We start from the raw sequence: 49,303 nt of genomic DNA, 5'->3' as shown, positions 1-49,303 counted from the left end.
CGCGGGGTTTGGGCTCTGCCCATTATCCTTCTAGAACTCAAAGCAACCACTTTTTTTAAATAACCACTTAGATTTATGGATTCTTTTTAATGTTACAAGTCACTGTTACTTCGCATTATTTATATATTGCAAATTTATCATTATAGGAGTAATATATATTTAGAAACCGGTTACTAAAGGAAGGTCAAAATGGACAAAAATAAGAAAGTTGTAATAGATGATGTAGCAAAGATGGCAGGGGTATCTAAGGCGACGATATCAAGGTATCTAAATGGAAAGTTTGAATATATGTCTCAAAGCACCAAAGAGAGAATAGGCGATGCTATTGAAAAGTTGAATTATAGACCCAACAATATAGCTAGAAGTTTGAAGTCAAATAAAAGTAAGCTAATTGGCGTAGTTATAGCTGACTTAACCAATCCTTTTTCTTCAATTATAATTAAGGGAATTGGTGATGAGTGCAAAACAAGAGGCTATAATATGGTTATTGTTAATTCAGATAACGATGAAACAGAGGAACAAGAGTATATCAAATCTTTATTAGATCAGAGAGTAGAAGGACTTATAGTTAATAGTACAGGCTATAATGAGAAACTATTACTTGAGATTAAAAGCAAAGGCATTCCTATAGTAATGGTTGACCGAACTTTATGTGAAGAAAAAATTGATTCTGTTACTAGCAACAATTACGACAGTACAACTGAAACAATAAACTATTTAATTGATGTTGGTTTTAATAGCTTATGTTTTTTTACCGAAAAAGAAAAGAATGTTAGGCCGAGAAAAGAAAGAGAGAGAGCTTTTTTAGATGTTTGCGGCAAAAGGCTTGATAAATCTAGCTTCAGCGTATGCAGTGTGGATTATAGCAAGGGTGGAAATTTGGACGTCAATTTATGCAAGTTTTTAAATAACTACACTGGAAAGAAAGCAATATTTGCAGTGAATGGTGTTATATTGTTAGATACTCTTGCGGCAGCAAATAAGTTAAATGTAAGTATACCAAAGGATTTGGGTATTTGCGGGTACGATAATTGGGGGTGGGCATCACTTATACCACCGGGAATTACAACTATTTCGCAGCCATCTTATGAAATGGGCTTTGAAGCAGCGAAATTGCTTTTAGATAGAATTGAGAATGAAGTTTCACAGAAGGTAATACATAAACAGCTTAATTCTAAACTAGAAATAAGAGGATCAACTATAACAAATGTATAGATAAACAAGCTGAAATATTTAAATTACCAATACCAAATTTATCCTTACAAACTGGAAGTTGACTCAGTTCACAATTCACAATGCACAGTTCACAATGAATGATGATTTTTCTCAGCTATGCTTCGAAAAATCTAGAAATTTAATGTGCGCAAAGCGCTTAAAATATAGTGTTCAGCTCAGCTGACACTATTAAGTTCTAAGATTTACCTGAGAGTAACGAAAGGTAAATTTACCTTCATTGTGCATTGTGAACTGTGAATTGTGCATTGAGCTAAATTCCAGTTTATCAGGATAAATTTGGAGATTGCAATTTTAAAGTTTCAAGTTGTCTATCTATAGTGGGATTACCTCAAAATTTAAAATGCACAGAGCATAGGTTTATCAACATTTATTGTGAACTGACTAAGTATGGTTTACGGATTTTAGAAACCGATTTACAAAAATAATACATTTTAATTTTGAAAGGAAGAATAAAAATGAAGAAGAATGAAGTTCAAGAAAAAATGAAAGGCAGCGTTGTAGCTGTTATTAGATGCGCAGATTTTGATTTGGCTGAAAAAATTTCAAAAAGATTAATTGATGATGGAATAAAGGCGATTGAAGTTACTTATTCAGTTAAAGATGCTGGAAAGTTAATTAAAAATCTTAAAGAGCAGTTTCCAGACAGCTTAATTGGGGCAGGAACGGTTTTAAGTTTAGAAGAAGCAAAAGAAGCGGTAGGATATGGAGCAGATTTTATAGTTTCACCATGTATAGTTGAAGAAGTGTGTGCCTTTTGTGTAAAGAATGATGTATGCTGTTCACAAGGTGTAGCAACTCCTACAGAAGCATACAAAGCGTATAAGATGGGAGCAGATATCATAAAATTATTTCCAGGAAGTGCTTTTGGACCTTCATATATAAAAGAGTTAAAAGGACCTTTCCCCTTCATGAATTTCATGCCTACAGGTGGAGTAAGTGAAAAAAATATAAAAGAATGGTTTAACAATGGAGTAGTAGCAGTTGGGTTAGGTGGATATTTCACAAAGAATATAACAGAGGATAATTTATCAGATATAGATATAAGGGTTAAAAAAATATTTGATGCATTGAAATAGGCTGCGACTTAAAAGAATATCAATGGATTCTAAGGATTACTAGGTTATACAGTCTAAAATAAAATGTGGAAGGGCTTTAGTGAATGTAATGAAGAAAGAGCTAATAGTTATAAATACTTTGGTTTTTAAGAATTATTTTGACAAAGGGTTTACACAAGACAAGTTTTTTAGCTTTGTTTCTAATCTTGGAGTAAAAAATATTGAGATCAGAAGGGAATATATAAAGGATTTAAGTAAGGAACTGGACCTTTATAGAAAATTGGCTAAAGAAATGAAGCTTGATATTTTTTATAGTGTTCCTGATACCATGTTTAAGGATGGAAAATTAGATAAAGAAAATTTAGCTAAATATTTCCAAGAAGCAAAAATTATAAATTGCAAAAATATAAAGTTTAGCATAGGAGATTATAAGAATTTCCATTCAAATTTAAAAGAAGCTTTAGATCAGTTTTTAAATTATGGTATTAACTTAAATATAGAAAACGATCAAACTTATGAAAATGGAACATCGCGTAATATAATTGAGTTCTTAACGGATTGTAAGGCTCAAAGAATTAATATTGGTTATGTGTATGATGCTGGAAATTGGTGTTGGGTAAATGAAGATGAACTAGAAAACGCAAATTTGTTAAAAGAGTTTACAACATATGTACATTTAAAGGATGTTAAAAAAACATCTCAAGGAAATGTAACTCTTCCATTAGATAAGGGCAATATAGAATGGAGAAAGATATTAGATATATTGCCCAAGGACACTAATGTTGGTTTAGAATATCCTTGCGAAAGTGTTTCAGTTGTTGAAGAAGGTATTGAAAAATTGATTAAATATTAAGAATGGGGGAATGGTTTATGAGCGAAGTTATAACAATTGGAGAGCCATTAACGCTTTTTGCGGCAGAGGGCGAAGAAGATATAGATAAGGAAATAAAAGATGTAAATCATTTTAAAAAGTTTTTAGCAGGTGCTGAGGTCAATGTATGTGTTGGTGTATCAAGACTAGGCCATTCCGTTGAATACATAACAAAATTAGGAGAAGATCCATTTGGTATGTTTATTAAGGAAAGCCTAAGCAAAGAAAATATAGGAACAAAATATATAAGTTCTACAGATAAATTTTTTACTGGCTTTCAGCTTAAATCAAAGGTAAGTGATGGTGATCCTAAAATATTCTACTTCAGAAGAAATTCTGCTGCAGCAAATTTTAATATAGATGATCTTAAAAGCTTAGATTTAAGTGATGTTAGGCACATTCATTTAACAGGAATATTTCCAGCATTATCTGAAAGCAGTAGAAACGCTTCATACAAGTTAGTAGAGCTAGCAAAAGAAAACAACATAAGAATTACTTTTGATCCAAACTTAAGGATGCAGCTTTGGAGCAGTAAGGAAGAAATGATAAAAACTATAAATGATATAGCTTTTAAAAGTGATATAGTAATGCCTGGCATAAGTGAAGGATTAATATTAACTGGAAGCGATAAGCCAGAAGAAATTGCAGATTTTTATTTAAATAAGGGTGCTAAAATCGTAATAGTAAAGCTTGGAACAAAGGGAGCATTTGTTAAATCTAAAGAAGAAACACATACAGTTCCTGGCTTTAAGGTAGAAAAAGTAGTAGATACAGTTGGTGCTGGAGATGGATTTGCAGTTGGAGTTATAAGTGGAATATTAGAAGGATTAAGCATAAAGGATGCTGTTAGACGTGGAAATGCAATAGGAGCTATGGCAGTAATGTCACCTGGAGATAATGATGGTTATCCGACAAGAGAAAAACTTGAAAAATTTTTAGGCAGTGAGGCTTAAATGAAGATACAATTAGCTTTAGATAGAATAACTTTAGGGAAAGCTAAAAGCGTTGCTAAAAAAGCTGAAGATTATGTTGACATAATAGAAGTTGGCACATCTCTTATTAAAGACTACGGAAAAAAATCTGTAAGTTTTATTAAAGAAAATTTTAAGGATAAAACCATATTAGCAGATATAAAAACCTGTGATGAAGGTGAATATGAATTTAAGTCCGCATTTGAAGCGGGGGCCGATATTGCTACGGTTATGGGAAATTCTCCAATAGAAACTATAGAGATATGCTATAATGTTTCAAAAGAATATAACAAAGATGTTATGATAGACCTTATGGGAACAAGTGAAAGTAAGATAGCACAATTAAAGAAGTTTGATAATGCTATATTCTTTATTCATCTACCTAAGGATAATAAACATGGAAATTTAATTGATAATTTTAATAAAAATAGTGATTTATATAGAGGCATCAAAAGGATTGCACTAGGTGGAAGTGTTAAGGAAGATATTTTAAAAGATATATTACTTATCAATCCGGAAATTTTGGTTGTTGGTTCAGCTATAACAAAATCAAATGATATAGGTTTAGCAGCTTGTAGGTTTAAGAACAATATTATAGGCTAAAAAATCGGGAGATGAGATTGATGGAAGTGTTAAGCGAAATACTGAATGAAGTAAACAGTGTAGTGAAAAATGTTGATGAGAATGAATTAGATAACATTGTTAAGCTAATATCTAAAGATAAAAGAATATTTGTATATGGCGAAGGAAGATCAGGGCTTGTTGGAAAATGCTTTGCAATGAGGCTTATGCATTTAGGCTATACGGTGTATGTCGTTGGAGAAACAATTACACCATCTATTACCGAAAAAGATATGATATTTGCTATATCTGGTTCTGGAGAAACTTCTATGGTATTAAATTTATCAAAAAAATCTAGGGATCAAGGCGCATCCGTAATAGGAGTAAGCAGTAGAAAAGATTCATCGCTAATAAAAATTTCATCGAGCTTTTTGATAGTTCCTGGAGCCGTAAAATCAGATAAGAATGTAAGATCCATACAAATTTTAAGTTCATTATTTGATCAAAGCCTTCATATAGTTTTGGATGCGCTGTGTTTAAAGCTTAGTTATAAAGATAAACTTCATAATGAAGAAGCTATGAAAAATCATAGTAATTTAGAATAGATAAAGTTGAAATAAAAATAAATATGTGATAAACTATGTATAAAAATAAATTGAATTCTTACCTAGGGTAGAGGTGCTGTAATTATAAGTATTTGTTTTTAGCCGGCAGGCGTCTTAGAAACAAAGAAAGGAATATCAGCCGAAGAAGTCATTTTGGCGAAGATGGTTTCTGGTTTTATATAGAACATGTATAAAACTGTCACTAAAGTATAGTGGAGAGCTACAAGGTACACGTGCAAGGTTATTAAATGTTACGTTAATAACAGCAGCAAGGGTGTTCCTTTGCTGCTGTGTTTTTTGCTGATATTTTGTTTCCCACAGGTAAGAGGAAGGTAGGTATGTAAATGAAAATTCAAGGTGTGTTAATACCAGTTGTTACTCCTTTTGTAGATGGAGAAGTTGATTTGGAATCTTATGGCAAACTTATAAAACATTATACTTCAAAACAAATAGCAGGCATTATGCCTCTTGCAACTACAGGTGAAACTCCAACTCTTACAGATTATGAATATGAAGCTGTACTTAATAAGACAATTGAATGTAATGAGGGAAATGTTCCAGTATACGTTGGATTTGGTGGAAATAATACAAGCAAAATGACACAGAGTATTAAGATGTTTGAAAAGTATAATATAAAAGGTATATTATCTGTATGTCCATATTATAATAGACCGGATCAAAGAGGAATATATGAGCACTTTAAAGCTATATCTGAAGCTACTACCTTGGATATAATATTATACAATATACCATATAGAACTGGTAGAAATATTGAAAATGATACAGTTAGAAGACTTGCTGAATTTAAGAATATAGTTGGAATAAAAGATGCTTGCGGCGATTTTGGACAAACTACAGAGCTTTTATTGAACAGACCTTCTGATGAAAACTTTTCTATATTAACAGGAGAAGATGCTTTCTTCTATAGTACATTAATGCTTGGTGGAGATGGTGGAGTTATGGCATCTGCGCATGTAAATACAGAAAAATATATTGAAATATATAATAAAGTAATACAAAATGACCATCTTGGAGCATTTAAAATATGGAAAGATGTAGTTGGGTTAATACCAATGCTGTTTGAAGAGCCTAATCCAGCGCCAGTTAAGTATTGCCTTTATAAGCTTGGATTGATAAAATCCCACGAATTAAGATTACCTTTAGTATCAGTATCAGAAGAGCTAGCTAAAAAATTAGATAGCGCACTATAATTTAATAATGTTTATAAAAATAAGTAACATTTTATAAATAGTTATCCACATTTATGCTAAAATATATAGTATAAGTGTGGATATTTTTATGGAAAGCGAGAGTGATACATAATGAGCGAAAACAAAATAAAAAAGTTAACGCCTATGGCGGAATCTAAGTTTTTAAGTCTTTATGACATTGAATATAAAAATAAATTGGGAAATTTAAAGCATTGGACTGTGGCTTCTAGAAAAGATTTTGAAACGCTTAAAGAACAATATTTTGAAGGAAAGAAAGAAAAAGTTGATGCTGCAATAATTGTTGCATTTCATGTGGAGAGTAAAAAGTTAGTTTGCATAAAGCAGTTTAGGGTTCCTTTAAATGATTATGTTTATGAACTTCCAGCTGGACTTATAGATGGAAACGAAAGTTTTGATGCTGCAGCAGCGAGAGAACTTAAGGAAGAGACGGGACTTGAACTTATTGATATAAATCATGAAAAAACAAAGAGCAAGGTTTATGCATCAGCAGGTATGACGGATGAATCTGCAGCCATAGTTTTTTGCACTTGCAAAGGAACTTTATCAAAAGAATTTCTTGAGGATGATGAGGATATAGAAGTGATGCTTCTTTCACGGAATGAAGTTAAGGAACTATTAAAAAGAGATGTTAAGATGGATATGAGAGCATTTATAATGTTTCAAGCATTTGTGGGCATGGGAGAAGAATTATTTAAGTAAATGCAAAAGAAAGTGCTTATTTAAAACATAGCCTAAATAAAAATTATCCACACCTTCATTAAAATAATTGATTAAGGTGTGGATAATTTTTATGTTATTTAATAATTTACAACATAATTAGAACCAAAATTGTTGCCTCAATAATTTTGCTCATTAACTCCATATTTCATGAAAGCTGATAATTATAAATTATCGCTATTTCCACATCTGTTTTTGGCATATTGGCTTGCTGTCATACCAGTATACTTTTTAAAGAGCTTGCTAAAATAATAGGGATCATTAATGCCAACCAAATATCCAATTTCAGAATATTTTAAGGAAGTAGTGTATATTAAATCCATAGCTTGTTTTATCCTAATCAAATTAAGGTAATTAAAAATTGTATGACCTGTTGTCCTTTGAAATATCCTATTTACATAATCGTAATTTGATTCGCACAAATCTTCTATATCATGGCTGGTAATTTTGCAGTTGTACGCCTTCTCTAGATAATTGATGATCTTTCTTATTTTTAAAGCTGATTTTGAAAATTGTGGATGAGAATTTTCAAGTATTTCAGAAGCATATTGCCTGCAAATCTCCATCAGTAAGTCCGCAAATTTTAAAGAAGCTGATATTTTATAACCTTCTAGCTTTTGATAAAATATATAATCGTTTTCTGTAAGCTTTGAAAATAATTCACTAACGTTTTTGTAATGGTAGCACTTGGGAAGATAGTGTATAGAATCTGTAGAAGGCTTTTCGGAAAATACATTGCTAAGTAAAGAAAGCTTCCTTTTTATATAAATATCACTGCATATCTGTGTAAAGTCATCTTCTCCATATGAAGAAAGCCCATTGTGCTTAAAGTGTATATAATAATAGTGGCAGTTGCTTGCTTTAAAACCCGTATGCTCTATGTTTGGTTCAAGAAGTAATATATCGCCTCTTTTTAGTACATAATCACTGTTATTTTCCCTCATATAAAGTTCACCATTTTTTACAAAATACATGACATATTCGCTAATAGTTCTAGTAAAGTGCTTCCAAGGAGTAGAGTAGTTAACATGTCCAATAAGCCTTACCTTTGGCATCACCTCCATATCAATAGAAAATAGTTTTATTTTATCTTTATCATTCATAACAGCACCTTCATTTTTAAAAAGTTAAAAAAGTCGCTATAATACAAAAAACGTATTCTAAGTCTATTTTAAAGTAAGCGTAAATTAAATACAATATTATTGTAAATAAAAAAATACAATGTAAGCGTTTAAACGTAGGCTAATTGTTCTTAATAAATTGAGGGGGAATAGAAATGTTAAGAAAAAAAATTATATCTTTGACTTTAGTGGCTTCACTTATTTCTTCAATATTAGTTGGATGTGGTGGAAGTAATTCTACAAATAATAACACTAGTGGTGACAAAGTGACAATTACCTTTTGGCATACCTTTAGTGATACTGAAAAGGTAGTATTTAACAAGCAAGTTTTGCCGGAATTTGAGAAAGCACATCCTAATATTAAAGTTAAAGCTGTTACAATGCCTACAAATGGATTAAAACAGCAAGTGGTTCAGGCAGTAAATAGCAGCTCAGGACCTGATGTTATGAGAATGGATATAATATGGGTACCTGAATTTGCAAACATGGGTTCTCTTAAAGAACTAGGTGGTTTGGATGGATTTAAAGCTATAAAGGATAGTTCCTTTGAAGCTCCTATGAATACTACAAAGTGGAAAGAGAAGTATTATGGAGTTCCACAAGATACAAATACAAAAGTAGCTCTTTATAGTAAGTCTTTGTTGAAAGAAGCAGGACTTAATGAAGCTCCAAAAACTATGGATGATTTGATTTCAGCTGCTGAAAAGCTTAAAGGAAAGTATAAATCGGGATTACTTGGTATTGCTGGAACAGAAGCATGGGCAATGTCGCCTTGGTTTTTATCTTTAGGTGGTAAGTACTGTGATGATAAATATACAAAAGCTGATGGTTACATCAATAGTGCAGATAGTGTAGCTGCTCTTGAAAAAATAGTAAAGCTTAATGATGAAGGCGTTATTGGCAAGACTATGCTTGGAGGACAACCTGGTACTTGGGATGGCATAAAGAAAAGCCAGTATCTTATGATAGATGATGGACCTTGGTTCTACAGCATACTAAAGGATGAAGCAAAACAAAAAGCAGAAGCAGCCTTAATCCCTGAAGGAAAAGGTGGAAGCATATCTGTTATAGGCGGAGAAGATTTAGTAATGTTCCAAAACACTAAGCATGAAAAAGAATCATGGGAATTCATGAAGTTTATGTGTTCAAAGAAAGTTCAAGTAGAGCTTGAACAGAAAGCAAGCTTGATGCCAACAAATAAGGATGCAGCAAATGACCCTAAAGTTACCGCAGATCCAATTGAAAAGATTTATTTGGATCAAATGAAAACCGCTTGGGCAAGAATACCAAATCCAAAGTTTGAGGAAATGAATAATAAAATACAAAAAACATTTGAAGCAGCTATAAGACATAAAGGAACTCCAAAGGATTTGCTTGATCAATTAGCAAAAGACATGGATGCACTTTTTGCCCAATCTAAGTAACATGGGAGGTAATAATTATGCAGTCAATTGCTAGGAAGGAATATGGCTTAGAACCTAAGATTAAAAAGAAAGATGGCTTAAAAAAGGGACTTAAACAGTGGATAGCGGTGTCACCTTACATTTTAATTGGTATGGTACTTGTTACGGTTTTTGTTATCTATCCACAAATTAAAAATATATATATGAGTTTTACGGATTATAAAATTATGCCTGGAGCTAAAAGTCCATTTGTAGGTCTTGCAAATTATAAAATGGCGTTATTTGGTGCGGAGAGGGGAAACTTTTGGCTAGCATTTAGAAACGTAATATTATATGGAGTATTTACAATTCCAGCAGGCATGATTTTAGGTCTCATTATTGCAGTATTAATTGGAAATGTGAAAGCTGGTTCTGTTTTTTATAGGAGCATGATTTACCTTCCAGTATTAGTTGATTGGATTGTTGTTGCTATAATATTTATGTACATTTTTCAAGATGGTAAGGCAGGTTTAATAAACTATGTGCTTATGCAAATGCATATTATTAAAACCCCTATCTCGTGGTTTCAAAATACGTGGACTGCAAATGCAGTAATATGGATTTTTGGTATATGGAAAAATGTTGGATGGACTATGATGATATATCTGGCTGGACTTCAAGGGGTACCAAGAGATGTGTATGAAGCAGCTGTAATAGATGGTGCTAATGCATTTCAAAAGTTTTGGAAAATCACTGTTCCACTGCTTAAATCTACAACAGGCTTTATATTAATTAATCTCATAATAGGGTCGTTTAATGTTTTTCTTGCAGTATATATGCTCACTCAAGGAGGACCACTTGGAACTACAGATGTTCTGCAAAATTACATGTATAACCAGGCATTTCAATATTTTCATTTTGGATATGCTTCAGCTTTAAGTGTGATTACTGGTATATCAATAATTCTTTTAACTCTGTTTAGAAATAAATTCTTTAAATATGAAAGAAACTAGGGAAAGGAGCAGCATTTATGGTAAGAAGTAAAGTAGGTCAGGTTTTAACTCATTGTGCATTATGGGTATTTGTAATTATATCTATAATACCATTTCTATCAATGTTTACAACATCTTTATCAACGGATACTTTTTCAATGCCGTATCCACCAAGAATCTTGCCGCATTCATTTAACTTTAGCAACTATGCTACTGTGTGGAATGACAATAACTTTTTTAGATATTTTTTAAACAGTACATTTTTATCTATAACAACTACTATACTTGTTTTGTTCTTTTCATCCTTATCTGCATATGGTTTTGCTCGTTTTGATTTTCCAGGAAAAGAAATTATATTCAATATATATCTCTTTACTATGATGGTTCCTGGAATTTTAAATATAGTTGCTCAGTACAGTGTTATAAATAGTATGAATTTAGTAAATACGTATAGAGGACTTTTACTATTGTCAGTTGGCGGAGGAATAGCCGGAAATACATTTTTCTTAAGGGGATTTTTTGAAGATATCCCTAAGGATTTAGAGGAATCTGTAATTATAGACGGAGGAAGTAGATGGACAATTTATAGGAAAATAGTTCTTCCACTTTCAAAGCCGGCAATGGGAACTCTTGGAATAGGCGTATTTACTGGTACTTGGTGTGATTTCTTTGGAGTTTTAACCTTTATCAAAGATCCTAACAAATGGACATTACCTGTTGGATTGCAGCTTTTTAGAGGACAGCATGCGACTTCATGGGGACTAGTATTTGCTGGCGCTATGATAACAATAGTTCCTGAAATTCTTATATTTGCATTCACCCAGAAGTACATGGTTCAAACAGGAAATATGGATGGATCAATTAAAGGGTGATGGTTATGAGGAGAAAAGTAATCTTAATTGTAGTAGTATTGGTAGGTATTTTTATAGGATATTTTGCTTATAGATTTTTGAGCTTTAGACCTGACAAAGTAAGCGCAATAAAATATCAGGATAATCTTATATGTGATGTCTATACTGATAAAGCAAGGTACAATCCTAAAGATACAGTAAAAATATATATAAAGCTTAATAAAAACTTTAAAGGGGCTAGAAAAGGAACCTTAAGTATGTACTTTAAGTATTTAAGCAGCACTATAGATAGTAAAGAGATAAAATATTCACTCGATAAAAATGCAATTGTTCAAGTGAAATGGAATGCACCTAAGAATGATTTTAGAGGATACCAGATTGAGGTTTATGCATTTAATAATATAACCGTTTATGATAATAGGAACACTGCAGTTGATGTGTCGTCAAATTGGAGCAAGTTTCCAAGGTATGGGTATATAGCTGATTATCCAAATCAGAGTAAATCAGCTTCAGAAAATACAATAAATAGCTTGACTAAATATCATATAGATGGTCTGGAGTTTTATGATTGGCAGTATAAGCACAACAAGCCTCTTGCGGGGACGGTAGAGAAACCGGAGGATAAGTGGAGTGATATTGCAAACAGAGATACTTATGGTAAGACTATAAAGGACTATATTGATCTCGCCCATTCTAAAAATATGATGGCAGCGAATTATAATCTTATGTTTGGAGCTTATTCAGATTATGAAGCTGATGGAGTAAAAAAAGAGTGGGGACTTTACAAGGATGACAAGCATCAGGAACAGGATTTTCACCCTTTACCATCAAGTTGGGCTTCAAGCCAGCTATTCCTATTTAATCCTGCAAATAAAGGTTGGCAAAATTATATAATAGGCCGTGAAAAACAAGCTATGAGTGTATACAAATTTGATGTGTTTCATGTAGATACCTTAGGAGAAAGAGGGATACTGTTTGATTATAATGGCAAAACAGTTGAGTTAAGCGATGGATATAAAGATTTCTTAAATACAGCTAAAAAGGAGCTTAGTAAAGGAATATTATTTAATCCTGTAGGGGGCTACGGAGAAATTAGTGTTGCGCCAAGTGTGGATGTAGATTTCTTGTACAAGGAGGTATGGCCCAATCAGTGTCATTCCTATGCAGATTTAAAACAAGCCATTGATACAAGTAGAGATTTGTCAAAGAATAAAAAAAGCATAGTGCTGGCTGCATATATGAATTATAACTTAGGTAAGAGTGGAACTGAATTTAATGAACCAGGAGTAAGACTTACAGACGCTTCTATATTTGCTTCTGGAGGTGCACATATAGAACTTGGTGATACTGGAATGCTTTGCAATGAGTATTTTCCAAACAAAAACTTATCTATGACACCAGCTCTTAAGAAAGCAATGAGAAATTATTATGATTTTTCAGTGGCTTATGAGAATCTTTTGAGAGATGGCGTAGAGGATAGTGATAATGATATAGAAATACCCAATGTTAAGGTAAGTGACAGTGCGGATGCTAATAGTGTATGGGCATTTTCAAAGAAAAAGGTAGGGTACAATATTATTCATCTTATAAATAATGTAGGAAATGAATCCAACGAATGGGTAGATAACGATGGAGATGTAAAAAGTCCAACGATACAAAGTAACCTTAAATTGAAATACTATTTTAGTGGTAAACCTAAAAAAGTATGGCTTGCTTCACCAGATGCAAGAGATGGTAATATTGAAACTTTATCATACAAGGTAAAAAGTGATAAAAAGGGTCAATATTTGTTGATAAACGTACCCAAATTACAATACTGGGATATGATTTGTGTTGAAAAGTAAGGAGGCAGAAAAAGTGGTAGATATTTTTCCGTTAAAATCACAATATAAGCATGGAGAAAAGGTTGAAATAAAGGTAGAAATCAATGATTACAGTAAGCTTGAGAATAGTTATTTGTTATGCAAAGTATATAGACTTAATAATATAATAATAACTACTCGAAAAGAAATTGAGGACAACAATGAAACAATGTTTGAAATTTATGTAAGCGACTCAGATGATGTTATATCAGGATATGGAGTTGAAGTTGAATTATACAGTGAAAATGTCCTTAAGGAAAGTGCAGCTACATCTTTTGATATAGTTCATGAATGGTATGATGCACCAAGGTATGGATTTATATCAGATTTTTCGAAAAATGACTTGGATGATAGTAAAGATGTAGAGCAGATAAATAAATATCACATAAATGTTGTTCAATTTTATGATTGGATGTATAGACATCATAAGTTAAATCCACCTCAAAGTGTTTTTAACGATCCATTGGGAAGAGAACTTTCAATGGATGTAGTTGAGCAAAAAATAGATTATTGTCATAAATACGGCATGAAGGCTTTGGCTTATGGTGCAGTATATGGCTCGGAAAAAGAGTTTTTTGAAGAGCATAAAGAAATGGCAATGTACAAAAATGATGGAAATGTTTTGGATTTTGCAAATTTTATATTTATGATGGATATTAATAGAAAGAACCCATGGCATGATCATATAATAAATGAATTTTATGAAGCAGTCAAGCTTGGTTTTGATGGCATACACATGGATCAATATGGTTTTCCAAAGGAAGCAGTAAGTAAAATAAACAATGATAAGTCTATAAGACATTTAAGAGAGGATTTTCCCAAATTAATTGATGATACTAGAGCTTACATTGAAGAGAAAGGATATAAGGTAAATCTTATTTTTAATGCAGTAAATAATTGGCCTATAGATACTGTAGCTTGTTCTAACCAAGACTGTATGTATATTGAAGTTTGGCCTCCCAATATAACCTATGGTGATTTATATAATTTAATTAACAATGCTAAAAGGTATGAACCTAAAAAGCAGGTTATATTAGCGGCTTATATGAAACCTTTTAACAAAGAAGAAAATACATCGTTGGAAAGTGCAGAAAATGCCACAATAATGACTATGGCCACTATATTTGCAAGTGGCGGTTTTCATCTATTACTTGGAGAAAAAAATGGAGTATTAACTGAAGGATATTATCCTAATTATGCGGTGGTTTCAGAGAGCTTTTCACAAAAGCTTAGGAAGTATTACGATTTTATAGTAAGGTATGAAGAACTTCTTTTTGATTTTAATATAGTAGATGACAGCATGACATATACTGGTGGAATAAATGGAGAATATGTATTTAATGGCTGTGAAGCATCACCTAAAGCTGAGAGAGACAAAGTGTGGACGTTAATTAAGGAAAAGCCAGGATATAAGATAATAAACCTTGTTAATTTCGCTGGTTATCAAAATATGGGCTGGAATGAAGGTAAGGCCAATTTACCATATAAAATTGAAGATATTGAAGTTACAGCTTTAGTTGTAGAAAATGTAAAAGGAGTATATGTTGCGTCTCCTGATTACGAAACAAATAAAGCTCAAAAGCTTGAATATGAATGCATTCTTCATGAACAAGGCAAGGCTATAAAATTTAAAGTGCCAACATTGAAGGTATGGGATTTAATTTATATTGAAGTATAAATTTTCATAGTTGAAATTTATATAGGCATATGATAAACTAACCTTAAAATTGAACCGATTTTTATCTAGTATACGACTTTTATTATAGGCTATGTTCTAAATAAGTGCTGATTTTATGCTTATTTAAAACATAGCTTCCTTGCTTAAAGCTGACAAATATGAATAAATTGGAGGAGTGGTTAGAGTGAAACTCGTAAGTGATGTCGTAAATAAGATGATACTTTATTTTGATGGGGATGTAAGACGTATAAATCATGCTATGAAAGTTTATAGTTTTGCTAAAACTATAGGTGAGCTTGAAAATATAGGTAATGATAAGCTTTTAATACTTGAAGTTGCTGCGGTACTTCATGATATTGGAATTAAGGAAAGCGAAAGAAAGTACAATTCTTCTGCAGGGAACTATCAGGAGATAGAAGGACCAGCTGTGGCAAAAGATATTTTGGAAGAGTTTAATTTAGATAAAAATTTTGTCGATAGGGTTTGTTATTTAATAGGCCATCATCATACATATAATAAGATAGACGACGTAGATTATCAAATACTTATTGAAGCAGATTTTATCATAAATATTTTTGAGGATTCAATAGAAAAAGAAAGAGTAGAAATAATAAAAAATAAATACTTTAAAACAGAATCGGGGATACATCTTATAGATAGCATGTATTTGTAGTGAGGCGGTAAATTTTGAAGCTAACAGTTCTTGTAGATAACAATACAATTATTGACCGATACTTTTTAGGGGAACCGGGAGTGAGTTATTTTATTCAAGATGATAATTATAACATTTTGTTTGATACAGGTTATTCAGATGTTTTTATAAAAAATGCCTATAAGATGAATATAGATATAAATAATATAAATTCAATAGTTATTTCTCATGGGCACAATGATCATACCTGGGGATTACCTTTTTTAATTAAACACTATAGTGAAAGTACAAGGTATAATAAACCTAAATTAATTGCTCATCCAATGACTTTTCTAAATAAATGGGTATCTGATGCAGAGGACATAGGAAGTATGGTATCGGAAGAAAAACTGAAGAGGCATTTTGAAGTGAATTTAAGCAAAAATCCTGTGTGGTTAACTGATAAAGTTGTATTTCTGGGAGAAATAGAGAGAAAAAATGACTTCGAAAATAAGTTGCCAATTGGGAAAATGGAGCATAGTGGTGGTGAGATAGATGACTATGTACTAGATGATTCTGCACTTGTGTATAGAAGTGCAGAAGGCTTAGTTATTATTACTGGCTGTTCTCATTCTGGTATTTGCAATATTATTGAATATGCAAAGAAAGTGTGCAGTGATGACAGGATTGTAGATGTGATTGGTAGTTTTCACCTTCTTAACCCTTCTAGAGAGGTAATTACAAAAACTTGCGAATATATGAAGCAAAATAACATAAACAAAGTTCATGCAGGACATTGTACAGATTTAAAATCCAAAATAGAGCTCTCAAAGGTTACAAATATAAAAGAAATAGGAGTTGGACTTACATTGGAATATATTTGAAATTTTTCTCCGTTTCTCTACGAAAGATATACTGTAAATATGGTTAATTAATGAAGATTAATTAGGGAATATGGTATAAAAATTTAATTGATTACAAAAATTCACCCCTAAAATTCCGTAGATAGGGAGGAATTTTTTCCTTGAACTACTGTGTGGTTGAAGTAATAGTGCTGAAGGAACGATTTAAAAAAACCCTAATAAATCTTGGTTCAAAAATTGCAAAATACTTAGATATTTCAATTTGTTTGAGCAAAAGGCGAATTATTGAAATATCTTAGGATTTTGTCATTTTCCTAACTTAGATTTATGGAATTTATTATTGAAAGTACTTTTATCTTATTCTAGAAGGATAATGGGCTTACGCCCAAACCCCGCGTATGTGTGACGAAGCATTGTTACTTCGCACTTTTTTTACTCTGCATATATGTCAAGTCCAAACCATTTTTTAGATAACTTTGATAAAGTTCCATCTTTCTTTAATTCATTCATAGCTTTATTATAAGCATCTCTTAAACCCTTATCTTCTTTTCTAAAAGCAACACCTATAGGTTCTTTTGTTAAAGAAGATTTTAATTTCTTAAACTTACCTGGAGCAGTAATGTTGTAGTAATCTCCAACCATAGGGTCAGTTACGACTGCAGCAGTTCTTCCATTTTGAAGATCTAAAAATGCGTCTGTCATTGCTTCATATTTTTTTACTTCTTTAAGTCCAGATAATTTGCTAAGTACATCTTGAGCAGTTGTTCCAGCTTGACAGCCTATTACTTTTCCGGGAAAATCTTTATCACTTTTTACAGTGGTATTATCTGATTTTACAAATATAGCATTTCCACCATATATATATGGATCAGTAAAAATCATAGTCTTTTTTCTATCATCTGTTATACTTACACTTGATTGAACTAAATCAAATTTTTTAGATTTAAGAGCAAGAAAAATTCCATCCCAAGCATTTGGAACAAATTTAACCTTCACTCCAAGTTTTTTACCAACTGCATTTGCAACATCAATATCGAATCCTTTGTTAGTACCAGTTGTTTTATCTTTGAATTCCATTGGAGGATATGTGTTATCAATACCTATAACCATTTGACCAGCTTTTTTTACTCTATCGAGGGAATTGTCTGCATTGGATGACGTATTGGTCTTTGCACCGCAACCAACTAAAGTAACAACACTTAAGCAGATAACGAGTAGTATAGTAATTATTTTTTTTGGCATTTTTATGCACTCCTTTATAATAAATTTATTATTATTATGTTCTAAGAAAGGATAAATATAGATGGATAGTCATAAAATTTAAATATAAACAATTAATTGACAAAAGTACAATTTAGTAAATAATTAATTAACAGTATGTTAACATATTTTGTACAAAACTGCAATATTAATATTAAAATTAATACTAAAAATAACAATTTCAAATTTACAAAGCCGATTTAATTAATTTAAATTTCATATATAGCTTATCTATAGAAATAGAATAAAAACATGATTAGTTGGCTATTATAAAGAGTATGAATAAACATGGTGGAGGCGTTAGAATGAAAGCTAGTGTTGACAAAAGTCAATGTATCGGCTGCGGACTATGTCCAAATCTTTGCAATGAGGTTTTTCAAATGGATGATGATGATGGAAAGGCATTTGTTAAAATTACAGATGTGCCTAGGGAAGCAGAGGAAGGCGCGAAGGAAGCAGAAGAGTCATGCCCGGTTAATGCAATCACAGTAATCTAGAACCAGTGCACAGTTCACAATGCACAATTCACAGTTATGGATGATTTTCTGCTTTTGCAGAAAATCTTACAGTTTATTATTTTTCAGATTTTTCTACGTTTGAGTAGAAAAATCAACCTAAATTGTGCACTGTGAACTGTGAATTGTGCACTGATTTAATATTTACGAAAACAGTTCATAAAGATAAATTGCCAAGGTTAAGCTCAGTCTTGAGTAGTAATCATCAAAATCAATATCACATATTTGCTTCATTTTTTCCAATCTATTTTTTAAAGTATGTCTATGAATGTATATTTTTTCTGAAGCCAAATTTATATTAAATTCATTGTCTATAAAGGATTTTAGGGTGTAAAAATAATTTGTGTTATGCAGCCTATCGTATTCTATTAATGTGTATATTTTTTCTTGTAGAGATTTTGCAATATAGCTATCAGAATTAATAAGTCCAAGAGATTTAAAAAGCGGTAAATATTTATAAAAACAAATTCCTGTCTTAATATTTATTTTTTCTAATGTAGATAAGCTTGAACACGACTCCTTATATGCATTTAGCAAATTTTCTATTGAACCAAATATATTACTTGCTCCAATCAGTAATGCAAGATTTGACTCATTTTTACAGGATGATTTTAAAGTTTCAATTAATTCTATGCTTAAATTGTGAGTTGAAAGCTTTTGAGATGAGGATATTAAAAACATTATTTTATTATCTAAAATTTCAATAACAGTAGTAATGTTGTGTGAGTGGAAATAATTTCTGAGATTATTAATTACGTTAAGCATTGTATTCTCAGAAATGAGAGTATCATAAGTATTTATAATCGATAAAATAAATAAACATAAACTTGAATTTAAATTTAATTGCAAGCTATTTTTAAGCTGGTATGTGTCATGAAAATTAAGTTCTTTATTTGCTTTTAAGTTTTCGAAAATATGCTTGTAATTACCACTATGAATTTCATCGTTAAGTTTAATATTTATTGCATATGCGTTTTTAAGTACAACTTGAGTTATTATTGAAAAACTTAAATTCTTTGGAATTTCAAATATGGGAAAGTTATATTTATTTCCATCGGCTATTATATATTCAGGTATTTTATTTAAATAATATCCTGTTTGAATGCCCATTCCAGCTAAACCTTTTGAATGAAGCTTTAATATCAAATCTTTGTTTAAGTTTTCATCATCTAGTTTGTAGCCTGTAGTTAATAAAAGCTCATCCTTTTGGAGATAACTAATTTCGTCTAATATTTCCATTATATTTACCCATGCTATTTCGTTATTTATTCCATTTTGGCTTGTCAGTAATTTAATCCCATTAAGTGAATCTAGTTCAAATAAATTTTTAATAAGTAAAGGCAAAAGAATCAGCTCCTTTTATAGATAGACAGCGTGAAAGTTTGAAATTAGTAATACTAAATTCATCCTGATAAATTGAAGTTTAGTCCAGTGCACAATTCACAGTTCACAATGCACAGTTATTGTGAACTGTGTACTGTGTACTGTTTTTATACGGTTGTACATAATGTCCAATATTCGCGAATAAATAGGTACATGGCGTTTATTGTTAACTAGATAAAAATAAATTATAATAAAGTTAATTGATAAATTAATAATATTTAAGGCTAATAGCATAAAAATTATCAACATATATCTTGCTAAATAATATTATATCAATAAATGCAATTATTTGATACAGAATTTGTTAGTGACTTTCAAAATATACAATATATAATTTTATGACTTTTTAATAGGGGGTATTTTTTATGGAAGAAGTAGTTGTAAGACTTAGAATGGGTTCTAGCGATGCACATTATGGTGGAAATCTTGTTGACGGGGCAAAAATGCTTGCTTTGTTTGGAGATGTGGCAACAGAACTTTTAATAAGACATGATGGTGACGAAGGTTTATTTAGAGCATATGAAAGCGTTGATTTTCTAGCTCCAGTTTATGCAGGAGATTATATAGAGGCAGTGGGCAAAATTGTTAAGGTAGGGAATACATCGAGAAAAATGGAGTTTGAAGCTAGAAAAGTAGTTTCACAAAGAACAGATATAAATGACTCGGCTGCAGATTTTCTTGAGGAACCAATAGTTGTTTGTAGAGCCACTGGAGTATGTGTTGTTCCTAAAGATAAACAAAGGAAATAAGGTGTGGATGTTATGGAAAAATTAATAATTACTGCTGCAATATGCGGTGCAGAGGTTATGAAAAAAGATAATCCTAATGTTCCATATACAGTTAAGGAAATTGTAAAAGAAGCTAGACTTGCATATGAAGCTGGAGCGAGCATAATTCATCTACATGTAAGAGAAGATGATGGGACGCCAACACAAAGCTTTGAAAGATTTAAAGCATGTATAGATGGAATAAAAGAAGAATGTCAAGATGTAATAATAGAACCTTCCACAGGTGGAGCAGTTGGAATGGATAATGACGAAAGATTAAGTCCTATATTTCTAAAGCCAGAAATAGCAAGTTTAGATTGTGGTACTTGTAATTTTGGTAAGAATGATATCTTTGTAAATACAGAAGAAACCATAAGGTACTTTGCTAAAAAAATGAAAGAGTTTGAAGTAAAGCCAGAGATAGAGGTATTTGATAAGGGAATGATAGATACAGCTATAAGACTTTATAGAGAAAAACTTTTAAAGGCACCTCTTCAATTTAATTTTGTTATGGGAGTAAGAGGAGGAATAAACGCAGGCTTAATGGATTTGGCATTCATGAAAGCAAGTATTCCAGAAGGTTCAGCATTTACTGTGACTGGTATAGGAAAAGCGCAATTTACAATGGCGGCCATGGCTATAGCAGCAGGTGGGCACGTAAGAGTAGGTTTTGAAGACAATGTATACATAAGAAAAGGAGTTCTGGCTAAGTCAAATGGAGAGATGGTTGAAAAGGCAGTTAGAATTTCAAAAGAAATAGGAAGAGAAATAGCAACTCCAAAAGAAGCAAGAGAAATTTTGCACCTGATATAAGGAAAGAACATTAAACTTTTAGAATAACTAGAATAGTTTTTACAACAATTATTACTTAGTTAGAGTACAAAGTACAAAGTACAGTGAAGGTTGATTTTCTGCTGATGCCGAAAATCTTAAACTTATTGATGCTTGCGCAATTAATATAAAAAGTAATTATATTTTATTTAGGTAAGTTAAGCGTTAAATGTGTAGTAATTCAGTTTTTAAATTTTCAAGTAGTTTAAATGTAATTGGATTATGCCAGAAATATATTAAAGATTTTTTGTAGTGAAGCGGAGAAAAATCCACATTCATTGTCCTCTGTACTTTGTACTCTGTCCTCTGGATTTTATGAGTTACTTCAAAAATTCTAGTTAAGTGAGTTGAAAGCTTACATGTAATTTAAATATAGCAGATAAGAGGGGGAAATAATATGCAGTCATCAAAATATGGAACACATAGAGTAATGGAGCCAAAAGGGGTACTTCCTCAGGCAGCTAAAAAAATTTCAAATAACATGGACATAATGGATAATGAAATACTAATAGATGTGCAGGCACTTAATATAGATTCTGCAAGCTTTACCCAAATAGAAAATGAACAGGGCGGAGATGTAGAAAAGATAAAGAAAAGAATACTTGAAATAGTAGATGAACGTGGAAAAATGCAGAACCCTGTAACAGGTTCAGGCGGAATGTTAATAGGCACTGTAGAAAAAATAGGCAAGGATCTAGTTTCGGAGGTAGATATAAAAGTTGGAGATAAAATAGCAACACTTGTTTCATTATCCCTAACTCCACTTAAAATTGAAAAAATAAAAAGCATAAAGAAAGAAATAGATAGAGTTGAAATTGAAGGTAAGGCAGTGCTATTTGAAAGCGGTATATATGTCAAGCTTCCAGATGATTTAAGCGAAAACCTGGCACTTGCAGTTCTAGATGTTGCAGGAGCACCAGCACAAACTTCAAAGATGGTAAAGCCAGGAGATAGTGTGCTTATATTAGGAGCTTTCGGAAAATCAGGAACACTTTGTTCCTATGAGGCAAGGAAAAGGGTTGGACCTACAGGAAGAGTAGTTGGACTTGTAGCATTTGAAAAAGATAGGGAAGAACTTATAAAGGCAGGCTTTTGCAATGAAGTTATTATGGCAAATGCGGTTAATCCAACAGAAGTTTTAGAAAAGGCACTTGAAGCAAATGACGGAAAAGAATATGACATATCAATTAACTGTGTAAATGTACCAAACACAGAAATGTCCACAATACTTCCAGTAAAAGATGAAGGAACCGCATACTTTTTTTCAATGGCAACAAGTTTTACAAAGGCAGCATTAGGTGCTGAAGGTGTTGGCAAGGATGTATCCCTTTATATAGGAAATGGTTACACAAAGGGACATGCAGAGATAGCAATAAATGAACTCAGAGAATCAAGTGTGCTTAGAAAAATATTTGAAGAAAAATACAATTGAGGCAGAGTACAGTTGACAGAGTACAGAGTACAGAGTACAGTGAAGGTTGATTTTCCTACGCTTTGCTGCGGAAAATCTAAATTAAAAATAATTATCTCCTTCAGCGAAGCTGAACATTACTAAGTTCTAAGATTTATCTGACGTAAGGAAGATAAATCCACCTTCACTGTACTCTGTCATCTGTACTCTGTACTCTCATATTTTAAAAATTACTTGCAACGCCGCAATATTTAGAATCTAAATATTACGGGTATACACAAAAATCGGGGGGGTTTACAGTGAACAAGAGTAGAAGATTTGAACTTTTTAAAGATGTGCCAGATAGTGATTGGAATGATTGGAAATGGCAGGTTAAAAATAGAATAGAAAATGTAGATGAACTTAAAAAATATATTAAACTTACAAAGGAAGAGGAAGAAGGAGCTAAAAAGTGTCTTCAAAAATTTAGAATGGCTATAACACCGTATTATCTTTCTTTGATAAATCCAGAGGATGAGTTTGACCCAATAAGAAAACAGGCAATACCAACTGTAGATGAACTTACTATTTCGCCAGGAGATTTAGTTGATCCTCTTCACGAAGATGGAGATTCTCCAGTACCTGGTTTAACTCATAGGTATCCAGATAGAGTTTTACTGCTCATAACAAATCAGTGCTCAATGTACTGCAGACACTGCACAAGAAGAAGGTTTGCAGGACATACTGATAGCTGTCTTTCTATGGAGCAAATAGATAAATGCATTGATTATATAGCAGCAACACCAGAAGTAAGAGATGTACTTTTGTCTGGAGGGGATGCTCTTTTAGTAGACGATGATTTCCTTGAATATATAATAAAGAAATTAAGAGCTATAAAGCATGTTGAAATAATTAGAATTGGTTCAAGAGTGCCAGTGGTTATGCCTCAGAGAATAACACCTAAGCTTTTAAATATGCTAAAGAAATATCACCCAATATGGATAAACACTCATTTTAACCATCAAAATGAAATAACAGAGGAGTCTAAAAGAGCTTGTGAGGCTATTGCAGATGCAGGAATACCACTTGGAAATCAATCTGTGCTTTTAAAGGGAGTAAATGACTGTGTTCATGTAATGAGAAAGCTTGTAAATGAGCTTGTAAGAATAAGAGTAAGACCATACTACATTTATCAATGTGATTTATCAATGGGACTTGGACATTTCAGGACTCCCGTATCAAAGGGAATTGAAATAATAGAAGGACTTAGAGGACATACCTCTGGATACTGTGTCCCTACTTTTGTTGTAGATGCTCCAGGTGGAGGCGGAAAGATACCTGTAATGCCTAATTATGTTATAAGCCAAAGCAATGATAGGCTCATACTAAGAAATTTTGAAGGTGTTATAACAACTTATAAGGAACCTAAAAACTATTCTCCAGACTGTCACTGTGAGGTCTGTAGAGGTAAGAAAAAGATTCATCAAATAGGAATTTCGGCGCTTTTAAGTGGAGAAAAAATGTCAATAGAGCCAGAAAACCTAGATAGAGAAATAAGAATAGAAAAATATAAAGAGAGTAATAATGGCGCAGAAATATAAGGAATTTGAAAATTTTATTCAAAGAATTTCTCAGTATAAGACACTATCAATTATAGGGCTTGAAAAAAATACAGGTAAAACTACAACGCTTAATTTTATTATGAAGGCTTTAAAAAATAAAAAGCTTGCCATAACGTCTATAGGAAGAGATGGGGAGGAACAGGATGCAGTAACCTTTACCCATAAACCAAGGATATACGTTAAAACTGGAACTCTCGTAGCTACTGCTAAAAGCATGATTTTAAAAAGTGATGCTACTTTTAAAATAATTGGGGTTATGGATATAAGTACACCTCTTGGAAATATAGTTATTGCAGAAAGCATCACTTCTGGATTTCTCGAGATAGCAGGACCATCAACTAAAGAGAAAATAAAAGCTGTAATAGATGCGTTAAAGAAATGCGGTGCGGAGTTTACTATTGTAGATGGAGCACTTTCAAGAAAAAGTTTTGCAGCGCCAACAGTTACAGAAGTAGTAGTACTCTGCATTGGTGCAGCTTTTTCTCATAATATTTTTAAATTAGTAGAGGAAACAGAAAATTTAGTTTCATTATTTTCAATTACTAAGGCTGATTCAAAGGTTATAGAACTTTATGAAAAAACAATGAAAGAAACCAGAGTTGCTTTTGTATATGAAGATTACATTGAGAAGAGCCATGCCAATACTTCAATAAACGCGTATAAAGAGGTTATTTCAAGTTATAGTGGTGATTTAAAATATGTATTTATAAAAGGTATAGTTACGGATAAGTTTATGACAGAAATACTTAATTCAGATTTTAAAGTTAAAAAAGCTGCTTTTGTTGTGGAGGATGCTACAAAAGTTTTTATGAAAAAGAGTACCTATGATAGATTCGTGTTGAAAGGTGGAATAATAAGAGCAGTAGATAATATAAATTTAGCTGGAATAAGTGTTAATCCTTGGTCATCAGAAGGAATTGTACTTGAGTATGAGGATATATATATGAAGTTAAAAAACGAAATTAATATACCTATTTTTAATGTAAAGCAATTTGATATGGATGTGATAGAATGACATTTTTAGAGGATAAAGCTAAGAAAAAAATAGGATTTTATTATGTAATGGATAGATTCAATGTTTCAAGTGTGTTTGGAAAGGAAACTTTTGCAGCATTAAAGCCAATAACTTCAAAAGAAGAACTTTTAGATGAGTACGAAAACATCGAAAAGTGCATAAATAAACAGAACTGTTTTGACCAATTTGAAAATATACTTATGAGATTTAGAGATATAAAAAATACTTTTAGGAGAAGTAAAACTGGGAATATCCTTGATGAGGTTGAGCTGTTTGAAATTAAAAATTTTGTTATTTTGTCATCGGAAATAAATAATCTGTATGAGGCATTTGAATTTAATTTAAAAGGGATTAAGCTATGTGATTTTGATGAAATATATAAGTTGTTAAATCCAATAGAAAATAGAAGTTCAAGCTTTTTTATATATGATGAATATTCTATAAAGTTATCTAAAATCAGAGATAAAAAAAGAAAAATAGAAAAGTTTATTTATAAAGAGAAGAACAGCAGTAAAAGAGTACAGCTTTTAAAGGATAGAGCAGAAGTAGTAAATCATGAAAAAGAAGAGGAGTTTGCTATAAGAAAAAGTCTCACAAATGAAATATCAAAATATGCTGATAAATTAATTAAAAGCACATATATGCTTGGAAAACTAGATGTTATCATAGCTAAAACTCAATGTGCATTTGATTACAAACTTTGCAGACCTGTACTTTCAAATAAGATAAAAATAGTTAATGGCATAAATCCTATGGTAAAAGATAAAGTTGAGAAAAAGGGAGGCAGTTTTAAGCCTATTACCCTTGAACTTTTAAAGGGAACTACAGTTATTACAGGGGCAAATATGGGGGGGAAAACTGTAGCTTTAAGCATAACAGCACTCAACTATCTTCTTGCATACATGGGTTTTTATGTTTTTGCAGACAGCTTTGAATTTGCCCCCCTTGATTTTATGTGCTTTTTAAGTGAAGATGCAGAGTCACTTCAAAATGGACTTAGTACCTTTGGCGGAGAGGTTATTAAGCTTAAGAGGATTCTAGATGAACTTAAGGATAAGAAAGGCTTTATAATTTTTGACGAATTTGCACGTGGAACAAACCCAGAAGAGGGGAGCAATATAACTAAAGCTCTTGTTAAGTATCTTGGCAAGTTTGATTCTATAGTCGTACTTTCTACTCATTATGACGGAGTGTGCAGTTTTGCAGACGTTCATTATCAAGTAAAAGGTCTTAAAAATGTAGACATCAGCGTTATAAAGGACATTGAAAAAGAAGAAGAATTTTTAATGCTCATAAATAGATATATGGATTATTCTCTTGAAAAGGTTGAAAAAGGCACTGCTATTCCTAAAGATGCACTTAATATATGTACACTTATGGGATTAGACAACGAAATAATAAATACAGCAAGGGAATTTTACGAGGAGGGGTAAGGATGAAAAGTAAGCTTAATCTTGATTTCAACACAGTTAATAAGGCTAGAAATTGTGCTCACAATATAGCAGCAGAGGTTCAAAATTTTATCGATAAAAATACCACAGTTTCCGTTGAAAGAACTATATGCAGACTTTTTGGAATAGATGGAGTTAATGAGGAAAATATACCACTTCCAAATGTAGTGGTTGAAAATATAAAAAAGGGAAATAGACTATCAAAGGGTGCAGCTTATTATTTGAGCAATGCTCAGCTAAGCACAGGACTTTCAATGCAGGAGATAGCTAAGAAGGTTTCTAATGGAACTTTAAATTTAACGGATTTTAATTCAAAAGATATATTTTTGACTATGGATAATGCCATGACCATTGCAAAGAAAACAGTTGAAAGAATAAAGGTGAATAGGGAAAAGAGAAATAAATTTTTAAATTCCTATGGGGACAAAAAAGGTCCACTTTTATATGTAATAGTGGCAACAGGAAATATATATGAGGATATAACTCAGGCAGTTGCAGCAGCTAAGCAGGGAGCAGACATAATTGCAGTTATAAGGACTACAGCTCAAAGCCTTCTTGACTATGTTCCATATGGTGCTACAACGGAAGGTTTCGGGGGAACCTATGCAACGCAGGAAAATTTCAAGCTTATGAGGAAGGCACTTGATGATGTTGGAGCCGAGCTTAAAAGATATATAAGACTTTGTAATTACTGTTCTGGACTTTGTATGCCAGAAATTGCAGCGATGGGAGCCCTTGAGAGGCTTGATGTAATGCTAAATGATGCTTTGTATGGAATACTTTTTAGAGATATAAACATGCAGAGAACCTTTGTAGATCAATATTTTTCACGGGTAATAAACGGTTATGCAGGAGTAGTCATAAATACAGGGGAGGACAATTATTTAACTACGTCAGATGCCTATGAAGAAGCTCACACAGTTTTATCTTCACAATTTATAAATGAGCAGTTTGCACTTATGGCAGGTTTAAAAGAAGAACAAATGGGACTTGGTCATGCTTTTGAAATGGACCCAGAGCTTGAAAATTCCTTTGTGTATGAGCTTTCGCAGGCACAAATGTCAAGGGAGATATTCCCTAAAGCCCCTCTTAAATATATGCCTCCAACAAAGTACATGACAGGAAACATATTTAGGGGCCACGTTCAGGATACTTTATTTAATATGATCACTGTTTTGACAAACCAGAGAATTCACCTTCTTGGAATGTTAACAGAAGCAATTCACACTCCTTTTATGTCGGATAGAGCCCTTTCTATTGAAAATGCCTCTTATGTTTCAAAGGCAATGAAATCTCTTGGAGATGAGATAGAATTTAAAGAAGAAGGCATTATTCAAAAGAGAGCAGATTTTGTGCTTAAAAAATCCTATGAACTTTTAAAGGAAATAGAGAGAGATGGAATTTTTAATACCCTTGAAAAAGGTGCTTTTGCAGGGATAAGAAGAGGAAGAGACATGGGCAAAGGTCTTGATGGAGTTTTTGAAAAATCTGAAGAATACTTTAACCCATTTTTGGACTTAATGCTAAATAAATAATGAAAGGAGAGATGCATTGTGAGTGGAGGTTTATATTCTCTTGAGAAAAAAGAGTTTGATAAAACATTAGATTTAACAAAAGTAAGACCATATGGAGATACGATGAATGATGGTAAGGTTCAAGTTAGTTTTACACTTCCTCTTTCTGATTCCGAAAAGTCGACGGAGTCAGCAAGAATTTTAGCTAAGAAAATGGGGCTTGATGATATCGATGTTGTTTGTCATAAAAAGCTTGATAAAAACTTTACCTTTTATGTTTTATATGGTTCTCTTAAGCACACTGTTGATTACACAGGTATAGTAGTTCAAACTGTTGATGTAGATACAATGTCCATGAGTGAAGTTGATAAATATATAAAAGAAAATATAAAGAGAAAAATTGTAGTGGTTGGAGCAAGTACAGGTACGGATGCCCATACTGTAGGTATAGATGCAATAATGAATATGAAAGGCTATGCGGGACACTATGGACTTGAAAGGTACGACATGATAGAAGCTTACAATCTTGGAAGTCAGGTTGAAAATGAGGACTTTGTAAAGAAGGCAATAGAACTTAAGGCGGATGTGCTTTTAGTTTCTCAAACCGTAACTCAAAAAAATGTTCACATAAAAAACCTTGTGAATTTAGTTGAAATACTTGAAGCAGAAGGAATTAGAGATAAGGTTGTACTTGCCTGCGGCGGCGCTAGAATAACTCATGAACTTGCAAAGGAACTTGGATATGATGCAGGTTTTGGTCCAGGAAAGTTTGCGGAAGATGTAGCAACTTTTGCAGTAACTGAGATTGTGAACAGGAAGCTGGTATGAAGTGAAGGCCGTAAGTGAAGCAACAATATTGAAGAAACTGTTTAAATAAAATTTTATAAATCTTAGAGAAAAATATCCAAAATACTTAGAGGTTTCAATTTGTCTGAGCGATTAGCGAGTTATTGAAACGTCTTAGGATTTTGGATATTTTTATCTTAGATTTATTAATTTTATTTAATATTTTTTCTATATTGTTACGTAGCTTTTTTTATTTTATACTTCCAGCAGTAACGGATTTTATAATATGCTTTTGTGCGAAGAAGTAGAAAATAATAACAGGTATTATATCTAATATTAATCCGGCTAAAGCTAAGTTCCATTGCTTTGTGTACTCTCCAAAGAAGAAGAAGGTTTTTAATGGAATAGTCATAGTATTAGGCTTATTAATTACTAGTGAAGGAAGTAGGTAGTCGTTCCAGATCCATACTACGTTTAGAACTGAAACAGTTACAGACATAGGCTTTAAAAGAGGAAATATTATATACCAGAAGGTTTGAAATTTGCTGCATCCATCTAGTACTGCGGCTTCATCAAGTTCCTTTGGAATACTTTTAAGAAATCCGTGATACAAGAACACTGATAGAGAAGCTCCAAAACCAAGGTACATAAAAATTAATCCACCTACATTTAAAAAATGTAATTTCCCCATTAATCTTATGAGCGGAAGCATTACGGATTGAAAAGGAACAATCATTGAAGCTACGAACAACATTAAAATAATATTGCTTATTTTGCTCTTTGTTCTCTCTAACATCCAAGCGGCCATAGATGAAAAGATTATAATTATGGCGACGCTGACAATAGTAATAAATAAAGAGTGAAATAGAGAATTAAAAAAATCAAGTTCCCTATATGCATCTTTAAAGTTAGCCCCAATTATGGATTTTGGAAGTGCAAGAGTACTTGCAAACAATTGGGCCTTTGTCTTAAATGCGTTTACAACAATTATATAGAAAGGAGATAAAAATAGTAATGCCATTACAATTCCTATTATAGAAATAATACAATAAGAAATTTTAATTTTATGTTTGTTCTTCTTAGCCATTATACTTCCACCTCACCTTTTTTTGAGAAATATACTTGTGTTAGGGAAACGGCGCCTACAAGTAAAAAGAATATAACTGCTTTTGCTTGGGCAACCCCCATAAGGTTAAACTGAAAAGCTGTATTGTAGATGTTCATTGCAAGCATTTCAGTTGAATTTGCAGGACCGCCAGCTGTTAAAGACAAGTTTTGATCATATAATTTAAAGCAATTTGAAAGGGTGAGAAAAATACTTACAGTGAATGCTGGTCTTATTAATGGTATTGTTATGTTCTTGATTTTTTGCCATGCATTAGCACCGTCAATTTCAGCAGCTTCCAGTGTTTCAGCAGGAATGTTTTGCAAGGATGATATATAAATTACCATTAGGTATCCGGACATTTGCCATGCCATAATTATAACAAGACCAGCTAGACCAGTACTACTAGTTGAAAGCCAACCCAAAAGCCATTTTGTGTGGGTAGCTGTACCAATTGCTGCAAATACTTGTATAAATATAAATTGCCATATAAATCCAAGTATAAGTCCTCCTATTAAGTTTGGCATAAAGAATATTGTTCTTAGAATGTTATTTAATTTAGATTTTCTTGTAACTAAAAGTGCTAAGCCAAAGCCAATACAATTTAGTACGATAAGAGATAATACCGTAAATTTTAATGTAAATAAAAATGAATGCATAAAGGTTGGATCTTTAAAGGCCTTAGCATAATTTTTTAAACCAGTCCATTTTATATCTGAATCAATTCCATTCCAATCTGTAAATGAATAATATATTCCAGAAACAAGCGGTATAAGCTGAACTACTATATAGGCAATAAGAACTGGAGCTAGGAATAACCAAAATGATAAATTCTTTTTTTTCATTAAAATTCCCCCTTATAGGTTTTGAACTATGTATTCAATTTATTACAGGAGGGTAATGAGCTTATGATCAAAACCCTACACTTTTAATTAGTAATGGTTTGTTACTACTATTGTTGTTATTAAAGAAGAATTAAATATATATGGGGAATGGGTTTATGCCCAAACCCCTTGATGATAGTTGATACCAAATCTCAGCCTTTGGTGTTACTGAGAAAGTGCTTTTTTGAGGTTCTAGAAGGATAATGGGCTTCGCCCAAACCTCGTATATTACGAAGATGGCATAACATTTTGTTCTAGAAGGATAATGGGCTTCGCCCAAACCTCGTATATTGCAAAGAGAGCATAACATTTTGTTTTAGAAGGATAATGGGCTTCGCCCAAACCTCGTATATGATTACCTTGTAGCGGCCCATTGATCTTTGGCATCTTTAACTAATTGATCCCAAGTCATATCACCTGAAGTGTATTTTTGAATGTCAGCGCCAAGTTTGTTTTGTCCCCAGCCAGTAGGATATCCCATGAATACCCAAGGTATTGTTTTGCCTGCTTTAGAGTACTTTGTTAATTCTTTTGATATAGGATCTATAGGTTGTAAGTTTGAAGCATCATAACCTTTTAATGCTGGTATAAATTTAAAATCATTTATTATCATGTTTTTACCCTTGTCAGATGTGTAAAGCCAATTTAAAAAGTCTTTTGCAGCTTTTTTTGTTGCTGAGTCTTTCTTACAATTTACAGCCCAGTACATAGGAACACCAACAGGTACGGAATCTTCTTTAACACCCTCTATTGGCATTGGGAGTAATCCCATATTATCAGCTATGTCCTTGTTAATTCCTGAAACTGTAGAATAAATCCAGTTTCCTTGTTCAATAATTGCAACTTTACCTAAGGAGAATAACTTTTCAACTTGAGTTGAATAATCAACACTGTTTATAGATTTATTTGTTCCATCAGGTTTGTATGCATATTTATTTTGTATATCTAGTAATTTCTTGAAGCCATCGGCATAAGTAAAGTTAATAGTTTTTGCTTTGAAAGCAGATACACCATCTTTTAATTCTAATGCAAATGGTACATTTGAATCATGTAATCCTGCAACCCAAGTTTCTTTCCCAGCGGTTCCAAATACAGCGTCAAGTCCAAGATCTTTTTTCTTAGAATCTAAAGTTGTAACTGCCTTTTCAAGAGCTGCATATGAGGTTATTGAATCTGGATCAATACCTGCTTTCTTGAATATAGATTTGTTATATATAAAACCGTAACCTTCCATATCAAATGGCAAACCATATATTTTTCCATCTGATTTAACAGCATCTAAAGTTCCATCATATGCTTTTGAAACCCATGGTTGATCCGATAAATCTTCAAGTTTTGCTTTCCAATCTTGTACATCTTGTGGACCGCCAATATTGTATATTGTTGGCTCATCACCAGAAGCAAATTTTGTTTTGAGTGCGGCACCATAATCTTGACCGCCCCCAACTGTCTGTACGTTTATAGTGACATTCTTATGACTTGACTCGTAATCCTTTACAGCCTTATCAAGAGCAGCTTTACATTCAACTTTGAATTGAAATATATTTACGGTAACCTTTTTTGAAGAATCGCTTCCCCCACTACTGCTTGCGCAGCCAGTGAACAATCCTGTAGTTAAAGTTAATGCACAGGCAAGTGCGGTTAAACTTCTAATTTTTTTCATATATATCCCTCCAAGTTTTAATAAATAATGCAATCGCTTGCATTTATGCTTATTATAGTTAATATGGTTAGTTATGTCAAATTTGTTATTATGCTCAATATAGTCAATTATATAATGTTTGGATAAAATATCTTACTTTAGTTCCATATTTTATCTAAAACTATAATTGACTTTTTCAAATTAAATAACCAATAATAAATATATAAAGCACCAATGCGAAATCGGTTGTATTAGATTATATGAACAAAGTGTAAAAAATATGAGTGTCAGTATAAAATATTAATTATTACATTATTTAAAATAAAGTTTTATAAAAATAAAAACGATTGCAATACTTATTGACTAGAAGGAAAAAATGTTCTATAATGATTAAAAGTGCGCAATCGATTGCATAAAGTCGATTTTTAAATTTCAGATATATATGGGGGGATAATAAATGAGTAAAATTGAAGGATGTATATTCGATTTAGATGGAGTTATTGTAGATACAGCAAAATATCATTATTTAGCATGGAAGAGGTTAGCAAATGAGTTGGGATTTAAATTCACAGAGGAACAAAATGAAAGATTAAAAGGTGTAAGTAGAATGAAATCACTTGATATACTTCTAGAGATTGGCAACCTTAACTTTAGCGATAAAGAGAAAATTGAATTAGCAGAAAAAAAGAATAATTGGTATGTTGAGTATATATCTAATATGGATAGTAATGAAATCTTACCGGGGGCAAAGGAGTTCTTGCAAATTGTAAGAGATAATGGAATGAAGACAGCATTAGGCTCTGTAAGTAAGAATTCTATGACGATACTTAATGGACTTAATTTAGCAAAGTATTTTGATGCTATTATTGATGGTAATAAAGTTACACATGCGAAACCAAATCCAGAGGTTTTTTTATTAGGAGCTAAGGAAATTGGAGTACCACAGGCAAATTGTGTTGTTTTTGAAGATGCTGTCTCTGGAATTGAAGCTGCTATTAATGCAGAAATGTATTCTATAGGTATTGGAAGTAAAAAAGTATTAAGTAGAGCTAATATTGTTATTGATTCATTAGCAGATATGAAAATAGGAATGTTAGATTTACTTTAAGAGTAGTATTATCATAAAATAAGGTTTTATTGAGAGCGAGGGGAATTCAATTGAAAAAATATTTTGAATTAGATCCATGGAACATTATACAGAATAAGCTGGAACCTGAAGATAATAGAGTTGCAGAGGGTATATTTAGTATTGGAAATGGCTATATGGGTCAAAGGGCAAATTTTGAAGAGGATTACAGTGGTGAGACACTTCAGGGAAGCTATATGGCAGGAATATATTACCCTGATAAAACTAGAGTTGGCTGGTGGAAAAATGGTTATCCTGAATATTTTGCAAAAGTACTTAACTCTACAAATTGGATTGGCATAGGTGTAGAGGTTGATGGAGATAAGCTTGACCTTGAAAAGTGTAAGGTTGAGAATTTTGAAAGAGTGCTCAATATGAAACAAGGATATCTTTGCAGAACATTTACTGCAGAATTTTCAAGTGGCAAAAGGATAAAAGTAGAAGCGAAGAGATTCGTTAGCATAGTGAATAAGGAAATTGGGGCTATAAAGTATTCCATAACTCCATTAAATTTTAGTGGAATGATAAGCTTTTCGCCATATTTGGATGGAGACGTAAAAAATACAGATTCAAATTATGACGAGAAGTTTTGGAGTGAAGTTTCAAAGAAAACAGAAGATGGGCAAGCATTGCTTTTAATTAAAACCAAAAAGTTGGACTTTTATCTCTGTTCTTTAATGAAATATGATGTTTTAAAACAAGCCGAAAAATGTAAGTGCAATGTTGAACATTTTGAAAAAGAAAAGTTTGTAGGGAATACAGTAGAAGTAAGAGTAAAAGAAAATGAAAAGGTAGCTATTGTAAAATATGTTGCAAATGTTACATCAAGAGATTTTAAACCTAATGAATTAATTGAAGTTGGAGAAAAAATTCTACAGAAGGCTTACAATAAAGGCTATGAAAACCTTTTAAATGAACAAGCTGAAGCTTGGGAAGAAAAGTGGAAAGAAAGCGATATAATAATTGAAGGTGATGTATCTGCACAGCAAGCAATAAGATTTAATATTTTTCAATTAAATCAAACTTATACAGGAGAAGATGATAGATTAAATATTGGGCCAAAAGGATTTACTGGTGAAAAGTATGGTGGAAGCACTTATTGGGATACAGAGGCCTATTGCATTCCATTTTATTTGGCTACTGCAGATAAGAAAATAGCAAGAAATTTACTAATTTATAGGTATAAGCAGCTTGAAAAGGCAAAAGAAAATGCCAGAAAGCTGGGATTTCAAAAAGGTGCACTTTATCCTATGGTAACTATGAATGGAGAAGAATGTCATAATGAATGGGAAATTACTTTTGAAGAAATACACAGAAATGGTGCAATAGCTTATGCTATATATAACTATATAAATTACACTGGTGATAAATTGTATTTAAGTGAATATGGATTAGATGTACTGGTGGAAATATCAAGATTTTGGGAAGAAAGAGTTAACTATTCAGAAGAAAAGCATAAGTATGTGATTTTAGGAGTAACAGGACCAAATGAGTATGAAAATAATGTCAATAACAATTGGTATACAAATAGAATTGCATCATGGACTTTAGAATATACAATAGAGGCTTTAGATTATGTTAAAAATAATGAAACCTCAAAATATGAAGAGTTAATTAAAAAATTAGGTTTAAAGGAAGAAGAAATAGCCAAATGGAAAGACATCATAAACAACATGTATTATCCTGTGGATGAAGGGTTTGGAGTATTCTTACAGCAGGACGGGTATATGGATAAGGAGCAGATATTAGTAAAGGATTTGGATCCAAAGGAGCTTCCGCTTAATCAGCATTGGTCTTGGGATAGAATTTTAAGGTCCTGCTTTATTAAACAAGCAGATGTACTTCAAGGCTTATATTTTCTTCAGCATTTATATGATAAAGATACAATTAGAAGAAATTTTGAATTTTATGAACCAAGGACTGTACATGAATCTTCCTTATCTCCATGTATTCACTCAATATTGGCGGCTAAACTCAATAAAGAGGATAAAGCATATGAACTTTACTTGAGAACTGCTAGGTTAGATTTGGATAATTACAACAATGATACAGAAGATGGATGTCACATTACAAGTATGGCAGGAACATGGATGTCTGTGGTAGAAGGTTTTGGTGGACTAAAGGTTAAAAATAATATGCTTACGTTAAATCCTTTTATACCAAGTAAGTGGAAGTCATTTTCGTTTAAGGTGATGTTTAGAGGATGTCTAATTAAAGTAAAAGTAGGAAAAGATAATATAAAAATAAGCAATGAAAGTAAGAAGGATATAAAGATATTAGTTAAAAATAAACCATATTTTATTAATTCATTAAAAGATATTACTATATGTGCAGAGTGACTATAACAAAAGACCACACTAAATGGTTAGTGTGGTCTTTTTATAAATATAAGGCGTCGGTGGTTATATATAGATAAACCGCTTTAACTATTGAAATTGATTTGTTTATCTATACACAAGCATGTGAAAATATAGGTATTCTTTTTTCATATCATCCTATATTATTACAATTTCAGAGACTCTTTCAACATTGAAGTTTATGGTGTTGTCTGAAGGTGTAAACTCAGTTATTTTGCCATCTGCTAAAATGCTGGATGGTTTTAGGTTGGTAATAATATTGAATTTAAAGCCTTTGTAATGATTTCTATAATCGCTTTTAGTTTCATTGATTTTAATCTTAATGCAGTTTGATTCTTTATAAGCTTCAAGCTTATATAAATTGTAATTACCATTTTTATAGTCAAAGCTTTGACCATCATCTTGATAATGAATATAGCTTATATTTTTGCCATTTCTAGATAGATAGATATTAAAAGTAAGTTCATCTATGCTTTTTTCACCTACATAATTTTGTACGGGATAGTTAGGTAGAGCACTTCCAGCTTTTATATATATAGGGCATGTATCTAGTGGAGCATTTTTAATTATAAATTGACCACCAGAGAAATACTCATTTGTCCAGTAATCAATCCAATCATCGCCTTCAGGTAAATAAACCATTCTATTTGTTTTACCTTGCTCTACAATTGGTGCTACAAGTATACTATTACCACATAAGAATTCATCATTTATTTCATAAGTATTTGCATCCTTTTCATAATGAACTAATAAAGGTCTTATTATTGGAAGACCATCACTTTCTCCCTTCCAGAAAAGATCATAAAAATAAGGAATTAATTTATATCTTAATTTGATGTACTTCCTACAGATATCCTCTGTTTTGCCATCAAAAGCCCATGGTTCTTGATCTCTTGTAAATATTGAAGAGTGATTTCTAAATAGGGGAGTAAAAGTACCAACTTGTATCCATCTTGATAAAAGTTCAGCGCTGCAGTCAAAGCCAAAGCCTCCAACGTCTGTGCCGCAGAATGCAAAGCCGCTTAAACCCAAATTCATAAGCATTGGTAAGGACATACGAAGATGTTCCCATAAGCTTTGATTATCTCCAGTCCATACTGTAGAGTATTTTTGCGTACCAGCATAGCAGGCTCTTGTTATTACAAAAGGTCTTTTATTTGTGAATTTTTTGATGCCTTCATAAGTAGCTTTTGACATATAGTGCCCATAAACATTGTGGATTTCTTTATGAGATACTTTAGTGCCATCATTATCAAACATAACATCATCTGGAAGTGGACCTTTAAAGCTTGCAGGTTCGTTCATGTCATTCCATATACCTGCTACCCCGTAATCTATCATTATTTTTTGATTATCTGCCCACCAATTTCTTACTTTGCTATTTGGAAAATCAGGATAAAGTGATTCACCAGGCCAAACCTCATTTACATAAGGAACCCCATCTTTATCCGTAGCAAAATAATTATTTTTTATACCTTCATCATATATTTTATAACCCTTGTCTTTTTTTACTCCAGGATCAATGATTGTTACAACTTTAAAACCGTTTTCCTTTAATTTAGATAAAGTTTTATTAGGATTTTTGAACTTATCCTTATCCCAAGTAAAAACCCTATAGCCATCCATGTAATCAATGTCTAAATATAGTGCATCACATGGAATATCCTTTTCCCTAAAATTTTTGGATACTTCAATAAGCCTTTCTTCAGGTGTATAAGACCATCTGCATTGCTGATATCCAAGTGTCCAAATTTGAGGAATAGGAGTTCTACCAGTCAAACATGTATAATCTTTAATTACTTCTTTTATTGAAGGTCCATAAATAAAGTAGTAGTCTAAGTTTCCATCTACGGCTCCAAAGGAATAGTAATTGCTGTTTTCTTTTCCCATATCAAAGTGCGATTCAAAAGTATTGTCTAAAAATATTCCAAAGGCTTTATTATCTTTTAAAGTTATAAAAAATGGAATTGATTTGTAGAGTGCCTCGAAGCTTTCTACATGAGGAGCTGCGTTATCTGTGTTCCACATTTTATAATGGTAACCTCTCTTATTTAAGTGACCGGTTTTGTCTCCAAAACCATAAAAGAAGGTATTATCGTCTAATTTTTTTAAGACATTAAATTTATAATTACCAAGCTCTGAATTGATCTCATGTCCTTCTTTAAGGGCTAGCTCCAGAGATTTAGGAGTTACACCTCTTTTTATAAAAGGATCTCTTCGATTTCTATAATCCTCGCAGAGCATATTTCCATCAAGATCATAAATATCCACCTTAAAGTTGTCAAATATATTTACTTTTAATTTATTAGTACAAATAGTAATTTTAGAATCATCCCTTTTGACTTTAAGGTTTGTTTCTTTTGCTTTTATATCATCTATAGCCTTTGAATTGTGCTCGGCTTGTTTTAATGGAATGAAAAAGTTAATAATGGAGGCTGTTATGACTTCAATAATTGCTTTGTTATGTTCAAATAATACTTCTATTTTGTTTTTGTTTTGATTATAACCTTGAATTTTACCAAGCATATTGTGATCACTCCTTTTTATAAATAAATCAGTTTAAATTGACCTTTAATACCTTAATTAATGTAGTAAAATCCTAGACGTGTATAGGATTTCATGGCAATGTTTTGCAAAGGTACAATAAGCGGTAAACAAACGTTTGCACATGATTTTATTATATTAAAATAACCTTTTCATGTCAAATATATTGTGACATGAAAGTTATATACAATAAGATAAATTTTCAAAAAAAATTTATGTAAAATAACAATTGATTTTAATTATATTAAAAGTGATAATATTACTATATATGCTGTTTATCAGTGAAAACGGTTGTATAGGTTCTCTTTTAAAATTATATAAATAAGGTGTGAAAAATTATGAGTGTTACTATAAAAGATGTTGCTAGAGAAGCAAGTGTTTCCCCATCTACAGTATCTAGAGTTATAAGTAATAGCCCTAGAATAAGTGATGAGACAAAAGAAAGGGTAAATAAAGTAATAAAAGAGTTGAACTATCATCCAAATGTTATAGCAAGGAGTCTTGCTAATAATACAACTAACGTAATTGGAATTATTATGACAAGCGAAATTGATGACTTAACTAAAAATCCATTTTTTATTCAGGTTATGACAGGAATAAGTAGTTATGCAAAAGAAAAAGGATATTATATAATGTATACTTTTTGTACTAACTATGAGGAAGAGCTAAAGTGCGCAAAGGATTATGTAAATGGCAATTTGGTAGATGGTATAATACTCAGTTCCGTGGTAGATAATGACAAATGCATACAGTATTTAAAGGATGTGGAATTTCCTTTTGTGGTTATTGGAAGGCCAGAAAACACAAATAACATTTTGTGGGTAGATAATGATAACTTTAAAGCAATGTATAGTGTAGTAAGTAAGCTTTTACTTAAAGGGCATAAAACTGTAGCATTTATTGGACCGAAAACTGAAATAAGTGTTTCAAAGGACAGACTTAGTGGATATATACAAGCCCACAAAATAAATGGAGTAGATATAAATAAAGATTTTGTTAAGGAAGTTCCTGGCTTTAAGGAAGAACATGGATACGAATCTATGAAAGAGATACTTAAGGTTGGAGTTCCAGAGGCAGTAGTTGCAGCAGATGATCTTTTAGCTTTTGGGGCTATAAGATGCCTTCATGAAAATAAAATTAAAGATGTATCAATAATTGGTTTTAATAATACCCCACAAGCAGAATATTACAGACCATCTCTTACATCTGTAGATATCAATGTGAGAAAAGTTGGATATTATGCATCTAAGCTTTTAGTGGATAGGCTTAAAGATAATATAAAGGAAAACCACTATATAATAGGAACTAATCTAGTACAAAGAGAAACAACTAACCTCTAGTAAGATTTTATATGTTATTTGAATTAAATTTGAAAATGCTCTACATAATCATATTAAGAATATAGTAAATAGTATGGTATAATTATGTACAATAAACAAATACCATGTTGAGGAAGTATGATAATATGAATATAGTAGAGAAAAATGATAAAAGAGAAATCATATTAAAACTTAATGATAAGGTTAAAAAGAATGATTTTAACTACTATTGGCATGGCTTTAAAAGTTTTCCTATAGCATTATATAATTCTAGTGAGGTATATTTGGTTAATTATAAAGACTTGCCTGAAGGCTATTATGTTGATGGAAATGTTGCTATTGGAAAGAGAACTGAAGAGTTTTCCCAAGATACAGTTATTAATTTGGGTGGTCAATATACTGTTATATGCAATATTGATACTTTAACTGAAGTGGTAGATTTAGATAAGCTTTATTCTGAAGTGGTTCATGAAATGTTTCATAGTCACCAATTGGAGACTGGAGAATCGAGATTTCCTAATGAAGCACTATATTTTACTTATAAATTTACAAGTGAATTTTTGGCTTTGAGAATAAAGGAAAGAGAATATCTACTTAAGGCTGCCTTTGAGGATGATGAAATTAAGAAAAAAGAACTAATATCTTATTTTATTAGTATAAGAGAATTAAGAAAAAATATTATAGGAAAAAGCATAAATTACGAATATGGCATAGAATCAATAGAAGGAACGGCAACCTATGTTGAATATAAGGCATTTCAAAGAGAAAATGATCTCCCACCTAAATATGTTATAGCTAAATATGGTGAAAAACTTATTCAAAGTAATGATTTGAAGCATTTTAGGACTTCATGTCATTTTTCTGGTATGTTTATGGCTTTAATAATGGATTCCATGTGTGAAGACTGGCAAAAAATATATGATGATTCTAAATTATATCTATATCATTATTTTAAGAAACAAATAGAATGGGCTCAAAAAGATGTCACTCCTCAAATTAATGCCTATATAAATTATATTCTTAGAAATTATGATGATTTAGGTAAAAAAGAAATAACTAGTTTTTATATTAATGCAGGTTATAACATAATTTTAGATGGTAAGTTCTCTATAACACAATTTGATCCAGCAAATATTATTGGTTTAGATGGCAGACTGCTTCATAAGAATTTTGTTAAACTAAATAACAAGTATCTTATCAATGAAAAAGTTATTACTACCCATGATGGTGACAATGTGCTTAATGCAACAAGCGTTGAATTTTTTGTTCAAGATGAGCCCATTATGATTGAAGGTGGCATATATATTCAAGGAATTGGTGAGTTTAAGGGAAAAGTTATACCAACCAATAAAGGATATATTATAAAATTTAAACAGCCGTTTGTTGACATCGCAGTGAAAGGCAGTAATTTAAAGTGATAAAAGAAATAAATGTCAGCTCAATTTTAGGAACGTGCAAAAGGCCATCTGAATGGTTTGGGGTTAAGTATAATTTTAACATATATAGAGGCTGTGAGCACCAATGCATATATTGTGATTCAAGAAGTCAGTGCTATGGAATTGAGAATTTTAATGATCTTGTTGTGAAGATCAACGCTATTGAATTATTAACCAAACAATTAGCCTCAAAGAGAAAAAAAGGACTAATTGGAACCGGGGCTATGGGAGATCCTTATACAATATCCGAGAAAAGGTATAGACTTACAAGAGAAGCACTTAAATTAATTGCAGATTTTAATTATCCAATCCACATAACGACTAAAAGCAATTTAATTCTAAGAGATATAGACATTCTCGAAGAAATTAATAAAATATATGCTTCTGTGTCTATGACTATCACAACCACAGATGAGGGACTCGCTAAAAAAATTGAGCCGTATGCACCACTTCCAATGGATAGGTTAAAAGCGCTAGGGGTGCTTTCTGAAATTGGTGTCTGTACAAGTGTAACTATGATGCCGATACTTCCTTTTATTGAAGACAACAAAGAAAATATAATAGATATAGTAAATAAAGCAAGCTTTTATGGTGTTAAGCATATAGTCCCATGGCTTGGCATGTCGCTTAGAGATAGGCAAAGAGCATATTATTATAATAAATTGGATGAACTGTTTCCAGGGATTAAGCCAAAATACGAAAAAAAATTTGCAGGCATGTATATATGTTCTGCTAATAATTCAAAAAAGCTCTGGGAAACTTTAAATGCAGCATGCAGTAAATATAATATTTCTTTAAAAATGCCAACTTATGAAGAAAAGGCTACTTACACTCAACTTAGTTTATTTGATGAAAAGTCAAAGTAACGGTATTCACACGGTAGTGCGATGTATTTTAGTTTAACATCAATAATATCATTTTCTGTAATACCAGTTTCCATAAATGGAGCTTTGAATATTATCAAATGATAGGGTGGTAATATAAGATTACTGCCTTTTTTATTTATCTAAAAATATATGGTATTAAAAACCATATTAAAGGTTAATACATATAGAAAAATGATGAAAATTGAAGATAAAATGATAAAACTATGAATAAACAGTTAAAAGTACGTTAATATAGAGTAAACAAAAAGTTGTAATAAGGTATAATATACCATATAATGAATTCATGATTTGAATAAGTACAAGCATATATATGGAGGACAGAGATGATGGATTCTTTAGTTTTAAAAATATTTAAATTTATATTAATAATTGAATCGATGCTTTTAGCGTCTATGGGGTATATAATTGAATATGCAGTATACTTTATAGCTGTCATATTAGGAATAATGATATTATTTTACTTCATTTACAGAAAAATTGAAAGCTAAAAATTTTCTCATATATGGTGGACTATTCAAATTATCTATAATAAAATTTTTATGAGGGGGTAATCAAAGATGTATTGTAAAACATGTGGAGCGGACAATCCAGATGGAGCAAAGGTTTGCGAAAAATGCGGAGCTAGTTTAACAGAAATGGAATATGACGACAAGGAATTGGATGAGGTAGAATATACGGGATTTTTTAAAAGAGCAGCAGCTTATATAGTTGATATGCTGGTTATAGGAGTAGCAGATTATATTGTGGCTTTAATACTAGGAAAAGGTTCACCGTATATTGCAATCACAACTGTAATAATCCTAGCATATTTTGCCATTATGGAAAGTTCAAAGTTTCAAGGTTCTCTTGGTAAAATGCTGTTAAAGATAAAAGTTACAGATGAAAATGGAAATAGACTATCTATTTTAAGAGCTGGAGCTAGGTATATAGCTTTGGATATTTTTACAATATTAGGAAGCATAGTCACGATAGTGCAAGGGAAAAGTGCCGTAGTTAATCCTAATGATATATCTCAAGTGATGAAGTCACTTACAGATCTTCCACATATGATAGAATACATAGGAATTATATATGGAATCGTAGTATTTATATCCATACTTTCATCAGAATATAAACAAGGAATACATGATAAGATAGTTAAAAGTTATGTTGTAAATAAATAAACTGAGAAGTAACAGTACTTCGTCACATTAAAAAATTATTTGTACCAAAATGCTGTCTTCTGGGCATTATGGTACAAATAAATTTCAATAGTTGAAGCGGTATATCTATATATAGATAAACAAGCTGAAATATTTAAATTACCAATACCAAATTTATCCTTACAAACTGAAATTTGTCGAGCTAAGTGAAGGGTTTTAATTCGCCCTGCTCATTAAAAAACTAACTTTTTCACTTATGTGAAAAGTGAAGGGTTTGACATAGCTTTGCTTGTCAAAGGTGAAGGTTTTTGCCACGGCAAAAGGTTAAGGAATATTTTTCTCCGTTTCTCTACGAAAAATAAATAATTTAAATACGTTAAAGATTTTCCGTAGGGAAACTGAGGAAAATCAACCTTAGCTTTTTATTGAAGATAAAAAAGTTCACCTTTTACGTGCACAGCACCGTAAAACCCTTCACTATAGTGCTCGACAAATTCCAGTTTATCAGGATAAATTTGGAAATTTCAATTTTAAAGTTTCAAGTTGTCTATCTATAAGTATTTTTTCTTAAATTCTAAATATCCGTGTTTTCTAAGTTTGCAAGCAGGACAGTTTCCACAGCCATTTCCTTTTATACCGTTATAGCAAGTTAAGGTCTCATTTTTGATTATATCAAGTATACCTAGATCGTCAGCCATTTTCCAGGTTTCAGCTTTATCAATCCACATTAGAGGAGTTACTAGCACAAATTGATAATTCATGGCTAAGTTTAAGGTTACATTTAAGGATTTTATAAATACATCCCTACAATCTGGATAGCCACTAAAGTCACTTTGAGAAACTCCAGTAATTATAGTGTTTATACCTTTTTGTTTTGCGAAGATTGCAGCAAAGGTTAAGAATAATAAGTTTCTACCATCAACAAATGAATTTGGCGCGCCTTCTTTTGGTGCATTTTGATCAACCTTTATGTCTGCACGTGTAAGAGAATTTGGCGCTAATTGATTTAAGAGGTTTAAGTCTAAGATGTGATGTTCAATGCCGTATTTATTACAAATTTCTTTTGCACATTCAAGTTCTAGTTTATGCTTTTGATTGTAATTGAAGGAAACAGCAATTACTTCACTGTATTTCTTCCTTGCACCAAATAGGCAAGTTGTACTATCTTGCCCTCCACTAAGAACAACTACTGCTTTGTCTTTATTGATGTTTAATTCCATAATTATTTTCCTTTCATACTTTATCTATAAAGTGTCATTAATCTATTAGCCAAAGAATCATCAGTTTCAAATTTACCTTTAAAGGTTGTGGTAATTGTTTTTGTTCCAGGTTTTCTTATACCTCTTGAAGTCATACAGCCGTGCTCTCCTTCTATTATAACGGCTATGTCTTTTGAAGAAGTTACTTTTTCCATTATTTCTGCAATATCTTTTCCTATCCTCTCTTGAAGTTGAAGCCTTCTAGAAACCATATCGGCAATTCTTGCAATTTTGCTAAGACCAATAAGTTTCCCGTTTGGAATGTAAGCTACCGCAACTTTCATATTGTACATTAAGGTAAGATGATGTTCACAGTGACTAAAAATTTCTATATCTTTAACGAATACTAAATTCTTTGAAGTTTCTAAAACATCAAGATCTTCATCAAAGGTTTTGTCAAACATTTTTGCAATCTCATCATTTGAATATTCCATTCCTTTGAATACTTCTTCATACATCTTTGCGACACGCTTTGGTGTGTCCTTAAGGCCTTCGCGATCAGGATTATCACCAAGTGCTTCTAGAATTCCTCTTATATGTTTTTCAATTGCTTTTTTATCAATTGCCATAATTTAAACACCTCTTTTGTTTGGAGACCATATAATTTTATGAATTTGAATTTGTAGGCTTACTTTATTTAACTTGTTTTATTTTATAAAATCAATAATTATTTCAGAAGAAGGTTGCTATAATAAAAAAAGGCATAAGCCCTCCTATAAACAAAAAACCACCTTACAAGGTAGTTAGTAAGCCATGGTTTTGTTTATAGACAGGATGGATTTCGAACTGTCTTATATAATTTCTATTTTCAAATTGTATTGTAAGCTTAATTATTAAATCAGTCAATAGTTAAAGATAAACAAATTTAAAGTATGTTAAAGGTAAAATTGTATAGATGTAGTTATAAGTTTTACTTAGAAAAAATTTTTGTGAAAATTAAGAAAAATACTGATATAATGTATTTAAAGCTTAATTAGGGGAAACCAATGTGGAACTTAGCTTATAAACTATGATTTATGGAAAGATCGAATAGGCATCGGTTATTTATAATTTATAAGCTAATGGTTGAAATGGTTTCCTATAAGGAGAGGTAGATATGAGATATTTGCTTATACTTTTGGTCGGCTTCCTTATTGTATTTATTCTTACACCTTACATGAAGAGGATAGCTTTTAAGATAAATTTTGTTGATTTGCCAACAAAAAGAAAAAAACATACAGCGCCGATGCCGCTTCTGGGTGGGGTTGGAATATTCTTAGGATTTTTCTTAGGATGTCTTATATTTATAAGACCTTTTGATAAAAAGTTTTTCTCTATCTTGATAGCAGCAATGTTGGTACTTCTAATAGGATTAGTCGATGATTGGTATAAAACTAAAGGAAAAGAGTTCGGAATTTTGCCAAGACTTGTAGTTCAAATAATTGCTGCAACTATGGTATATAGATCAGGAATTGTTTTCCAGGGATATAATAATCCATTTACGCATAATTACATAGTACTCCCTCAATTTTTACAATATTCTTTGAGTGTAATATGGATTTTTGGTATTACAACAGTTATTAATTGGTGCGATGGTATGGATGGTCTTGCAGGAAGTTTGTCAGCTATTTCGGCAACTACTTTATTTATAGTGGCGTTAGTGAAAGGACAGTCAGATTCAGCTGAAATGTCAATATTATTAGTTGGTGTTACCATTGGTTTTTTACGATACAATAAACATCCAGCTCAAATTTTTATGGGGGATTCTGGAGCAAATTTCCTTGGCTTTATGCTGGGAATAATAGCTCTTGATGGTGCATTTAAACAAACCACAATTATATCTATTTTAATTCCTATTTTAGCATTAGGAGTTCCTATATTTGATAATATATTTGTTATAATAAAAAGGTTTTTAGATGGTAAACCTATTTATAAGGCAGATAGAACTCAAATACATTATAGGCTTGCAGCAAAAGGAATGAATGAAATTCAGGTTTTGAGCTTTATATGTCTTATAAGCACATGTTTGTGTTTACTTTCTATAATAATACTGCTGCTTAAAATATAATTACATAAAATAATTGGAAAGGAAGTTGTTCCATTGATTGACGTATGTCTTTTGGGGTGTGGAGGAAGTTTACCTACACCTTATAGAAGTTTGACTTCTCTTCTCGTCTCATATAATGGAAGAAAGATTTTGATAGATTGTGGAGAAGGAACTCAAGTATCGATGAAGATGCTTGGATGGGGATTTAAAGATATAGATGTCATATGTTTTACTCATTATCATGCTGATCACGTTATGGGATTTACAGGTCTTTTACTTACTATAGCAAATTCAGGTAGAAGACGTCCAATTACTATAATAGGACCTAATGGACTTGAAAAGGTCTTTAGAGGGCTTACTGTTGTGGCACCGGTACTTCCTTTTGATGTTGATTTAATAGAGCTTGATTGCAAGTACGATGACAATTTTGAAGATAAAATTTTTCAAATTGATGATATGACAATAAAAGCAATTCCGGTTGAACATAGCGTTGAATGTATTTCATATGTGGTAAAAGTAGACAGAAAGAGAAAGTTTAGTGTAGAAAAGGCAAAAGAAAATAATATACCAATGAGGTTATGGAAGATTCTTCAAAAGGGTAGCATTATTGAAGAAGAAGGAATTATATATAAGCCGGATATGGTTCTTGGGGAGAAACGAAAAGGAATAAAGATTGCATATTGTACAGATACAAGACCTGTAGAAAAAATTATTGATTTTGTATCAGAGGCAGATCTTTTTATTTGTGAAGGTATGTACGGTGAAGAAGAAAAGGCTGAAAAAGCTGTTTTAAATAAACATATGATTTTTTCGGAGGCTGCAACCATAGCTAAGAAGGCAGAAGTTAAAGAGTTATGGCTTACACATTTTAGCCCGGCCTTGCTTGATCCTGAAGATTATTTGAACAATGCAATAAGTATTTATGAAAATACTTATTTGGGTACTGATAGAAAAATTAAAAGTATAAATTTTGAATAGAAACAGAAGTGGTTTCATTATATAAAACAAGACAAAATAAAAAAGAGGGAAATGCCCTCTTTTTTTATGCGTTAGATTTTAGTTCTTCCAAGCAGCTTTTGCAGATATTTTTACCTCTGTAATTCACAACATCTTTTGCATCTCCACAGAAAATGCAAGCTGGTTGATATTTTTTAAATATGATTTTTTCACCATCTACATATATTTCTAGAGAGTCTTTTTCGGCTATTTCTAGAGTTCTTCTAAGTTCCATAGGGATTACTATTCTTCCAAGTTCATCTACTCTTCTAACTACACCTGTTGATTTCATATTTACCCTCCTATAAATAAACAAAATTCGACTTATTAATTTAAATTATAACAATTAAAATATAGCCAAGTCAACTTAAATTTGATAAAAATTAAATATAATTATAATATTTGAAAAAATATATTAAAAATAAATTAATTATAATTTAAGGAATTTAAATTAATATTGGTAAAAATATTTACATATAATCTAACTATTTGGAAACTTAAGTTTGGATTATATAGAAAAAATTAAAAGTTTTTTTAAATATCTATTGCAAAACGATAATTACTATTGTATAATAATAACTGTTGAAACGGAAAATTAAAAATAAAAAGTAAATTTGATTGAGAGATAAAGGGAGGAATTTTAAAATGAAAAAATTTAAATGTACAGTCTGTGGTTATATTTATACAGGAGATGCAGCACCAGAAAAGTGCCCAGTATGTGGAGCTGGTTCAGATAAGTTTGTAGAAGTTAAAGAAGAGGCAGAAGGTTGGGCTGATGAGCATAAAATTGGCATAGCAAAAGGTGTTGATCAAAAAGTAGTAGATGGATTGAGAGCTAACTTTACTGGAGAGTGCACAGAAGTTGGAATGTACTTAGCTATGGCAAGACAGGCTGATAGAGAAGGATACCCAGAAGTTGCAGAAGCATACAAAAGAGCAGCATTTGAAGAAGCTGAGCATGCATCAAAATTTGCAGAACTACTTGGAGAAGTTCTTGAAGCAGATACAAAGAAAAATCTTGCTGCAAGAGTAGATGCAGAAAAAGGAGCTTGCGAAGGAAAGAAAGAATTAGCAACACTCGCAAAACAACTTAACTATGATGCAATTCATGATACAGTACATGAAATGTGCAAAGATGAAGCTAGACATGGATCAATGTTTAAGGGATTGTTAAATAGATACTTTAAATAAAAAATGAGGTGCTCTAGTAAGATGCTAAAAAACGACCATATCGAATTTTGATACGGTCGTTTTTTTGTTTTGTTGAAAACTTGAACAAGCCCCCCAGATGTTTAAGAAGACATAACATTATGTTCAAGAAGGATAATGGGCTTCGCCCAAACCTCGTGTATGATTGAAAGAGCATAACATCATGTTCAAGAAGGATAATGGGCTTCGCCCAAACCTCGTGTATGATT

General features: G+C 31.7%; 44 protein-coding genes, 1 pseudogene and 1 riboswitch. Of the genes and pseudogenes, 34 read left to right on the top strand and 11 right to left on the bottom strand.

Translation table 11 applies throughout. The features are described 5' to 3' along the window. Positions 1-189 precede the first annotated feature (189 nt). The 8 genes from LQK79_RS07115 to LQK79_RS07080 all read left to right on the top strand — a co-directional run bounded on the left by LQK79_RS07115 (position 190) and on the right by LQK79_RS07080 (position 7,230). Positions 190-1,215: a LacI family DNA-binding transcriptional regulator gene (locus LQK79_RS07115; RefSeq protein WP_053243167.1), complete on the top strand. Its 1,026-nt coding sequence runs from the start codon at positions 190-192 to the stop codon at positions 1,213-1,215. Positions 1,216-1,691: 476 nt separating this feature from the next. Next, a complete protein-coding gene (locus LQK79_RS07110; protein WP_053241760.1) occupies positions 1,692-2,312 on the top strand; it encodes a bifunctional 4-hydroxy-2-oxoglutarate aldolase/2-dehydro-3-deoxy-phosphogluconate aldolase in 621 nt (206 codons plus the stop codon). An 88-nt stretch (positions 2,313-2,400) separates the two neighbouring features. Continuing rightward, a complete protein-coding gene (locus LQK79_RS07105) occupies positions 2,401-3,144 on the top strand; it encodes a sugar phosphate isomerase/epimerase family protein (protein ID WP_053243294.1) in 744 nt (247 codons plus the stop codon). A 17-nt stretch (positions 3,145-3,161) separates the two neighbouring features. Then, the gene (locus LQK79_RS07100; RefSeq protein ID WP_231016048.1) at positions 3,162-4,115 is read left to right on the top strand and encodes a sugar kinase; all 954 of its coding nucleotides are present in this window, start codon (positions 3,162-3,164) and stop codon (positions 4,113-4,115) included. Further along, a complete protein-coding gene (locus tag LQK79_RS07095; RefSeq protein ID WP_053241759.1) occupies positions 4,116-4,736 on the top strand; it encodes an orotidine 5'-phosphate decarboxylase / HUMPS family protein in 621 nt (206 codons plus the stop codon). 20 nt (positions 4,737-4,756) lie between these two features. After that, a complete protein-coding gene (hxlB, locus tag LQK79_RS07090; protein WP_053241758.1) occupies positions 4,757-5,299 on the top strand; it encodes a 6-phospho-3-hexuloisomerase in 543 nt (180 codons plus the stop codon). A gap of 60 nt (positions 5,300-5,359) precedes the next feature. Beyond that, positions 5,360-5,530: riboswitch (Lysine riboswitch) on the top strand. A 113-nt stretch (positions 5,531-5,643) separates the two neighbouring features. After that, positions 5,644-6,510, top strand: coding sequence for a 4-hydroxy-tetrahydrodipicolinate synthase (gene dapA / locus LQK79_RS07085; RefSeq protein WP_053241757.1), 867 nt, complete (start codon positions 5,644-5,646; stop codon positions 6,508-6,510). 111 nt (positions 6,511-6,621) lie between these two features. Further along, positions 6,622-7,230: an NUDIX hydrolase gene (locus LQK79_RS07080; protein WP_231016047.1), complete on the top strand. Its 609-nt coding sequence runs from the start codon at positions 6,622-6,624 to the stop codon at positions 7,228-7,230. A gap of 182 nt (positions 7,231-7,412) precedes the next feature. Here LQK79_RS07080 and LQK79_RS07075 read toward each other — a convergent pair whose 3' ends face one another. Further along, a complete protein-coding gene (locus LQK79_RS07075) occupies positions 7,413-8,351 on the bottom strand; it encodes an AraC family transcriptional regulator (protein WP_231016046.1) in 939 nt (312 codons plus the stop codon). Between the two features lie 173 nt (positions 8,352-8,524). Between LQK79_RS07075 and LQK79_RS07070 the strand changes: the two genes are divergently transcribed. The 7 genes from LQK79_RS07070 (at position 8,525) to LQK79_RS07040 (ending at position 16,649) form a co-directional block, all read left to right on the top strand. Further along, positions 8,525-9,793, top strand: coding sequence for an extracellular solute-binding protein (locus LQK79_RS07070; RefSeq protein ID WP_053241756.1), 1,269 nt, complete (start codon positions 8,525-8,527; stop codon positions 9,791-9,793). A gap of 17 nt (positions 9,794-9,810) precedes the next feature. Beyond that, positions 9,811-10,764, top strand: coding sequence for a carbohydrate ABC transporter permease (locus LQK79_RS07065; RefSeq protein ID WP_084756908.1), 954 nt, complete (start codon positions 9,811-9,813; stop codon positions 10,762-10,764). A 17-nt stretch (positions 10,765-10,781) separates the two neighbouring features. After that, positions 10,782-11,615: a carbohydrate ABC transporter permease gene (locus LQK79_RS07060; protein WP_053241755.1), complete on the top strand. Its 834-nt coding sequence runs from the start codon at positions 10,782-10,784 to the stop codon at positions 11,613-11,615. A gap of 5 nt (positions 11,616-11,620) precedes the next feature. After that, positions 11,621-13,438, top strand: coding sequence for a glycoside hydrolase family 66 protein (locus LQK79_RS07055; protein ID WP_231016045.1), 1,818 nt, complete (start codon positions 11,621-11,623; stop codon positions 13,436-13,438). A gap of 13 nt (positions 13,439-13,451) precedes the next feature. Beyond that, positions 13,452-15,134, top strand: coding sequence for a glycoside hydrolase family 66 protein (locus tag LQK79_RS07050; protein ID WP_231016044.1), 1,683 nt, complete (start codon positions 13,452-13,454; stop codon positions 15,132-15,134). 214 nt (positions 15,135-15,348) lie between these two features. Then, the gene (locus LQK79_RS07045) at positions 15,349-15,807 is read left to right on the top strand and encodes an HD domain-containing protein (RefSeq protein WP_053243291.1); all 459 of its coding nucleotides are present in this window, start codon (positions 15,349-15,351) and stop codon (positions 15,805-15,807) included. A gap of 14 nt (positions 15,808-15,821) precedes the next feature. After that, entirely contained in the window at positions 15,822-16,649 is an 828-nt protein-coding gene (locus LQK79_RS07040; protein ID WP_231016043.1) for an MBL fold metallo-hydrolase, read from the top strand. A 411-nt stretch (positions 16,650-17,060) separates the two neighbouring features. Here LQK79_RS07040 and LQK79_RS07035 read toward each other — a convergent pair whose 3' ends face one another. Beyond that, a complete protein-coding gene (locus LQK79_RS07035; protein WP_053241753.1) occupies positions 17,061-17,870 on the bottom strand; it encodes an ABC transporter substrate-binding protein in 810 nt (269 codons plus the stop codon). A gap of 323 nt (positions 17,871-18,193) precedes the next feature. On the opposite strand from LQK79_RS07035, the gene LQK79_RS07030 reads away from it, so the two are divergent. Next, positions 18,194-18,385: a ferredoxin gene (locus LQK79_RS07030; protein ID WP_053241752.1), complete on the top strand. Its 192-nt coding sequence runs from the start codon at positions 18,194-18,196 to the stop codon at positions 18,383-18,385. 162 nt (positions 18,386-18,547) lie between these two features. Here the strand turns inward: LQK79_RS07030 and LQK79_RS07025 are convergent, their stop codons facing one another. Further along, positions 18,548-19,747, bottom strand: coding sequence for a PucR family transcriptional regulator (locus LQK79_RS07025; protein WP_053241751.1), 1,200 nt, complete (start codon positions 19,745-19,747; stop codon positions 18,548-18,550). A 404-nt stretch (positions 19,748-20,151) separates the two neighbouring features. Here LQK79_RS07025 and kal point away from each other — a divergent pair, with 404 nt between their 5' ends. The 8 genes from kal to kamE all read left to right on the top strand — a co-directional run bounded on the left by kal (position 20,152) and on the right by kamE (position 29,204). Then, positions 20,152-20,535: a 3-aminobutyryl-CoA ammonia lyase gene (gene kal / locus LQK79_RS07020; RefSeq protein WP_053241750.1), complete on the top strand. Its 384-nt coding sequence runs from the start codon at positions 20,152-20,154 to the stop codon at positions 20,533-20,535. Positions 20,536-20,547: 12 nt separating this feature from the next. Continuing rightward, the gene (kce, locus tag LQK79_RS07015; protein WP_053241749.1) at positions 20,548-21,366 is read left to right on the top strand and encodes a 3-keto-5-aminohexanoate cleavage enzyme; all 819 of its coding nucleotides are present in this window, start codon (positions 20,548-20,550) and stop codon (positions 21,364-21,366) included. A 415-nt stretch (positions 21,367-21,781) separates the two neighbouring features. Further along, entirely contained in the window at positions 21,782-22,816 is a 1,035-nt protein-coding gene (gene kdd / locus LQK79_RS07010; RefSeq protein ID WP_053241748.1) for an L-erythro-3,5-diaminohexanoate dehydrogenase, read from the top strand. A 278-nt stretch (positions 22,817-23,094) separates the two neighbouring features. Beyond that, positions 23,095-24,375: a lysine 2,3-aminomutase gene (gene kamA, locus LQK79_RS07005; protein ID WP_053241747.1), complete on the top strand. Its 1,281-nt coding sequence runs from the start codon at positions 23,095-23,097 to the stop codon at positions 24,373-24,375. Further along, on the top strand, positions 24,359-25,411 hold the full coding sequence (gene kamB, locus LQK79_RS07000) for a lysine 5,6-aminomutase reactivase subunit KamB (RefSeq protein WP_231016042.1): 1,053 nt from the start codon (positions 24,359-24,361) through the stop codon (positions 25,409-25,411). Before kamA ends, kamB begins: the two co-directional genes overlap by 17 nt. Then, positions 25,408-26,844 carry a lysine 5,6-aminomutase reactivase ATPase KamC gene (gene kamC, locus LQK79_RS06995; RefSeq protein ID WP_231016041.1) on the top strand — a complete coding sequence of 479 codons (1,437 nt, stop codon included), beginning with the start codon at positions 25,408-25,410 and terminating at the stop codon, positions 26,842-26,844. Before kamB ends, kamC begins: the two co-directional genes overlap by 4 nt. Positions 26,845-26,846: 2 nt before the next feature. Then, positions 26,847-28,397, top strand: coding sequence for a lysine 5,6-aminomutase subunit alpha (gene kamD / locus LQK79_RS06990; protein ID WP_053241742.1), 1,551 nt, complete (start codon positions 26,847-26,849; stop codon positions 28,395-28,397). A gap of 18 nt (positions 28,398-28,415) precedes the next feature. Continuing rightward, the gene (kamE, locus tag LQK79_RS06985; protein WP_231016040.1) at positions 28,416-29,204 is read left to right on the top strand and encodes a lysine 5,6-aminomutase subunit beta; all 789 of its coding nucleotides are present in this window, start codon (positions 28,416-28,418) and stop codon (positions 29,202-29,204) included. 208 nt (positions 29,205-29,412) lie between these two features. On the opposite strand, the gene LQK79_RS06980 is transcribed toward kamE, so the two are convergent. The 3 genes from LQK79_RS06980 to LQK79_RS06970 all read right to left on the bottom strand — a co-directional run bounded on the left by LQK79_RS06980 (position 29,413) and on the right by LQK79_RS06970 (position 32,814). Next, entirely contained in the window at positions 29,413-30,249 is an 837-nt protein-coding gene (locus tag LQK79_RS06980) for a carbohydrate ABC transporter permease (protein ID WP_053241741.1), read from the bottom strand. Further along, positions 30,249-31,112 (bottom strand): carbohydrate ABC transporter permease, encoded by an 864-nt coding sequence (locus LQK79_RS06975; protein WP_231016039.1) that lies wholly within the window; start codon positions 31,110-31,112, stop codon positions 30,249-30,251. Before LQK79_RS06975 ends, LQK79_RS06980 begins: the two co-directional genes overlap by 1 nt. Positions 31,113-31,506: 394 nt before the next feature. Further along, entirely contained in the window at positions 31,507-32,814 is a 1,308-nt protein-coding gene (locus LQK79_RS06970; protein WP_231016038.1) for an ABC transporter substrate-binding protein, read from the bottom strand. 436 nt (positions 32,815-33,250) lie between these two features. On the opposite strand from LQK79_RS06970, the gene pgmB reads away from it, so the two are divergent. Together pgmB and LQK79_RS06960 are read left to right on the top strand one after the other, a co-directional pair. Further along, positions 33,251-33,901 (top strand): beta-phosphoglucomutase, encoded by a 651-nt coding sequence (pgmB, locus tag LQK79_RS06965; protein WP_053241738.1) that lies wholly within the window; start codon positions 33,251-33,253, stop codon positions 33,899-33,901. A 50-nt stretch (positions 33,902-33,951) separates the two neighbouring features. Further along, positions 33,952-36,258 (top strand): glycoside hydrolase family 65 protein, encoded by a 2,307-nt coding sequence (locus LQK79_RS06960; protein ID WP_053241737.1) that lies wholly within the window; start codon positions 33,952-33,954, stop codon positions 36,256-36,258. Between the two features lie 156 nt (positions 36,259-36,414). On the opposite strand, the gene LQK79_RS06955 is transcribed toward LQK79_RS06960, so the two are convergent. After that, complete coding sequence (locus tag LQK79_RS06955) at positions 36,415-38,802, bottom strand: glycoside hydrolase family 31 protein (protein ID WP_231016037.1); 2,388 nt, start codon at positions 38,800-38,802, stop codon at positions 36,415-36,417. Positions 38,803-39,158: 356 nt separating this feature from the next. Between LQK79_RS06955 and LQK79_RS06950 the strand changes: the two genes are divergently transcribed. The 5 genes from LQK79_RS06950 (at position 39,159) to LQK79_RS06930 (ending at position 43,625) form a co-directional block, all read left to right on the top strand. Further along, complete coding sequence (locus tag LQK79_RS06950; protein ID WP_053241735.1) at positions 39,159-40,160, top strand: LacI family DNA-binding transcriptional regulator; 1,002 nt, start codon at positions 39,159-39,161, stop codon at positions 40,158-40,160. Between the two features lie 125 nt (positions 40,161-40,285). Beyond that, positions 40,286-41,557, top strand: a complete 1,272-nt coding sequence (locus LQK79_RS06945; RefSeq protein ID WP_053241734.1) for a hypothetical protein — start codon at positions 40,286-40,288, stop codon at positions 41,555-41,557. Further along, positions 41,554-42,441: an SPL family radical SAM protein gene (locus LQK79_RS06940; RefSeq protein ID WP_053241733.1), complete on the top strand. Its 888-nt coding sequence runs from the start codon at positions 41,554-41,556 to the stop codon at positions 42,439-42,441. Before LQK79_RS06945 ends, LQK79_RS06940 begins: the two co-directional genes overlap by 4 nt. A 347-nt stretch (positions 42,442-42,788) precedes the next feature. Beyond that, positions 42,789-42,950: a hypothetical protein gene (locus LQK79_RS06935; RefSeq protein ID WP_198149974.1), complete on the top strand. Its 162-nt coding sequence runs from the start codon at positions 42,789-42,791 to the stop codon at positions 42,948-42,950. A 69-nt stretch (positions 42,951-43,019) separates the two neighbouring features. Beyond that, positions 43,020-43,625 carry an RDD family protein gene (locus LQK79_RS06930; protein WP_053241732.1) on the top strand — a complete coding sequence of 202 codons (606 nt, stop codon included), beginning with the start codon at positions 43,020-43,022 and terminating at the stop codon, positions 43,623-43,625. A gap of 530 nt (positions 43,626-44,155) precedes the next feature. Here LQK79_RS06930 and queC read toward each other — a convergent pair. From queC to LQK79_RS06915, 3 genes and pseudogenes are all read right to left on the bottom strand, one after another. Next, positions 44,156-44,824 (bottom strand): 7-cyano-7-deazaguanine synthase QueC, encoded by a 669-nt coding sequence (gene queC / locus LQK79_RS06925; protein WP_053243533.1) that lies wholly within the window; start codon positions 44,822-44,824, stop codon positions 44,156-44,158. 20 nt (positions 44,825-44,844) lie between these two features. After that, positions 44,845-45,432: a GTP cyclohydrolase I FolE gene (folE, locus tag LQK79_RS06920; RefSeq protein WP_053243534.1), complete on the bottom strand. Its 588-nt coding sequence runs from the start codon at positions 45,430-45,432 to the stop codon at positions 44,845-44,847. Between the two features lie 3 nt (positions 45,433-45,435). Continuing rightward, positions 45,436-45,543, bottom strand: a pseudogene (locus LQK79_RS06915) (putative 7-carboxy-7-deazaguanine synthase QueE); the annotation flags it as partial. Between the two features lie 416 nt (positions 45,544-45,959). On the opposite strand from LQK79_RS06915, the gene LQK79_RS06910 reads away from it, so the two are divergent. Both LQK79_RS06910 and LQK79_RS06905 read left to right on the top strand, forming a co-directional pair. Beyond that, positions 45,960-46,910, top strand: a complete 951-nt coding sequence (locus LQK79_RS06910; protein ID WP_231016036.1) for an MraY family glycosyltransferase — start codon at positions 45,960-45,962, stop codon at positions 46,908-46,910. Between the two features lie 33 nt (positions 46,911-46,943). Further along, a complete protein-coding gene (locus LQK79_RS06905) occupies positions 46,944-47,867 on the top strand; it encodes a ribonuclease Z (RefSeq protein WP_053243535.1) in 924 nt (307 codons plus the stop codon). Between the two features lie 64 nt (positions 47,868-47,931). Here the strand turns inward: LQK79_RS06905 and LQK79_RS06900 are convergent, their stop codons facing one another. Then, complete coding sequence (locus LQK79_RS06900; RefSeq protein WP_231016035.1) at positions 47,932-48,177, bottom strand: AbrB/MazE/SpoVT family DNA-binding domain-containing protein; 246 nt, start codon at positions 48,175-48,177, stop codon at positions 47,932-47,934. 353 nt (positions 48,178-48,530) lie between these two features. Between LQK79_RS06900 and LQK79_RS06895 the strand changes: the two genes are divergently transcribed. Beyond that, positions 48,531-49,076 (top strand): NADH peroxidase, encoded by a 546-nt coding sequence (locus LQK79_RS06895; RefSeq protein ID WP_053243458.1) that lies wholly within the window; start codon positions 48,531-48,533, stop codon positions 49,074-49,076. Positions 49,077-49,303: the final 227 nt, after the last annotated feature.

Source organism: Clostridium guangxiense, from assembly GCF_021043395.1.
In the GTDB taxonomy this organism is placed as follows: domain Bacteria; phylum Bacillota; class Clostridia; order Clostridiales; family Clostridiaceae; genus Clostridium_S; species Clostridium_S guangxiense.
Note: the sequence above shows the minus strand (reverse complement) of the source record. Positions and strands in the feature narration are given on the sequence as shown.

What these genes read in the sequence shown, in the direction of transcription:
- LQK79_RS07060 (WP_053241755.1), top strand. Translation starts at nt 10,782, where the DNA reads ATGGTAAGAAGTAAAGTAGGTCAGGTTTTAACTCATTGTGCATTATGG.
- LQK79_RS07095 (WP_053241759.1), top strand. Translation starts at nt 4,116, where the DNA reads ATGAAGATACAATTAGCTTTAGATAGAATAACTTTAGGGAAAGCTAAA.
- LQK79_RS07080 (WP_231016047.1), top strand. Translation starts at nt 6,622, where the DNA reads ATGAGCGAAAACAAAATAAAAAAGTTAACGCCTATGGCGGAATCTAAG.
- hxlB (WP_053241758.1), top strand. Translation starts at nt 4,757, where the DNA reads ATGGAAGTGTTAAGCGAAATACTGAATGAAGTAAACAGTGTAGTGAAA.
- LQK79_RS06980 (WP_053241741.1), bottom strand. Translation starts at nt 30,249, where the DNA reads ATGGCTAAGAAGAACAAACATAAAATTAAAATTTCTTATTGTATTATT.
- LQK79_RS07110 (WP_053241760.1), top strand. Translation starts at nt 1,692, where the DNA reads ATGAAGAAGAATGAAGTTCAAGAAAAAATGAAAGGCAGCGTTGTAGCT.
- LQK79_RS06970 (WP_231016038.1), bottom strand. Translation starts at nt 32,814, where the DNA reads ATGAAAAAAATTAGAAGTTTAACCGCACTTGCCTGTGCATTAACTTTA.
- LQK79_RS06975 (WP_231016039.1), bottom strand. Translation starts at nt 31,112, where the DNA reads ATGAAAAAAAAGAATTTATCATTTTGGTTATTCCTAGCTCCAGTTCTT.
- LQK79_RS07070 (WP_053241756.1), top strand. Translation starts at nt 8,525, where the DNA reads ATGTTAAGAAAAAAAATTATATCTTTGACTTTAGTGGCTTCACTTATT.
- LQK79_RS07115 (WP_053243167.1), top strand. Translation starts at nt 190, where the DNA reads ATGGACAAAAATAAGAAAGTTGTAATAGATGATGTAGCAAAGATGGCA.
- LQK79_RS07030 (WP_053241752.1), top strand. Translation starts at nt 18,194, where the DNA reads ATGAAAGCTAGTGTTGACAAAAGTCAATGTATCGGCTGCGGACTATGT.
- kce (WP_053241749.1), top strand. Translation starts at nt 20,548, where the DNA reads ATGGAAAAATTAATAATTACTGCTGCAATATGCGGTGCAGAGGTTATG.
- kdd (WP_053241748.1), top strand. Translation starts at nt 21,782, where the DNA reads ATGCAGTCATCAAAATATGGAACACATAGAGTAATGGAGCCAAAAGGG.
- LQK79_RS06910 (WP_231016036.1), top strand. Translation starts at nt 45,960, where the DNA reads ATGAGATATTTGCTTATACTTTTGGTCGGCTTCCTTATTGTATTTATT.
- folE (WP_053243534.1), bottom strand. Translation starts at nt 45,432, where the DNA reads ATGGCAATTGATAAAAAAGCAATTGAAAAACATATAAGAGGAATTCTA.
- LQK79_RS07075 (WP_231016046.1), bottom strand. Translation starts at nt 8,351, where the DNA reads ATGAATGATAAAGATAAAATAAAACTATTTTCTATTGATATGGAGGTG.
- queC (WP_053243533.1), bottom strand. Translation starts at nt 44,824, where the DNA reads ATGGAATTAAACATCAATAAAGACAAAGCAGTAGTTGTTCTTAGTGGA.
- LQK79_RS06900 (WP_231016035.1), bottom strand. Translation starts at nt 48,177, where the DNA reads ATGAAATCAACAGGTGTAGTTAGAAGAGTAGATGAACTTGGAAGAATA.
- LQK79_RS07055 (WP_231016045.1), top strand. Translation starts at nt 11,621, where the DNA reads ATGAGGAGAAAAGTAATCTTAATTGTAGTAGTATTGGTAGGTATTTTT.
- LQK79_RS06955 (WP_231016037.1), bottom strand. Translation starts at nt 38,802, where the DNA reads ATGCTTGGTAAAATTCAAGGTTATAATCAAAACAAAAACAAAATAGAA.
- LQK79_RS07045 (WP_053243291.1), top strand. Translation starts at nt 15,349, where the DNA reads ATGATACTTTATTTTGATGGGGATGTAAGACGTATAAATCATGCTATG.
- LQK79_RS07065 (WP_084756908.1), top strand. Translation starts at nt 9,811, where the DNA reads ATGCAGTCAATTGCTAGGAAGGAATATGGCTTAGAACCTAAGATTAAA.
- pgmB (WP_053241738.1), top strand. Translation starts at nt 33,251, where the DNA reads ATGAGTAAAATTGAAGGATGTATATTCGATTTAGATGGAGTTATTGTA.
- LQK79_RS06950 (WP_053241735.1), top strand. Translation starts at nt 39,159, where the DNA reads ATGAGTGTTACTATAAAAGATGTTGCTAGAGAAGCAAGTGTTTCCCCA.
- LQK79_RS07105 (WP_053243294.1), top strand. Translation starts at nt 2,401, where the DNA reads ATGAAGAAAGAGCTAATAGTTATAAATACTTTGGTTTTTAAGAATTAT.
- LQK79_RS07100 (WP_231016048.1), top strand. Translation starts at nt 3,162, where the DNA reads ATGAGCGAAGTTATAACAATTGGAGAGCCATTAACGCTTTTTGCGGCA.
- kal (WP_053241750.1), top strand. Translation starts at nt 20,152, where the DNA reads ATGGAAGAAGTAGTTGTAAGACTTAGAATGGGTTCTAGCGATGCACAT.
- dapA (WP_053241757.1), top strand. Translation starts at nt 5,644, where the DNA reads ATGAAAATTCAAGGTGTGTTAATACCAGTTGTTACTCCTTTTGTAGAT.
- LQK79_RS07035 (WP_053241753.1), bottom strand. Translation starts at nt 17,870, where the DNA reads ATGCCAAAAAAAATAATTACTATACTACTCGTTATCTGCTTAAGTGTT.
- kamD (WP_053241742.1), top strand. Translation starts at nt 26,847, where the DNA reads ATGAAAAGTAAGCTTAATCTTGATTTCAACACAGTTAATAAGGCTAGA.
- LQK79_RS06945 (WP_053241734.1), top strand. Translation starts at nt 40,286, where the DNA reads ATGAATATAGTAGAGAAAAATGATAAAAGAGAAATCATATTAAAACTT.
- kamC (WP_231016041.1), top strand. Translation starts at nt 25,408, where the DNA reads ATGACATTTTTAGAGGATAAAGCTAAGAAAAAAATAGGATTTTATTAT.
- LQK79_RS06895 (WP_053243458.1), top strand. Translation starts at nt 48,531, where the DNA reads ATGAAAAAATTTAAATGTACAGTCTGTGGTTATATTTATACAGGAGAT.
- LQK79_RS06930 (WP_053241732.1), top strand. Translation starts at nt 43,020, where the DNA reads ATGTATTGTAAAACATGTGGAGCGGACAATCCAGATGGAGCAAAGGTT.
- LQK79_RS06935 (WP_198149974.1), top strand. Translation starts at nt 42,789, where the DNA reads ATGGATTCTTTAGTTTTAAAAATATTTAAATTTATATTAATAATTGAA.
- kamB (WP_231016042.1), top strand. Translation starts at nt 24,359, where the DNA reads ATGGCGCAGAAATATAAGGAATTTGAAAATTTTATTCAAAGAATTTCT.